This window comes from Stutzerimonas sp. LR2 (genome assembly GCF_055755175.1).
This window is the reverse complement of record NZ_JBVTRR010000001.1, coordinates 336498-391593: the sequence shown is the minus strand read 5'-3', so window position 1 is coordinate 391593 and position 55096 is coordinate 336498. Positions and strand designations below refer to the sequence as shown.

Below are 55096 nucleotides of genomic sequence, written 5' to 3'. Positions count from 1 at the left end.
CCCGTGGAGCGTGCTCTGCTGGTCCTGCCGGTGCTGATGTCGCTCGCCATCGAACTGGTGAATTCAGCCATCGAGGCAGTGGTCGATCGGGTGTCGCTGGAAATCCATCCGTTGTCCAAGCGCGCGAAGGATCTGGGAAGTGCGGCTCAGCTGCTCGGGCTCATTTCCATTGCCGTCGTCTGGCTCGCCGTCCTGCTCTGAAGCCTCCGAGGCGCGCGGGGCAAGACGGTTGCGCGAAAAATCTGCTAACAATGGCTGTCAGTAGGGCCGAACCACACTGCGCAATAATGCGCCGTCGACCATCTGGGAGTTTCCATGAGCAGCACTGCGCAAGCCAACGAAGGCGAAAAGATCCTTATCGTCGATGACGATGCCCGTCTGCGGCGTCTGCTCGAGCGCTTTCTCGACGAGCAGGGCTACCGCGTCCGTACCGTGGAAAACACCGAGCAGATGGACCGCCTGCTCAGTCGCGAGCTGTTTCAGCTGGTGGTGCTGGACCTGATGATGCCGGGCGAGGACGGGCTGTCCGCCTGCCGCCGACTGCGTGAGGCGAACAACCAGATCCCGATCATCATGCTCACCGCCAAGGGCGACGAGGCCAGCCGCATCCAGGGTCTGGAGCAGGGCGCCGACGACTACCTGGCCAAGCCCTTCAACCCTCGCGAGCTGCTCGCGCGCATCCGTGCGGTGCTGCGCCGGCAGGCGCCGCAGGTGCCCGGTGCCCCGGCCAGCGAGGACGAGACCGTCACCTTCGGCGAATACGAGCTGTCGCTGGCGACCCGCGAGCTGAAGAAGGGCAACGAGGTGCACATGCTCACCACCGGTGAATTCGCGGTGCTCAAGGCGCTGGTGCAGCACGCCCGCGAGCCGCTGACCCGGGACAAGCTGATGAACCTCGCCCGCGGCCGCGAGTGGGATGCGCTGGAGCGCTCCATCGACGTGCAGATATCCCGCCTGCGTCGGCTGATCGAGCCGGACCCGTCCAAACCGCGCTACATCCAGACCGTCTGGGGTGTGGGTTACGTGTTCGTGCCGGACGGCAACAAGTGAGTCGACCACGGCGTGCCACCGGCCGCGGGCGCGATAGCCTCGTTACCCGCAGCCCGAGGCTTGCCGCCGCTTTTTCATGAAGACCCCGCTCTGGTTCCCGCAAAGCTTCTTCGCCCGCACCCTGTGGATGGTGCTGATCGTTGTGCTGTTCTCCAAGGTCCTCACCCTGGTCTATCTGATGACCAACGAGGACGTGCTGGTGGACCGCCAGTACAGCCACGGGGCGGCGCTGACCCTTCGCGCCTACTGGGCTGCCGACCTGGAGGACCGCGACCGCATCGGCCGAGCCGCCGGCCTGCAACTGGTGGCCGAGCAGAACGTGCCGCGCAGCGAGTATCACTGGCCCTACACCGAGATCTTCCAGCGCCAGATGCGCGACGAACTGGGCGACGACACTGAGGTGCGCGTGCGCATCCAGCCGTCCACGGCGATCTGGGTGCGCGCGCCGAATCTGGGGCCGGACTGGGTGCAGGTGCCGCTCTATGCCTATCCGCTGCGCGGCCAGCGCATCTGGAGCGTGCTCGGCTGGTTCCTGGGCATCGGCCTGCTGTCCACCGGCGCGGCCTGGATCTTCGTCAGCCAGCTCAACCTGCCGCTCAAGCGGCTGGTCTTCGCCGCGCGGCAGATCGGCAAGGGCCGGCGCGTCCGCCTGCCGATCAGCGACACGCCGAGCGAGATGACCGAGGTCTACCGCGCCTTCAACCAGATGGCCGAAGACGTCGAGCAGGCCGGCCGCGAGCGCGAGCTGATGCTGGCCGGGGTGTCCCACGATCTGCGCACGCCGCTGACGCGCCTGCGCCTGTCGCTGGAGCTGATGGCCAGTGATGACGAGCTGACCGAGGACATGATCCGCGACGTCGAGGACATGAACGCCATCCTCGACCAGTTTCTCGCCTTTGTCCGCGACGGCAGCGACGAGCCGGTGGAAACCACCGACCTTGCCGAGCTGATCCGCGAGGTGGTGGCACCCTATAACCAGCAGCAGGAAACCGTGCGCCTGTGCGTCGAGCCGATGCCGCCGTTCGCCCTGCGCCGGGTGTCGATCAAGCGCCTGCTGGTGAACCTGATCGAGAACGCCCTGCGTTACGCCGGTGGCGGCGTCGAAGTGGCTGCCTATGTCTCCGGCGACCAGCACGCGCCCTACGTGGTGCTCAGCGTGCTGGACCGTGGTCCGGGGGTCGATCCGGCCGAGCTGGAAGGCATCTTCAATCCGTTCATTCGCGGCGATCGTGCCCGTGGCGGGCAGGGCGCCGGGCTGGGCCTGGCGATCGTCAAGCGCATCGCCTCGCAGCATGGCGGGGTGGTCGAGTTGCGCAATCGCGAGGGCGGTGGTCTGGAAGCGCGGGTCAGCCTGCCGCTGGGGCTGCTGCTGCCGCGCGATGCGGTGCAGGGCAAGCCGGCCGAATAAGCCGGCTCGCAGCGCGGTGGGATCAGCCCTTGCCCTTGGTGCGGGTCAGGTGCGGGCCGCCGTTCTTTTCCAGGTACTGGATGATCAGTCCGGCGACGTCCTTGCCGGTGGTTTCCTCGATCCCGGCCAGGCCCGGCGAAGAGTTCACCTCCATCACCAGCGGGCCGTGGTTGGAGCGCAGGATGTCGACGCCGGCGACGTTCAGGCCCATCACCTTGGCGGCGCGAATGGCGGTCATGCGCTCTTCCGGGGTGATCTTGATCAGGCTGGCGGAGCCACCGCGATGCAAGTTGGAGCGGAATTCCCCAGGCTTGGCCTGACGCTTCATCGCGGCGATGACCTTGTCGCCAACCACGAAGCAGCGGATATCGGCGCCGCCGGCTTCCTTGATGTACTCCTGCACCATGATGTCCTGCTTGAGGCCCATGAAGGCCTCGATCACCGACTCGGCGGCCTTCTCGGTTTCGCAGAGCACCACGCCGATGCCCTGGGTGCCTTCCAGCACCTTGATCACCAGCGGGGCGCCGTTGACCATGCGGATCAGGTCGGGGATGTCGTCCGGCGAGTGGGCGAAGCCGGTCACCGGCAGGCCGACGCCGCGGCGCGACAGCAGTTGCAGGGCGCGCAGCTTGTCGCGCGAGCGGGCGATGGCCACCGACTCGTTGAGCGGGAACACCCCCTGCATCTCGAACTGGCGCAGCACCGCGCAGCCATAGAAGGTCACCGAGGCGCCGATGCGCGGGATCACCGCGTCGAAGCCCTCCAGCGGCTTGCCGCGGTAGTGGATCTGCGGCTTGTGACTGGCAATGTTCATGTACGCACGCAGCGTATCGATCACCACCACTTCATGGCCACGCTGCTCGCCGGCTTCGACCAGACGACGGGTGGAATACAGGCGCGGATTGCGCGACAGCACGGCGATTTTCATTGAGCACCGGAAGAAGTGAGGATCTGGGGTTTGTCCTGGATATAGGTTCGCGACGGATCGATCAGCCATTGGCCGTCGACCAGCGCCTTGGAGCCGAGCAGCAGGCGGTAGCGCATGGTCTTGCGGCAGGTCAGGGTGAACTCCACCGGCCAGACATGGCTGCCCAGCGCCAGCAGGGTGCGCACCACGTAGCGGGTCTGGACCTGGCCATTGGAACTCTTGATGAGCTTGCGGGTGACCAGCGGCGCCTCGCAGCGATGGCGGCGTTGCACCAGCGTGCCCAGGTGCGCGGTGAAGCGAACCCAGCGCTGCCCATCGCGTTCGAATTCGCTGATGTCGGTGGCGTGCAGCGCCGAGGTGCTGGCCCCGGTATCGACCTTGGCGCGCAGGCCCACCACGCCGAGATCCGGCAGGGCGATCCATTCACGCAGACCGATCACGGTATGGGGGTCGAGTTTCTTCAATGGGAGAGTCCGAAGAATTTGCCGGCATTCTAGTCGGCGTGCATGACAACTGCATCCGTCTGTAACACCCTGGAACGACCGATACGAGACTGAGTTGGACGATGGCCGAAAAAGACGACGACAAGGTACGCCTGGACAAGTGGCTATGGGCCGCACGCTTCTTCAAGACCCGTGCACTGGCCAAGGCGGCCATCGAAGGTGGCAAGGTGCACTGCCGGGGCGAGCGCTGCAAGCCGAGCAAGGAACCGAAGGTGGGCGATGAACTGGTGATCCGCAGCGGCTTCGACGAGCGCACGGTGGTCATCCGCGCGTTGTCGGCGGTGCGCCGTGGTGCTCCCGAGGCGCAGACGCTCTACGAAGAAACCGCACAGAGCATCGCGGCGCGCGAGGAGGCGGCTGCGCTGCGCAAGGCGGGTGCCCTCGGCATGCAGACCGACGGCCGGCCGAGCAAGAAGCAGCGCCGGCAGATCCAGCTGCTGCGTGACTTCAAGCCCGGTTAGTCACGCAGCACCGCCAGCTGGCGCAGCAGTGGCAGCCTGGCGGCCAGCTGCATGGGCGCACGGGCCAGCCACTGCAGCAGGGCAGCGAGGTGCGCGCCCAGTGGTGTGCAATAGCCCCAGCCGATGGCCAGCAAGGCGATCAGCAGTCCGCCGACGAAGTCATCGCTGACCCAGTGGGCGCCGGCCACCAGCCGCGGCAGCATGAACAGTACGGTGATGCCGAGCACCAGTGCCAGACGACCGCCTCGGGCGAACAGCGCCATGAACAGTCCCCAGATCAGCAGCACCGAGGCGTGATCACCGGGGAAGCTGCGGCTGGAACGATCCTTTAGTTCGAACACCCGCTCCAGCAGCGGAAAGTGGTCGCTCAGGTGATAGGCGCCAGCGATCTCGAGCGATGGACTGGCGTGCTGCCAGCCGAAGTGGCCGGCCAGCTTGGTCACCAGCACGCGAATTACCAGCAACACCAGCAGCAGGGCGACAAAGGTGAACAGCGCCGGACGCAGCTGGTGCTGAGCGAACAGCCAGTCGCGGCGGATCAGCAGGGTCAGCAGCAGGGCGCCGACGAGGATGTCGAACACGCGAACGCTGGCCAGTGCCCACAGCCAGTCCCACCAGGCCTGGTGGCCCAGCGAGCCGTTGAGCAGATGAAAGGCCGACTCGTCGAGAGCATCCCAGAACGGGCGGCTGATGGGGGAGAGCCAGCTGAGCAGCAGCAGCCCGGCGAGCAGATGGCTGATGAACCAAGACAGTGGGCGCCAGCGCGCCTGGGGCGTGGTCACGGGCATAAGGATCGTCCCTGGGGTTGCGATGGCGCGCGATGCTAGAGCCTGCCGTTGCGGCTGTCCTGACTACCTGCGAGCCGTTCAGCCAGCGTTCAGCTTGCGGCTGTCTGGCAGCCCGTCCGGCGCCCGCCCTTGGTCCGGGCCGGCTTTGCGCCTAAAATTGCCGCTTCCTCCGCCGTACCTGTGAGCTTTCCGGCTATGCCCGATCAAACCCAGCGTTTTCTCTTCGATGATTCCGATGTTCGCGGCGAGATCGCCACGCTCGAGGAAAGCTACCAGCACGTGCTGGCCAAACACACCTATCCAGAGCCTGTGGCCCAGTTGCTCGGCGAGCTGCTGGCCGCGGCCGCGCTATTGGTCGGCACGCTCAAGTTCGACGGGCTGCTGATTCTCCAGGCCCGCTCCAGTGGCGCCGTGCCGCTGCTGATGGTCGAGTGCTCCAGCGCCCGCGAGGTGCGTGGTATCGCCCGCTATCACGCCGAGCAGATCCAGCCGGACGCCACCCTGACCGAGCTGATGCCCGAAGGCATGCTGGCGATCACCATCGACCCGGCCAATGGCCAGCGCTACCAGGGCATCGTCGATCTTGAAGGGGCCACGCTCGCCGAATGCCTGACCAACTACTTCGCGGCCTCCGAACAGTTGCCGACGCGCTTCTGGCTCAATGCCGACAGCCGCCGCGCCTGCGGCCTGCTGCTGCAACAGCTGCCGGTCGACCGACTCAAGGATCCGGAGGAGCGTGACGCCAGCTGGGAGCACCTGCGTACCCTGGCCGACACCCTGACCGCCGAGGAACTGCTGGGGCTGGACAGCGAGACGTTGCTGCATCGGCTCTATCACCAGGAGCAGCTGCGCCTGTTCGATGCACTGCCGATCCGCTTCCGCTGCAGCTGCTCGCGCGAGCGCTCGGCCCGCGCGCTGGTCAGCCTGGGCGAGGAAGACGCCCTGCAGCTGGTGGCGGAGCAGGGCGGTTCGGTCAGCATCGATTGCCAGTTCTGCAACGAGAAATACACCTACGACGCGGCAGATGTGGCTCAGCTTTTTGCCGGTGGCGGCAGCGACGCGCCGTCGGATACCCGGCACTGATCGACGTGCGGCGTTCCGGTCGTCTGCCTGCTGCCGCGGCGGCCGGGAATGAGGCAGGGATGGACCTGCACTCGGGCACTGAACTATTTGGCCATCACGGCCTCATACCCAGCGCGGCGCATTATCTGGCATAATCGCGCGCACTTTTTTCGATGTAGTTCGCTCTTTGGCGGGCTACAACAGCATGGAGGAATCGGCCCAGGGCCGACGGGAACACTCATGACGCAAGCCACCAACGCCGTGTACACCGACATCAGCACCGCTCAACTGATTGAAGAAGCCGTCAAGCGCGGAGAGGGCGAACTGTCCGCCAATGGCTCTCTGGTGGTGAAGACCGGGCACCGCACGGGTCGTTCTCCGGCTGACCGCTTCATCGTCGAAGAGCCCAGCACCCAGCACAAGATCGCCTGGGGCCCGATCAACCGTCCGTTCCCGGCGGGCAACTTCGAAGCCCTGTGGAGCCGCGTCGAAGCCTATATCGGCGAGCGTGACAGCTTCGTGTCCCATGTCCATGTCGGTGCCGATCCCGAGCACTACCTGCCGGTCAAGATGACCACCGAGACCGCCTGGCACAACCTGTTCGGCCGCTGCCTGTTCATCACCCCCGAGCAGTTCAACCCGGCCGGTCTGAGCGAGTGGCGCATCCTCAACGCCCCGTTCTTCCAGTGCGTACCCGAGCGTGACGGCACCAATTCCGATGGCTGCGTGATCATCAACTTCGCCGAGAAGAAGGTGCTGATCGCCGGCATGCAGTACGCCGGTGAAATGAAGAAAGCCATGTTCTCCGTGCAGAACTTCCTACTGCCGGACGTCGACGTGCTGCCGATGCACTGCGCCGCCAACATAGGCGAAGACGGCGACACCACCCTGTTCTTCGGTCTGTCCGGTACCGGCAAGACCACCCTGTCGGCCGACGAGAGCCGCTACCTGATCGGTGACGACGAACACGGCTGGGGCGTTGGCCGCGTGTTCAACATCGAAGGCGGTTGCTACGCCAAGTGCATCGACCTGTCCGAGAAGAACGAGCCGGTGATCTGGAAGGCCATCAAGTTCGGTGCCGTACTGGAGAACGTGGTGCTCGACGAGCGCACCCGTCTGCCGGACTACGCCGATGCCAGCCTGACCCAGAACAGCCGCGCGGCCTACCCGCTGCAGCATGTCGAGAAGCGTTCCGAGAAGAACCTCGGCGGCGAGCCGAATGCGGTGATCTTCCTGACCTGCGACCTGACCGGCGTACTGCCGCCCGTGTCGATCCTGAACAACGAGCAGGCTGCCTACCACTTCCTGTCCGGCTACACCGCGCTGGTCGGCTCCACCGAAATGGGTTCGGGCAGCGGCATCAAGTCGACCTTCTCCACCTGCTTCGGTGCGCCGTTCTTCCCGCGTCCGGCCGGTGAATATGCCGAGCTGCTGATCAAGCGCATCAACGGCTTCGGCTCCAAGGTCTATCTGGTCAACACCGGTTGGACCGGTGGTGGCTACGGTGTCGGCAAGCGCTTCAACATTCCGACCACCCGTGCGGTGATCGCCGCGATCCAGAGCGGCGCGCTGATCGGTGCCGAAACCGAGCACCTGCCGATCATCAACCTGGACGTGCCGAAGACCGTTGCCGGTGTCGATACCCAGCTGCTGAACCCGCGCAACACCTGGGCCGACAAGAGCGCCTACGACCAGGCCGCGAAGGAGCTGGCAGGCAAGTTCATCGAGAACTTCAAGAAGTTCGATGTTTCCGACGCCATCCGCAACGCCGGTCCGCAGCTCTAAGCTGCCTGCCGAGTCATCGAAAAGCCGCCTTCGGGCGGCTTTTCGTTTATGCAGCACCGGAAACGCATCGAGTGGCTCGATGATTGTGATCGGTGAAGTCCCGTGGATTCGATCGGTCGACACCCTTAGCATGGCGCCACCTTTCTCCTGTGAGGACTCGCCATGCATACCGAAGAAGCCATTCGCACCCGCCGCGCCGTCAAGGCCTACGACCCCAGCTTCCAGCTGAGCCGTGAAGAAAAGGACGAGCTGCTGCAACTGGCGCTGCTGGCGCCTTCTGCCTTCAATCTGCAGCATGTGCGGTTCGTCGAGGTCAGCGACCCGGCGCTGCGCGCGCAGATCCGCGAGGTGGGCTGGAATCAGGCGCAGATGACCGACGCCTCGATGCTGGTGGTGATCTGCGCCCAGGTCGACAGCTGGGAAAAGAATGTCCGCCGCGTCTGGGAAGGCGCACCGAGCGAGGTGCAGGACTACATGGCCGGCGCCATCGATGCCTATTACCGCGGCAAGCCGCAGGTGCAGCGTGACGAGGCCATGCGCAGCTGCGGTCTGATGGCGCAGACGCTGATGCTCGCGGCACGGGCCAAGGGCCTGGATTCCTGCCCCATGGATGGCTTCGATTTCGATGCGGTCGGCAAGCTGATCAACCTGCCGGACAACCATGTCATCGCGCTGATGGTCGCGGTGGGCAAGCGCGCCGCCGAGCCGAAGCCGCGTGTCGGCAAGCTGCCGTTCGATGAGGTGGTGATTCGCGACCGCTTCTGATCGCGCTCATCAAGACCCGGCGGGACGGCGCGTTGCGTGCTCCCGCCCGGCCCCAGCGTCCCTGTTCGTGGCGCTCAGTTCTGATTCCTGCAGGCCTCGGATAGCGTCCGGTAGGCCAGCTTGCGTTCGGTACCGGTGGAATCGCGATAGGTCATCTCCGCGTCGGTCACCTCGCAGTAGGGGGTCGGCTTGATCTTCACCGACAGCACCGAGGCGACATCCAGTCGGGTGCCGTAGGTGTAGGGCTGAGCCTTGGCATCATCAGCCTGGGCCAGCGAGGTAAACAGCAGGGCAGTGGCAATAAGGGTTGCACGCATGGCGGGGCATCCTGTTCTGGTTCATAGGTCCGTCCTGTTTTTGCCTGCCGGATCACCTGACCCGGCGTCGCTTGTGCTTGTTGTCAGGAGCTCAGGCATCGTAGAAGTAGATAGGCGCCTAACGGTAATTGCGGTTTCCAATCCGCTCGATTGATGGAAATGCCTGGCCGTTCCGCTGCTGCACCGTCCCAAGAAGCCTCGGCGTCGCACCCGGCCGACGAGGCGGGTCGATGCGCAGTGCCCTCTGCTGTCTTTTGCTACCCTCCTGCCTCCCGTCACAGGAGCGACGCCGCATGATCGAACAGACCCTCAGGCAGACGTTTGGCTACGACAGCCTGCGTCCGGGCCAGGAACAGGCCATTCGCGCCGTAGTGGCGGGGCGCTCGGCAGCGGCGATCTTTCCTACCGGCTCGGGCAAATCCCTGTGCTACCAGCTGCCGGCGCTGCTGTTGCCGCACCTGACCCTGGTGGTCTCACCCTTGCTGGCGCTGATGCAGGACCAGCTGGCGTTCCTTCACCGCCATGGCATTGCCGCCGCCAGCATCGACTCGGCGCAGAGCCGCGAGCAGACGAGCGAGACCATGGCCCGCGCCAAGTCCGGCGAGCTGAAGATCCTGATGATCTCGGTGGAACGGCTGAAGAACGAGCGCTTCCGCCACTTCATCAGCCAGGTGCCGATCTCCCTGCTGGTGGTGGACGAGGCGCACTGCATCTCCGAGTGGGGCCACAACTTTCGCCCGGACTATCTCAAGCTCCCCGACTACCAGCGCCAGTTCAACATTCCGCAGGTGCTGCTGCTGACTGCCACGGCGACGCCCCCGGTGATCGCCGACATGCAGGCCAAATTCTCGATTGCAGCGGATGACGTGGTGACCACCGGTTTCTACCGACCCAATCTCAATCTGCTGGTGGAGCCGGTCAGCGGCTTCAACAAGCAGCGCCGGCTGGTGGAATGGCTGACGGACAGGGCGGGGCAACCGACCATCGTCTACGTCACCCAGCAGAAGACCGCCGAGCAGATCGCTGAACACCTGGCGCAACGGGGCTTTCCGGCCAGCGCCTACCACGCGGGCATGGCGCACGAGCTGCGTGAATCGATCCAGCGGCGCTTCATGGCAGGTGAACTGAACTGCATCGTCGCCACCATCGCGTTCGGCATGGGCATCGACAAGGCCGATATCCGCAATGTGGTGCACTACGACCTGCCCAAGTCGGTGGAAAATTACAGTCAGGAAATTGGTCGGGCAGGGCGCGACGGCAACGCTTCGGATTGCCTGGTGCTGGCCAATCGCGACAGCCTCAGCGTGTTGCAGAACTTCGTCTACGGCGATACGCCGGAACGCGAGGGCATCCGCTGCGTGCTCGACGAGCTGCTGCAGGCCGGCGCCGGGGGGCAATGGGAGCTGATGCTCAACCAGCTATCCGATCAGAGCAACATCCGCCAGCTGCCGCTGAAAACCCTGCTGGTGCAGCTGGAGCTGCGCGGCATCATCGCACCGCGTTTTGCCTACTTCGCCGAGTACCGCTTCAAGTACCTGCTCGAGCCCGATGCGCTGGTAGCGAAGTTCGAAGGCGAGCGGCGACAGTTCGTCGAAGCCATCGTGCACACCTCGGCGCGGGCGCGGACCTGGTGCACGCTGGATTTCGAAGCGCTTTACGGGCAGCACGGCGCCGACCGCGCGCGGGTGGTCAAGGCGCTGGAATATTTCCAGGAGAAGGGCTGGATCGAGCTGGAGAGCAAGCAGATGACCGAGGTCTACGCGCTGCTCGACACGCGCTTCGATGCCGAGGCTCTGAGCGGCGAGCTGCACGCCTACTTCAAGGAGCACGAAGCCAGCGAGATCGCCCGCATCGACAACATGCTGGCCCTGTTCGAATCCGCCGAATGCCTGAGCCAGCGACTGGCCGCCTATTTCGGTGATCGCCAGGCACCACAGCGCTGTGGGCATTGCTCGGTCTGCCGCGGACAGGTCGCGAAGCTGCCGGAACCGCCGACACTGGCGCCGCTGGAGCAGATCGACATGGCCGCCCGCTGCGCAGAGTTCAGTGAGCGTTACACGCAGCTCAAGGGCGGTGCGCCGAGCGCCGAGTGCCTGACGCGCTTTCTCTGCGGCATCAGCGTACCGGTGTTCGCCAAGCTCAAGGCGCGCCAGCTCCCCGGTTTCGCCTCGCTGGAGGCCTATCCCTACGCCGAGGTTCGTGCGCGCCTGGCAGGTTAGCGCGCGGTCAGGCCGATCAGCCGGTCGGCCACGCCCTTGGTCTGGCGTGAGGTGTCCGCCGTCAGGTTGCTGGAGTTCTCCAGCGCGTCGAGCAGGCCGGTAAGCGAGCCGACGCCCGCCGATTGCGCCTCGATGTGCTGCGCCACCGCGCGGATTTCGCTGGCCAGACGGTCGATATCCGTACCGATCTCCTCGGCGTTCCTGCCGGTGATTTCGGCCAGCTTGCGCACCTCGTCGGCCACCACCGCGAAACCGCGCCCCATGTCGCCGGCACGCGCTGCCTCGATCGCCGCATTGAGCGCCAGCAGGTTGGTCTGCCCGGCGATCTGCTGGATGGTCTGCACCACCGATTGGATTCGCTGGCTCGACTGCGCCAGGTCGCGGGCGCTGCTGACCACCTCGTCGGCCTGGTGAACCATCTGCTTGACCGAGCTGCCGGCCTGCTCGATGACGGTGCCCTGCTGGTTGATGTTCAGCGTCAGGTCATCCATCGAACCGTGCAGCTCGGTGGCGCACTGGCTCAGCTGTTCGGACATGGATTGCCGCTCATGATCGGCCTGGGACAGCACCTGACCAAGGTCGGCCAGGCCGCGGAACACCGGGCGGATGTGTTCGTCGAGGCCGTTGATGTCCACCGCGCTGCTGTAGTCCTGGCGCTTGAACTGCTCGATCTGCTTGACCACCACCTGGCTCAGGCCGGTGAGCTTCTTGATCTGCCGACGCAGGAAGAACGCCTTGAATTCACCGTGGTAGGCGATGAAGTTGTCGGTGTATTCGTCGTGGAACTCGTCCTTGCCGTTGGTGCGGAAGAAGAACACCGCGGTCAGCGTCTGGTTGAGATTGAGACCGAGGATCTCGCCGAAGGTCGAGTAACCGGCCACCGGTACGTCGTCGAACACCGGGTCCATGCCGCCGAGTGCCTGCTCGTTGTTCAGCCGGCGCAAGATGCAGTCGTTGAGGATGCCCACCAGCGGCTTGCCGGGCTTGTTGCGCATGAATTGCTGATAGTCGCGGCGGGTGGTTTCGGCCAGCGGCGTGCGCTTGACCATGATCAGCTCCTCACCTGGGGCCACGTCGCAGAACAGGTGGACCCGTTCGTTGGCGAAGTCGATCTGCGAAATCGAACGGACGAACACCTCCTCGCCGACGCGGATGGCGAAGGAATAGTCGGCGAGCCGCTGTTCCAGCTCCTGCGGCACGCACCGCAGCGCCTCGCACAGCGCTTGGACCATGCTGCGAATGTTGCCGCGGGCATCGACCACCTGGCTGATGTAGCGATCCTCTAGGGAGGCGCTGAGCACGCTCAGGCTGAGCGGCGTGGGCTCGAAGTTCTGGCTCTTGAACACCCCGAAGCGGACGTTACGGGCGCACTTGAGAAAGACGATCAGTGCGTGGTTCTGGTAGCTGCGCTGGCCGTCGTGCAATTGCGTGCGCTGGAAATCCAGCTTGCCGCCCGCCGAGCCGCCGACGAACAGACAGGGGAAGCGTCCGGACTCGTACAGCGCTTCCATGAAGAACGACTCCGAGGCGGACAGGCCGTCGAAGAAGATGTTGGCCAGGGTGTCGCGGTAGTCGATCTTCATCGATACCTGCACGCGCTTGATCGATGCCGTAAGCCGGGCGATGCGCTCGCTCATGGGCAGGCGCTGGCCCTGGCCGCGGATATCCTCGCACTCCAGCGGTACCCGGACGATCTCCGCGGCCGCGATGACGCTGGCGTCGAACAGCTGCAATACCACCCCGTCCCACTGGCCGCTGGTTGCGCAGTACAGCTGCCGGTTCTGGCTCGATAGCTCACCAGCGGTGCTGCACAGGCTGATCGTCGCGTGCGGGAAGCGCTGGCGCAGCTGCGAGGCCACCGCATCGATATCCACATGGGGCGAAACGAAGCCTGCGATGTAGGTTGGCTCGAAGCGCAGGGCGGCGAGCCGCTCGGGCAATTGCCGAGCGCTGACATGCAGCCCGGTTACACCGTCGGCAGCTCCGGCGGAAGGCTTGAAACGGGAGATCAGTGACATGCTCGACACCTTACTTCGTGAGGCACCTTAGGGGAGCGCGCGGAAGAACCACGCCGTTATGAACCTCATATCGGCAGCGTCGACCGACGCCACAGCGCCATTTGGCGCCCCGCTGCAAGCCTGACCGTAGCGAGTGCAGACAGCGCTGACCATGCCTCGATAGTTGCGGTACTAAAGTAGGATGCTGTCTGTCCTGCGACTTTGTTCTGTCCTCCTTGGTTAATAAGTTTTCTGAAACGAAATCGAAGCGTTCACACGTATGCGTCCGGTTTCATATGAATATATTCGAAATAGAATTACTCCCTCCTCCAGTCACGTTGAACAGATATAACGGCGCGCTTGGCGTCGTCTCCGGGCCATACGGGCGACCACTTATTTTTCCTCCGTTAGTTCAAGTTATCCGAACTGTGGCCGACTTCCTGAAATAACGGGGCGGACGCTATTCAATAGCTAACGAAAAGTATCGTTAATTGTTGCTGTCTAATCTTGGTTGTTTGGTGATAGATCTTTTTTATAATTAATGTTTCATATGAAATTTATTTTATAACTCTTTGGTTTAATTACGGGTTGTATTGCATATGAATCAAAAGGGCATGCTGCGGCGCCTTACGCTGTGCGCCGCTATCCTCATGTTGCCTATCGTTTCACAGGCGACCAACCGCACCATTCAGCTGCCGGCATCCGATCCCCATACGGCGCGGTCGCTGATGCTTGATGCCGAACTCTTTCGCCCCGACGGCGATGGCCCGTTCCCGGCCATTGTGCTGATGCACGGTTGCGGCGGTTGGCAGCCGGCGGTGCGCGATGGCCTGCGTACCCATGCGGAATTTCTGCGCGACAGCGGCTTCGTTGTCCTCAATCTGGACAGCTTCGGCCCGCGCCAGTACGGCGGCGGCAAGCTGTGTTCGAACAATCCTGCGCTGTATCGCGCGCTGTCCTATCGCACCAGCGATGCGTTCGACGCGATGCGTTATCTGGCCAACCAGGATTTCGTGGCAGCCGACAACATCTTCCTCATGGGGCAGAGCAATGGCGGCGCCGTAGCGATCCGCGCGGCGAAGGAATCCGCGCCGCAGCGTTACGGTAAAGGCGACGCGGCGTTTCGCGGGGTGGTGGCCTATTACCCCTGGTGTGGCGAGCTGGGTCGTTCGCGGGTATCGCTCAGCGCGCCGCTGCTGATTCTGGCCGGTGGGCGTGACAACTGGGTGCCGGCGAGCGAATGCCAAGGCGTACGGGGCGAGGGCGCGTCACTGGAGGTCAAGGTCTATCCCAATGCGGCCCATTCTTTCGATCTGCAGCTTCCGCCGCAAAGCTTCCAGGGCAAGCTGATCGGCGGCGATCCCGCCGCCACTGCGGACAGCCGGAGCCGCATGCTGCGCTTCCTGCTCGGCAACCTGACTCGCGAACAACAGCTGGCGTATGCGGCGCGAAGCGGCCGTGACGTCGCGCTCGTCAACTAAGCGCTGGCAGTGTTCAGCGGCCGAATGGCAGACCCGGTTCGAACGAGACCAGGGTGTAGGTGATCCGGCCGTGGGGGAAGTCGGCCTGCAGAGATACCGGACCGCAAAGACGGTCCAGGCGGCACTGCAGACGCGTCGGCAGCCAGGGCAGCGAGCCGCTCGTCTCGCTGACGATGGCCAGACCATGACCTTCGCCGTCCGGTGCGGCGGTGCAATGGCAACGAACACGCACGAAAGGCTTGGAACGATAGGGCGCGAAGAACAGCGGCAGGCTGCCACGCAGGCGTGATGCCAAGAGTGGGGCGAGATCATCCCATTTCATCCCCGGCGTGGCGGCGTAGGGTATCGAGGGTACCGCCAGAGCCAGCAGCCAGAGCAGCGCGGAGCAGTTCCTCTGCACTTCGCCGACACGCCAGGCGTCCGGTGACAGCTGCACGGTCATCATGCCGCCGCGATCGCCGCGCAACAGGTGCTGACCTGCGGCGTCCAGCGTGACGGTCACCCGTTCGGTATCACCCTGGTGGCCGAGGATATTGGGTACCGTTCCTTCGACTTCGATACTCCATACGGCAATACCCGGGGCGGCGCTGGCCAGCAGCGACTGAACGGCGGGGTTGGCCGGCGCGGGTGAAACCAGGCTGCCCTGTGACGGCATCGCAGCGGAGTGCCAATGCTGAAACGGCTGACTGATGTCCGGCGCCGAGAGAAAGTTCGCCAGCTGAAACGGCATGGTCGGCTCGCTCGGGTCGGCCGTCGGCTGGCACTGCAGATGTACGTGAGGTATTGGCGAGCGTCCTGAGTTGCCGACCCGAGCAATGAAAGCGCCTACTTCGACTCGTGCGCCTGGGCCCACCAGAATCGAGCCCTGCTGCAGGTGGGCCAGCAATGCCCAGCCACCCTGATCGAGGCGGATCATCACGAAGTTCCCCCAGTTATCCGCGTAGTTGCAGATGCCCGTTGGGTTGTCGCTGACGCCGTCGTGGATGCGCTCTATGTAGCCGGACGCTGGTGCCATGACCATGCCGTCGTACGTACCGGGCTCGACCGCCGATACCGGCTGGAAATCCAGGGCGTGGCGCCAGGGGCCGACATGGCTGAGCAGGCCATCCTCGCCCTGGGTGATGCGTGATCGGCCACATAACGGCACGATGAGAAACGGGCCGGTACCGCTGCGGCGCGACCAGTAGTCCAGGCGCTGCCAGGCTGTTTCCGGCGGCAAATGCATGGTCCGATTGCGCCTGACCAGAAAGTTTTCAGTGACACCCACCGCGCTGAGCGCCACCCAGATCGTCAGCGCGGATGCCAGTGGCAAATAGCCGATCGCGGTGTAGGGGGATAGATGTTGAAAGCCCGCCGCCAGCAGCGCGGTTGCGGCCCCCCCGAGCGCAGCCAGGGGCAGGCTGATACGGCTGGGAATCAGAAAGATGGCGCCGAGGGCCGCGCCAGCCAGAAAGAAGTTGTAAGCCGCCGGCATCCAGTAGAACACCACGCCCAGCTGATTGAGCTGGACCGCGGTGAAAATCCCCGCGATCCAGCCTACCGTGCCGGCCAGGAACGCCAGGCGTGACCAAAGCAGGATCGCCAGGGCGATGATGCCGCCGATGCCCAGCGTGGGCGAGAACAGCAGGGCGCCCAGGGTGCGGAAGTAGGTGATCAGCCATTGCTGGGCGGTTTCCGGTACCGGCCACCACTGCATTGTCGCCATGGCCGAGAGCGTCCAGTGCGGAAAGATGGCGAAGAGAAACACCGACACCATGCAGTACGCGACTACCAGCGGCGGCAACCCGGCTTTGAGCAGAGGGCGCAGGGTCGCCGTCGCCAGTATCGTGGTGGCGGCGACGGTGCACGCCACCACCAGAATCTGCGCTTCGACGGCGAGCCCGGAGTGTTCCGTGAGCCAGGCGGCGGCGACTGCCGAGAGCAGCGCGTTAGCCTTGAGATTGCCTTCGGCAGCGGAGTGATCACGGATCTGGAACAGCCGCAGGATGCTCTCGGCCAGCACGGTGCCGAACAACGCGAAGGCAGCGAAACGCAGGTTCTCGAACAGGCCGAGCCAGAGCAGCGCACCGATCCAGGGATGCGGGATCAGGAAAGCGCCGCCCAGCGCCGGGCCAAGAATGGATACCAACGGCGTCGAGAAGCGGTGGGCGGTGCGCAAGGACCCGTCGTTGGGTACCCCCTCCAGATTCGGCGCGTCCATCATCGTTCCGTCAGAGCGGCCGGTATCCGCTCGAGTCGCTGAACTTCCTCGAGGGTTTCCGCAGCGCGTATGAGCTCTGGTACGCCGCTCTCGGTGATCAGCACGACCGCCGGACGATAGGCAATGAACTGCATTGACTGGCTCAGGTTGTACGCACCCACCGGATGCACGCTGAGCACGTCGCCGACTTCCAGCGGCGGCAGATCGATGTGATCGCGTATCACGTCGATCGCCATGCACAGCGAGCCGTAGAGGCGCGAGGGCAAGGGTGGCTCGTTGATCAGGCGAGACGGCTGTACGTTGAAGCGGTACCAGGCCGAGGTGTAGAGCAGGTTGATGCCAGCATCGGCGATGTAGTTGACCTTGCTGTCCTCTCCGGCGATCAGCTGCTCCTTGAAATCACGTGCTGACAGGCCGTCGTTTTCGGCGCGCTGACGATGAATGCCTTTCACCGCGACCACGCTGGTCAGCAGGTAGCCCGCCTCGTCGACAAGATGGCGTCCGGTTTCCAGGCGCAGCAAGGGACGCTTCTTCTCCGGCAGGCGGTTGAGAACGTCGGTGATTGCATCGGCGTAGGCTTCGATTGGCGGGACAACCTGCTCGGCGGGTCCCGCCATGCCATGCAACAGGCTGTTGGACGGAAAGCCGCCGCCCAGATCAAGGCAGTCGAGCAGGTGGCCGTGCTTGCGCTGGATGGTGTCACGCAATGCCAGCAGTTTCTGCGTTGCGGTGCGGTAGGCGGATGGCTCCAGGATGTAGGTACCGATGTGCGTGTGCAATGTATGCAGGCGCAGCCGTGGGTTTTTCACGATGCGCTCGGCCGCGCGCTCGGCTTCGCCATTGGCCAGAGCGAAGCCGAACTTCGACCAGACCGGTCGGATGCCCGCGTCGAGCCAGACCCGGATGCCGACGTCGAGCGGCTCGCGGCGGGCGCGGGTCAGTTCCTCGATGAGGCTGAGCTCGTCCCAGTTGTCGATGTGCAGCAACGCACCTTCATCGATGGCGCGCCGCAGGATTGCGCGAGGTTTGTATGGGCCGTTGAAGACGATATCGGGGCCGGCGAACCCCAGGTAACGCGCCTTCTCATACTCGAAGTCCGACACGACTTCGGCAATCCAGCCTTCCTGGCGCAGGATCTGGCAGACGCTCTGCAGGTGATTGGTCTTGAACGACCAGGCAAAGCTGGTCTTCGGATAGCGTCGACGAAACGCCTCGCGCGCATGGCGGGCCTTGCTGCGCAGCGTGTGTTCGGAGAACACGAAGAGCGGTGAGCCGAAGTCGGCCACCAGCGCCGGGATCGGATTGCCGTCGATCTCGAACAGCGCTGGCGTGTGTACGCCGCGGGCGAAGCAGTTGCGCTCGGCAGCGGCGTGGGGGCTGTTGCTGCCCAACTCGTCGCTGATGATCGGTTGGCTGTAGTCCTGAGTCACTTCTGATCACCTCGAGATGGTGGGGCAGTCGTTCGGTGTGCAAATCCTGCGGCCGGTGATGGTCATCTCTGCGACCTCGGCGATATCGGCCACCAGATCGATGCTGTGGCGGATGAACATCTGCCCCGGCGTGCACGTCTGTAGTGGCGTGGCGTCGAGGCCGATGAGCTGTTCGAGCAGACGCGCCGGCATGTTGCAGCCGATCTGGGATGGAAAGTCCACCCAGGCGGGAAAGCGAGGGTTCATTTCAAAAAGGGCGTGCGGCTTGCCGGGGACCTTGATGAACTCGAGCTCGAAGGGCCCTGCCCAGCGCAGCGCGCCGATCACGCGGGCGACCAGTTCGTCGAGATCCGGATCCGCCACGACCACGCCGGCGAACCCCTTGCCCGCCGAGGTACGCAGCATTTTGCGGATCGAGCAGGACGCCAGCAGGCCACCCTCGCCGTCGCCCAGACCGAGGATGTCGTATTCCTCGCCGACCACCATTTCCTGAACCAGCACCGGGGTGCCCCAGACGCTGGCGATGCTGGCGAATGCTTCGTACAGCTCCTTCGGCGTGGTTGCCAGGTGCGCCTCGTAGAAACGGCCTTTCACGTAGACCGGATAACCAAGCTGGAGGGCCAGCGCAGCGAGGGTGTCCGGATCGTTGGCCATCAGCGTTCGCGGTGTGGGTACTTCGAGCTGCCCACAGAATGCATCCAGGTTGGATTTGGAGCGATCGTCCAGCGCCTGCTGGCTCGGTAGCAGACAGCCGATGCCGCGCGACTTGAGCTCCGGTTGCAACTGGATGTAGTTGTCCAGCTCCGAATCCAGGCAAGGGATCAGGTAGTCGATTGGCTCGGTCTGGAGGATTTCGTCCAGGCGATCGAGCGTCGCTTTCGCGCCGGCGCCTGGAAAGGGCATCAGATAGGCCACGTCCGGCCGCCCGCCGTCGTGGCAATAAAGCCCACTTTCCAATGGGTCGTAGGACAGCCCAACGATGCGCAGATCGGGGAAGCGCCGACGCAGGCCGGCCGCGACTGCCGCGCCAGGCTGGGGATTATTGCCGCGGTGCAGGCCGGTGATAGCGACGTTGATCATGAAGCGCTCCTCGCCGGGTCGAACAGTCGGCCGAGGGGCTCCAGCGCCGTCAGGCTGTTGAGAAACAGTTGAACGTCTCGGCTTGCCGTTGCGCTGTCCAGTTCATACCGCGCCTGCAACCTACCGGGCAGCTCACTTGGCAGCGCGCCGGCCGCCAACGACTGAAGCATGAAGCTTGCGCTGGGATTAAGTCGGTAAAACATGCCCGAGACACGATCGAAGACGAATTCGTCGCTGTAGAACTGCAGGCGTTGATCAAGCGAGCTGGGACGATTGCTGCTTGGAGATGACGGGTTCGACATGGACTACAACTCCCCCGGGCGGACGGCAACGGCCATAAAAGGCATGTTCCACGGTAGTAGCCTTTTGCCTTCTTCTATTGATCGTAGTCATGTTCGAAACGCTGCTGAAGTTTTTTTCAGGGCCTCGTTGATTGGGGTCAAAAAGCCATCACGTCGCAGGTGCGGATTAATTCAATGAGGCTAATCTCAGCGAAGCAGGCTGACGATTTTGCAGACGTATCAGGTGGTCGATGACCGCTGGAGTGTCGGCGGAAAATGCCAGCCAGGCGCGTGACGTCGCGCCCCGAATGATCCGGGGCGGCGCCGAATCATGGCGCGTACAGGCTTGAATCGGGACCGGAGGAGGTCGGCGATGTACCAGAGAAGAATGCTGTTCACCCTATCGACCATGGCGGCTGCACTGCTTCTTGCAGGTTGTGCCGACAAACTGGTCATCGCCTCGCATGCTCGGCTGACGACGCTGGACCCGGTTACCAGCACTGCGTACGTGACTCGCAGCCATGGCTACATGGTCTACGACACGCTCTTTGCCCTGGATGAAGACCTGCGCCAGCGCCCTCAGATGGCGGAGAAGTGGACGTCGTCCAGCGATCTGAAAACCTGGCAGATCCAGCTTCGCGACGGTTTGCAATGGCACGATGGCAAGCCGGTGACGGCGCAAGATTGCGTCGCGTCCCTGCAGCGCTGGGGTAAGCGTGACGGCGCCGGCCAGCAGCTTTTCCGCAACATCAAGAGCATCAGCGTCGACGATGATCAACGCTTCACCATCGTCCTGAACGAGCCGGATGTGAACATCATCCGCACCCTGGCAAAGGTTTCGGTGAACGTACCGTTCATGATGCCCAAGCGCCTGGCCGAAACCGATGCCTTCACGCCTGTGACCGACGCGATCGGCTCCGGGCCTTTCATCTACAATCCCCAGCGCGCCAGTGCCGACAAAGTGGTGTACGTGCGCAACCCCAACTACAAGCCGCGTCACGACCCCCAGTCGCTGGCTGCGGGCGCGAAGGTTGCCAACTTCGACGTAGTCGAATGGCGCTATTACCCGAGTCAGCGAGAGGCGGTCGAGCAACTCATCGCCGGCAAGGTCGACTATGTCGAGTCTCCGTCCACCAACCTGGTCTCGTTGATGGAGGGCAACGCGGACATCACGGTCGCCTCGACCGACCCGCTGGGTAACGTCGCCATGGCGCGCTTCAACCACCAGCAGGCTCCATTCAACAATCCCGGCGTGCGCCGTGCCGTTCTCATGGCCATGCAGCAGGACGCTTACATGTCCGCTGCACTGGGCGATGCACGTTACTGGCGCAACTGCTATTCCGTGTTCCCTTGCGGCACGCCACTGGCCAACGAGGCGGGCAGCGAGGTGATGCAGCGCGGTGACCTGCAGGCCGCCAGGCAGGCGCTCAAGGATGCCGGCTATGACGGCACACCGGTGGTGGTCCTGAATCCGACTGACACCCCGGTCATGGCAGCCTTTACCAAGGTCACCGTGGAGCTGCTGCAGGAGCTGGGAATGACCGTCCAGGTCCGGGACATGGACTGGGCGACGCTGCTTGAGCAGCGCGAACGAAGAGTGCCGGTTGCCGAAGGCGGTTGGAGCATGTTCCACACCTGGTGGAACGCCGCCGACCTCGTTGATACCTCGGCCATCGCCTTCTCCGGCGACCCGCAGACGGGCTGGTTCGGCTGGGCCGAAGACGCCGAGCTCGAGCGGCTGCGCGCTGCCGCATCTCGTGCCAGCGGGGCAGAGAAGGTCGAGCTCGCCGCGCGCATTCAGCAGCGGCTATGGGACATCGGCGCGTTTGGCGTGCTGGGTCAGTTCTTCGAACCGGTGGCTTTCCGCAGCGATCTGCAGGGCATCACGTCGCCAATGCAGTTCTATTGGGGCGTCTCCCGCGGCGAGGAATGACCGCTCGGCTGGCAGGGAAGGCCCGCTTGTTGGCGGGCCTTTTTCGTTTCCGTCAGCCATCACTGGTTCGGATAGGGCTTGGTCCAGCCTGTCAGCTCGAAGAACAGGTCGCCCAGGGCGCGATAGGCGCCGGCGGTTGGACTCCAGCGATCGACGAGGTGATAGCGCCCGCGGTCGTTGCCTTCGATCACCCATTGCCCACCGTGAATACCGTACAGGTTGCCGGATGTAGGCAGGCGCCAGAAGTCGGCACCGATGAGCGCAGCCTGCAGCCGGCGCCATTCGGCTTCGGTCAGGCGCCTGTGCGAATAGGCGGTCAGCCGGCCTGGATCCGTCGCACCCCAGCCGGACAGCTGAAATGCATGAAGCGAGATCACATCCTCGGTACGTGTAATGCGGATCACCACCGGATGGGCCTGGCCGTTGAGCCAGAGCAGCCGATAGCTCTGCGCGTTGACGGCGTGACCGCACGACAGCGAAGGTTCGCCGAGACGCGCCAGGGGCGTTGCATACCAGAGCCGCCGTTGCGCATCGGAAGCCGGATAGTGCCGCGGGAAGCTGTCGGCAGGGAAATAGTAAGTCGCATCGGCACAGGCTGGCGGCTGTAAGGATGCGGCCTGGCAGCCTGGAAGGCCGAGCGCCAGAACTACTGCGGTACAGCCCATTCGTGTCCGCTTCAGGAAAGCCGTCGGCGATAGCATGTTCGTTGTCCGGGTATGCGGCGATGACATCACTATGGCTCATTGATGGCATCCCTCACTGATCAGGCTCAAGCCTTACGTCGCATTTCGGCTCGCAACATTAGGAAAAGGGTTATCCGTCGCGCTCGTCACGCAGTGCTGTGCTCGGAGCCATACTCGAATCTCGTTTGCGCAACGCCATCAATCTGCACGCCAGCGGGAGGTTTCATGTATCGCCGCCGTCAATTCCTGCAACGTTCCGCCCTGATCGCCACGCTCGCTGCCCTCGGCCCGCTTCTGCCTGCGCTGAGCTTCGCCGCGCAGGGCGTGCTGCGGCGAGCCATTCCTGCCACCGGTGAAACGCTGCCGGTGATCGGTCTCGGTACCTCCATTACGCATAACGTGAGCCTCGATGACCCACAGATGGACCGCCTGCTGGAGGTGCTGCGGGTGATGGTGGAAGGCGGTGCCTCGCTGATCGACACCGCGCCGAGCTACGGCAATGCCGAGCGCGTCGTCGGCGAACTGGTCAACCGCCTGGGCCAGCGCGACAAGGTCTTTCTTGCCAGCAAGGTGTCCTCGACCGGACGCGAGCGCGGCCTGGCGCAGATCGAGGCGAGTTTCGAGGCATTGCAGACCGACACCATCGACCTGATCCAGGTGCACAACCTGCAGGACACCCGCACCCAGCTCGGCCTGCTGCGCGAGCTCAAGCAGGAGGGGCGGGTGCGCTACATCGGCGTGACGCACTATGTGGAATCGGCCCACGATCGCCTGCTGGACACGCTGAAACAGGAGCAGGTCGACTTCGTGCAGTTCAACTATTCGGTCAGCGAGCGCAACGCCGAGAAGCAGCTGCTGCCCTACTGTGCCGACAACGGCATCGCCACCCTGATCAACCGACCCTTTACCCGCGGCAACCTGCTGTCGAAGGTCCGGGACAAGCCGTTGCCGGACTGGGCCGCCGAGATCGACGCCAGCTCCTGGGCGCAGCTGCTGCTCAAGTTCATCCTCGCCGAGCCGGCGGTGACGGCGGTCATCCCGGCCACCTCCAATCCGCGCTACATGGCCGACAACCTGCTCGCCGGCCAGGGCCGTCTGCCCGACGCGCGGCAGCGGCAGATGATCGTCGACGCCTTCCGCTGAGCCGGGCCGCATGCCCGTCGCCTCCGCCGCGCGCCTCGCCGTGCTGATCAACGCCCGCCCCGGCGAACTGCGCGCGGCGCTGGCCGGCTTCGGCCTGTTCTTCTGCCTGTTCGCCGGCTACTTCATGCTGCGCCCGATCCGCGAGTCCATGGGCATTCAGGGCGGCGTGGAGAATCTGCAGTGGCTGTTTACCGCGACCTTCGTTGCCATGCTGGTGGCGGTGCCGCTGTTCGCCTGGCTCAACTCGCGGGTGGCGCGCATCCATTACATCGACTGGGTGTACGGCTTCTTCTGCCTCAACCTGCTGCTGTTTGCCGCGCTGTTCTTCGCGTTGCGTGACAGCGTCTGGCTGGCGCGGGTGTTCTACGTGTGGATCTCGGTCTACAACCTGTTCGTGGTCTCGGTGGCCTGGAGCCTGATGGCCGATGTGTTCGATGCGCCGCAGGCACGCCGGCTGTTCGCCTTCATCGCTGCCGGGGCCAGCGTGGGCGGCCTCGTCGGCCCTGCGGCAAGCGCGCTGTTGGTCGGCGCGCTCGGGCAGTTCGGGCTGATGTTGCTGGCGGCGCTGCTCCTGCTAGCCGCGGTGGCGCTCAAGCACTTCCTGATGTCCTGGCGCGAGGTAAACGGCGCCGGTCGGCCCGGTGCCGAGCACGCGGAAAGCCCGAAGCGGCCGGTGGCCGGCAACCCGTTCAGCGGCCTGACGCGGGTGCTGGGATCGCGCTATCTGCTGGGCGTCGCGGTGTTCGTGCTGTTGCTGACCACAGCCAGCACCTTCCTCTATTTCGAACAGGCGCGCCTGGTTGCCGAGCTGTTTCCCGACCGTGTCGAGCAGGTGCGGGTGTTCGGCGCCATCGATTTCGTGGTGCAGGCCGGGGCGCTGCTGTCGCAGTTGTTCATCACCGGGCGCATCGCCCAGCGTCTGGGCGTGCGCGTGCTGCTTGCCGCCGTGCCGGCGCTGGTCTGTTTGGGCTTCGTCGGGTTGGCGCTGGCGCCGACCTTCGCCGTGCTGGCGGCGGTGATGATCGTGCGCCGGATCGGCGAGTACGCCTTCGTCCGCCCGGGGCGCGAGATGCTTTTCGCGCCGCTGGATGCGCAGAGCAAGTACAAGGCGAAGAACTTCATCGACACCGTGGTCTATCGCGGCGGCGATGCGCTGAGCGGCTGGGCTAAGAGCCTGCTCGACAGCCTCGGCCACGGCGCGTGGCTGGTGGCCGTGGTGGGCGCTGTCTGCGCCGCGATCTGGGGCGTGGTGGGCTGGTTTATCGGCGGCCAGGCCGATCGTAAAGCGGCGGTGCAGTCTGCTCCCGGACGAAGCCGCTGAACCTCGACCCCGCGTACGCCTCGAACTCTAGTAGGTACGTCATCTATCAGGAGTACTCGTATGCATGTTCAGGTCAACAGCAACCACATTCCCGGCAGTGTCGAATTGCATGAGTGGGTCGGCACGACGGTAGAGGATCGGCTCGAGCGCTTCGACGATTTTCTCACCCGTGTGGAAGTGCATATCAGCGACGAGAATGCGCAGAAGGCGGGTGCCGACGACAAGCGCTGCCAGATCGAGGCGCGGCCGAAGGGGCATCAGGCGGTGTCGGTCACGCACAAGGCCGAATCGCTGCAGCTGGCGGTCGATGGCGCGGCCGACAAGATGCAGCACGCGTTGGAGAACCTGATGGGCAAGCTGGACACTCGCGTGCAATCCAGCGGCGAACTGAACGATCCGCTGCTGGACGAGCCGCCGCAATCCGTCAAGGACGCGATGCTGGAAGAGGAGTTCCTGGAAAAGCAGAGCGAGCTCGACAAGTGAGCACGACGCCCCGGCTGCGGTCGGGGCGACTCGCACTACTCAAATCTTCCCGCGTCTCGCATCGCGACGATGCAGCAGGCGATATCACTCGATCCGTCCCGGTTTACAGACATGCAGATCATCCTCGTGCGGCACGGCAGACCCGACCATGGCGCGGCACGCTGGAGCACGCCGATCGGGATGAAAGCCTGGGTTGCGCGCTACAACGCCGCGGCGGTGGCCACGGGCGAGCGTCCGGATAGCCTGGTGGAGCTGGCCGGGTCGGTGGGCATCGTGGTGTGCAGTTCGTTGCAGCGCTGCGTCGAATCGCGTTCCCAGCTGGCCTGCGATTGTTGCCAGGAGCCCGACCCGCTGTTTGCCGAGGCCCATCTGCCCTATCCGGACTGGGGCCTGCCATTGCTGCCCTCGCGGTTCTGGCGACTGGTATTCCGTGGCGCCTGGTTTCTCGGCTTCTCCAGCCACACCGAGCCTGTCCGCGAATCAACCGAACGAGCCCGTGCGGCGGCGGATCGGCTGATCGCACTCGCTGAGGAACATGGCAGCGTGCTGCTGATGGGCCACAAGATCATGAACGCGCTGATCGCTCGCGAGCTGCGCCGACGGGGCTGGAAGGGCCCCATGTTTCCGCTGCTTTCGGGCTACTGGCAGCCGAGCCGTTACACCCGGGCATAGCTCAGAAAAAAATCAGCAGGTCGATGGCCCCTTCACAGTTGCAAGGCGGCGAGAGCCGCTTTGGCTTGCCAGATGAAACGTTTCAGCTAACGTGTGCGGGAGGCATAACAACAAAGGGAACACTCATGACACGTTTGCAACGCCTGCTCGGCCTGAGCATCTGCCTGGCGACTCCAGCCATGGCCTGGGAACAGGTTCTGATCGATCACGACAAGCCCGCGAAAAACTGGCGCGTCACCAGCGAGGAACTGGGCATCGATTCGGCAAAGCCGTTTTCGGTCAGCATGCGCACGCTGCACGGCGGGCGGCAGGAAGGGGTCAGCCTGATCGAGATCGACAATGGCACCATGCGCATGACAGTCGTCCCCACGCGTGGCATGAACGTGCTCGAAGCGGTTGCCGGTGACGTCCGGCTGGGTTGGGATTCGCCGGTGCAGGAGGTGGTCAATCCGGCCTTCATCGAACTCAACGGGCGCGGCGGTCTGGGATGGCTCGAGGGCTTCAACGAGCTGGTGACCCGTTGTGGCTTCGAATGGGTCGGGCATCCGGGCGAGGACAACGGTGAGCTGCTTACGCTGCATGGCCGTGCAGCCAACATTCCGGCTTCACGCGTTGTGCTGACCATTGACGAAAAGCCGCCGTACGCCATCCGCCTGCGCGGCGAGTTGCAGGAAAAGGCTTTCAAGAAGCTCGACTTCGCCATTCACACTGAACTCAGCACCGAGCCGGGGCGTGCCGGCTTCTCGCTGCACGACACCCTGACCAACCAGGGCGACTATGCCAAGGAATATCAGGCGCTGTACCACACCAACTTCGGCACGCCGCTGCTGGAGGAAGGGGCGCGCTTCGTTGCGCCGGTCAAGCAGGTATCGCCGTTCAATCCGCGCGCGGCGAAGGAACTGAACGACTGGCAGCGCTACCGCGGGCCCACCAGGGACTACGACGAGACGGTATTCAACCTGGTGCCGTATGCCGACGAGCAAGGCGAAACCCTCACCATGCTGCACAACCGTGCCGGCAGCCTGGGGGTCAGTGTGGGCTTCAATACCGGCGAGCTGCCGGTTTTCTCGCTGTGGAAGAACACCGATACCGAGCAGCAGGGTTACGTCACCGGATTGGAGCCGGGCACCAGCTATTCCTACAACCGCCGCTATCAGCGTGCCCTCGGCCTGGTGCCGAAGATCGAGCCGGGCGAGCAGAAACATTTCCGGGTGAGCTACGAACTGCTGGCCGACAGCGCTGCGGTGGAACGCGTGCGCCAGCGAATCGAGGCATTGCAGGCAGGACGGGAAACCGAGGTGCGCGAGCAACCGCTGGCCGACCTGAGCAAGGACTAGGCGGCCATGGTCGGCTCCGGCTGGGCGGCTCAGACCGCTTCGTTGTCTGTAAACCGTTCGTCGCTATGGCAAATGGCTTACAAATACCCGCGCCGTTTTCCACTTCTGCCCGCTCTGCTGGGTAATTAATCTACACCCACTCTGATGCGCAGGAGGCGCTCAGGATCAGGATGATCGACCTAAGCCAGGAAGGCATTCGAAGGGAATTCGGACCGGTCAGAAAAAACCCGCCTCGGCGGGTTTTTGCTTTTTCAGTGGGACATGCGGCGATGCAAGACAATGAAATGCTGTGCCGGTTCCATCTATGGCAAAAGGCTTACACGGATCGAAGTTTTTGGCTGTTCTAACGTCTTAGGCGGCTGCGTATTCTATGCCCATCTCTGCAGCGCAGGACGCGCTCGGGATCATGGATGATCGACCACTGCCAGGAGGCGCGCCGAAGGATTCGGAATGGTCACAAAAACCCGCTTCGGCGGGTTTTTTGTTGCCTGCAGGAAAAGCGGCCGCACCGCATTCGACGGCAAGTGGCGCGCTGCTGCCTCAGCCGTTGTCCAGCAATGCGCGGATCTTGCCGAGCAGGTCGGCACCCTCGAACGGCTTGAGTACCAGCTCCATGCGCTCGTCGACGAATCCCTCCCGGCTGGAGGCCTTTTCGGCGTAACCGGTCATCAGCACCACGGGCAGCGCCGGTCGCGAGCGCCGGGCCCATTCGGCCAGCTGTCGACCGGACAGGCGTGGCAGGCCGACGTCGGTCAGCAGCAGATCGATGGACGGGTCGGCCTCCAGCAGTGCCTGGGCGGTTTCCACATCGCCGGCCTGACTGCAGCGATAACCCGCCTCGATGAGGGTCTCGGCGATCAGCATGCGCACGCTGGGCATGTCTTCCACCACCAGCACGTGCTCATGGCCGGCCAGACGCGCCGAATCTTCGGGCGCCGCGCTGGGTGCCAGGCTCGTTTCGCCGTCGGCGGCCGGCAGCAGCAGGGTCACGTCCGTACCGACGCCCAGGGTGCTGCGAATGTGCGCGTCGCCGCCCGACTGCAGGGCGAAACCGTAGATGCTCGACAGTCCCAGGCCGGTGCCGCGGCCCTGAGGCTTGGTGGTGAAGAAGGGGTCGAACACCTTGTCGAGGACGGCGGGATCGATGCCCGTGCCATCGTCGCTGACGCACAGGCCGATGTAACGGCCGGCGGCCAGTTCAGGGTGCTGGCTGGCATCGGTGGAAAAGGTCCGGATGCCGATGTGGCCGCCTTCGGGCAGGGCGTCGCGGGCATTGATCACCAGGTTGAGCAGCGCGCTTTCGAACTGGCTGACATCCACCCGTGCCACGGCCGGCCCCGCGGTGAAGTCGAAGCTCAGGGTGATGCGCTCGCCGATGGTGCGCCGCAACAAATCCTCCAGCGAGCGGATGCGCTCGTTGATGTCCAGCGCGCGGGCGTCCAGCGGCTGCTTGCGAGCAAAGGCCAGCAGGCGGTTGGTCAGCGATGCGGCACTGCGCGCCGAACTCAGTGCGGCGTCGGCGAAGCGCAGCACGCTGTCGGCGCGGTCTTCGATGATGCGCTGCTTCATCAGCTCGATGCCGGTGATGATGCCGGTGAGCAGGTTGTTGAAGTCGTGGGCGATGCCGCCGGTCAGCTTGCCCAGGGCATCCATCTTCTGCGCCTGCAGCAGCTGCTCTTCGGTACGCGCGCGCTCGGCCACCTCATGGGCCAGCTGGCTGGTGGTGGTGGCGATTTCCTGCCGCTGGGCGCGCTCACGGTGGCGCTGCTCGGTGACGTCCTCGACGAACACCAGGCCCAGCCCCTGAGTGCGATAGGGCGAGATCTGCCATTCGGTCTCCCGCGTTTCGCCGTTGACGCGCATCGCCAGGGACGTGCGCCAGCGGTTGCCGGCCTGAAGCTGGGTGCGCAGCTCGTCTAGCACGGCGTCCTGCCCGGGGAGGATGCAGTCGGCCAGCGGAGCTGAACGGTCCTCGGTGCCGATCAGGCGCTCGAAGGCATGGTTGCATTCGTGCAGCTGCAGCTGGGCGTCGAGCACTGCGATGGGCGCTGCGACGTGAATGAATATCTCGCGAAAGCGCGCCTCGCTTTCGCGCAGGGCGCGCTCGGTGTCACGCACCCGCAGCAGTGTGCGCAGGGTCGCCAGCAGCACATCCGGGTCGACCGGGTGAATCAGGTAGGCATCGCCGCCGGCATCGAGGCCGGTGATGATGTCGCCGGTCTCGATGGAGGCTGCGGACACATGGATCAGTGGCAGCAGCGCGGTATTCGGGTCGGTGCGAAGCTGGCGCGCGATCTCGAAGCCGCTCATGTCCGGCAAGTTGACATCGAGAATCAGGGCATCAGGCATGGCGCCGGCCACCAGCGCCAGCCCGTCGCTGCCGGTGCCCGCCTCCAGCACCTGGTAGCCATGGCGCTCCAGCACCCGGCGCATCGCGTAGCGGGTAGTGGCGTTGTCGTCGACGATCAGCAGACGGCTTTCACGCCCCATCGCTTCCCTCCGCCTCGATGCTGAACGGGATGATCACGTAGAACTCCGAACCCTTGCCGGGCTCGCTCTGCAGGCCGACCCGACCGCCCAGCAACTCGGCGAAGCGTTTGCACAGGGCGAGTCCCAGACCCGTGCCGCGCAGGCGCTTCTGCAGCGGGGAATCGACCTGGGCGAAGTCCTCGAACAGGCGATCGTGCAGCTGTGGTGCGATGCCGATGCCGGTGTCGGTGACCGCGAAGCGCACCTGCTGGGGGGTCTCCATCCTTGCCGAGACACGCACTTCCCCTTGGGTGGTGAATTTCAACGCATTGGAAATGAAGTTGCGCAGAATCTGCGCGAGCTTCTTGTCGTCGGTGTAGAAGCGCGGCAGCCACTGCGGTTCTTCGAAGATGAGGTCCACCGGCGAGCCCTCGACGATGGGCCGGAACATTCCGCGCAATGCCGAGAACAGGTCGAGCATGTCGAACCAGGCCGGCGAGATGCTCACGCGACCGGCCTCGATCTTCGCCAGATCGAGCAGGTCGTCGACCATCTCGCTCAGCTCGCTGGCGGCCGAGCTGACGAAGCGCACCTGCTTGTGCTGCTCCGGGCTCAGGGGGCCATCCAGTTCGTCGCTGAGCAGACGGGTGATGCTAAGTATCGAACCCAGTGGCGTGCGGAACTCGTGGCTCATGTACGAGAGGAAACGGCTTTTCAGTTCCGATGCCTGGCGTAGTTGCTCGGCCTGGGTGTCGAGTTCCGCATAGAGGGCCAGTACCCCCTGGTTGGTTTCCTCGAGCTCGGCGCGCAGTGATTCGTTCTCACGGCGCAGCTGCTCCAGCAGCTCGGCTTCGCCGGTTGTAGCGATGGGGTCAGCCACGGGGGGCCTCCAGGTTGAGCGCAAGCACGGTGACGTCGTCGCGGCCGCGGCAGAAGTCCCGATGCAGCAGCGTGGCAATGATGGCCGGATGGCGCTGGATCAGACCAGGATAGTCGCGCAGGCTCCAGCGCGACTGCAAACCATCGCTGAAGAGCAGCAGAAGCTGCGCCTCGCCCTGTGGGTAGTCGAACACATGGGCCTTGCGAAAACGCACGCCGACGATGCCGGGGTGCGAAGCCAGGCCGCGCGAGCCCTCGCTGCCGATCAGGCTGGCGCCGATGTTGCCGATGCCGGCAAAGGCCAGGGTCTGCCGTTCGCCATCGTACTGGGCTATGGCCGCAGCGCCGCCACGGCTGCCGTTCATCGCCTGATGCATGCGCGCAAATACGCTGGTGGCGGCGTCGAACGGTGCTTCGCCGAAGGCCTCGGCGCCGGCACGTGCGGCCTGCTGGGCGCTTTCGCCGTGGCCGATGCCGTCGAGCACCAGCACACTGCAGCGTGAGCCATCGAGCGCCAGTTGCCAGATATCGCCACAGGCCGTTTCGCCGGGATGGGGGTGCTGGCTGACCCCGAAGCGCCAGGCACAGGGCCGTGAGCCGCGGGGAAACAGCTGTGCCAGCACCACCGAGCCTCGGCGGTCCGAGTAGGCATCGAAGACCTGTGCCAGCCGCACCAGCGCGCCCAGGCCGATGCCCTTGGTGCCGCCGGTGGAGTAGCCATCGGTCAGGCACTGATCGAGCTGGAAGCCAGGGCCACGGTCCACGGCGATGATTTCCACGCCGGGCTTGTCTTGCCCCGGGATGATCCGCAGGTGCAGCTCGCCGATGCCGGCGTGCTTGAGAACATTGGTGCAAAGTTCGGTGGTCAGCAGCGCGACGCGACCGGCATCGGTAGCGTCGAAACCATGCTGCTCGGCCAGGCGCTGCGTGACGCGGCGCGCATGGCCCACCTGGCTGGAATCTTCCAGTGGCAGGACCTGGGTCATGCTGCCCGGTATGTTCATATCCACCGCGTGATGGTGATGCGCGTGCCGACGCCGACGGTGCTCTCCAGTTCGAAGTCGTCGACCAGGCGCTTGGCGCCCGTCAGCCCAAGGCCGAGGCCGCCGCCGGAGGTCCAGCCATCGGTCATGGCCAGCTTGATGTCGGGAATGCCCGGGCCTTCGTCACGGAAGGTCAGCCGCACGCCGACGCGCGTGCCTTCCTCGACGATCTGCCAGTCCATGTCGCCACCGCCACCGTACACCACGGTGTTGCGCGCCAGCTCGCTGACGGCGGTGACCAGCTTGGTCTGATCGATCAGGCGCATCGCGCAGTCCTGGGTCAGTTTACGTACGGTCTGCCGCGCCAAGACGACATCCTGCTCGACGCGCACCGGCTGGCTGCCGCTGCTGCGCACGATCATCGCGCGGCCACACGTTCGCGCAGCAGCTGCATGCCTCGCTCGACGTTCAGGGCAGTGCTGACGCCGGGCAGCTCGAGGCCCAGCTCCACCAGGGTGATCGCCACGGCGGGCTGCATGCCCACCACCACCGTTTCGGCATCCATGATTCGCGCGAGGCCGGAAATGTTGGCGATCATCCGGCCAATGAAGGAATCGACCATGTCCAGTGCGGAGATGTCCATCAGCACGGCGCGCGCCGAGGTTTCGCTGATGCGCTCGGCCAAATCGTCCTGCAGGGTCAGCGCCAGTTGGTCGTGCATGTCGACCTGGATGGTGACGAGCAAGAACTCGCCCATCCGCAGAATAGGAATTCGATCCATCAGGCGGTCCTGGTGACGGTGAGGCCGGAACGGCGCAGGGCGAGCGCGAGGGCATCGGCCAGGCTGGCCTTGGTGACGATGCCCTGCAGGTCGAGCCCGAGGTGGACGATGGTCTGCGCGATCTGCGGACGCACGCCACTGATGATGCAGTCGGCGCCCATCAGGCGAATGGCAGTGACGGTCTTGAGCAGGTGCTGGGCAACCAGGGTGTCGACGGTGGGCACGCCGGTGATGTCGATAATGGCGATTTCCGAGCCGGTGTCGACGATGCGTTGCAGCAGCGATTCCATCACCACCTGGGTGCGCTGCGAGTCGAGGGTGCCGATCATCGGCAGGGCGAGAACGCCATCCCACAGCTTGACCACCGGGGTCGAAAGCTCCAGCAGCTCTTCCTGCTGGCGCTTGATCACGTCTTCACGCGACTGCTGGAAGGTGCGTACGGTGTGCAGGCCCAGATGGTCGAGCAGCTCGGACACGGCCCACAGCTGCTCGGCGAATACTGCGGGTTCGTTGGCGTATTCGCTCTGCAGCAGGGACATCAGCGGGCGCTTGGCGGCGAAGATGAAGCCGGCGGTCTGCTGCGAGTCGAAACCCAGCAGGGCGCGGCTGCGCGACAGGCGCTCCAGGTAGGAACGCATGGCGTCCCAGGCCGGGCCGGCGATGTCGGCCGAGCCGTCGGCGGTGCCGCTGATCAGCAGGCGGATGAATTCGGCGGTCTGCTGGGTCAGTTCTTCGGGTTTTACGTTATGGAATCCGCCCATCTCCTGCAGGTCGCTTTTCCAGCTGCCGAGCAGCTCGGTCTGGTTGCGTGCAATGGTGTCGATGGTGCGTTGTAGCAGGGCCGCCATAGGGTAATAGCTCCGGAGTTGTCTGGGTCGTCCATGTCACCATGGCGAAGTATCAGGGATAGATTTCGGCCTTGCGTCGATGTTCCGCGAATCGCAGCGGAACGTGAAAACTTTTCCGAGCGTTGCCGATGGAAGTGGGCCGGATGGTAGCAAATAGATATTGGCGGCAGGCAGGTCGTTCCGCTTAAGCGCCGTCAGGCAGGCGCGACGCCGTCGATCTGCTCGGTCAGCCATTGCAAGGCTGCATCGTTCTGCCGCTGCGCCACGCTGACGATGTCCAGGCCGAAGGGGCCGAGGTCGAACGGCAGATCGAACAACTCGAGCGGCAGCAGCCTGGCGAAGTGGCGCGCCAGCTGCGTCGGCAGCACCGCGGCGAGGTCGCTGCTGGCGACGATGTGCGCGGCCTGCAGGTAGTTTGGCGTGGTGTAGACCACCTCGCGCTCCAGCCCCTGGCCATCCAGCCACTGGTCGACCATGCCGCGGGTCTGACCGCCGTGCACCCACAGATGACGCAGGCGCAGGAAGGCGTCGAGGGTCAGCCGCCCGGAGAGCAGTGGATGGTCGCGGCGCACCGCCACCTGCAGCGTTTCGCTGGCCCAGTGGCGCACATGAAAGCGCGAAGGCACGTCGAGGAAACGCCCCAGCACCAGGTCGACCTCACCATTGTCCAGCGCGTCGGTGGGCAGGGTCGGGGGCAGGTGCTGGATCGCCAGCTGGATGCCCGGCGCGCGTTCGGCCAGGCGCCGCATCAGCGCCGGCATGCAGATCAGCTCCACATAATCGGTCACGGCGATGCGAAAACGCTGATGGCTGCGCGCCGGATCGAAGGCCTCGCCGGCGATCAGGCTGTGTTCGATCTGCTGCAGCGCATGACGGATAGGAGCCTCCAGCGCCAGGGCTCGCGGCGTCGGTTGCATGGCCCGACCGACGCGCACCAGCAGCGGGTCGTCGAGCAGCTCGCGCAGGCGACCCAGGGCATTGCTCACCGCCGGCTGGCTGAGGGACAGGCGCTCGGCGGCACGCGAGACGTTGCGCTCACGCAGCAGGGCGTCGAGCACGCGAAGCAGGTTGAGGTCGAAGTTGTAGATATTCACTTGGTGAATCCGAAACATCACAAGACTAAATTTCAAAAATAGTAGCGTCTTCGTCTATGGTTGGTCTCCACTTTTTCCAGCCTGCGACGAGGACCGTTCACATGAGCCAACCCCGCTTCGATATCCAGACCGCCGCCGTGATCGGCGCGGGCACCATGGGCCGCGGCATCGTCATGAGCCTGGCCAATGCCGGTGTGCAGGTGCTGTGGCTGGACAACAATCCCGAGATGCTCGAGCAGGCGCTGGGCGTGGTGGCCGACACCTACGCACACAACGTGCGTCAGGGGCGGATCGACGAGGCCGAAGCGGCGGCGCGCCGGGCCCGCATCGCCAAGGCAGCGGATTACCCGGCGCTGGCCGACGTGGACCTGGTGATCGAGGCGGTCTACGAAAACCTCGAACTCAAGCAGAAGATCTTCCGCGAGCTGGACGGCATCGTGAAGCCGGCCGGCATCCTGGCCAGCAACACCTCGGCGCTGGATATCGATGCCATCGCCGCTGTCACCAAGCGCCCGGAGCAGGTAGTAGGTCTGCACTTCTTCAGCCCGGCGCACATCATGAAGCTGCTGGAAATCGTCCGCGGAGCGAAGACGGCGCCAGCAGTGCTCGAGGCTGCCACGGCCCTCGGCAAGCGCATGGGCAAGGTCAGCGTGATCGCCGGCAACTGCCCGGGCTTCATCGGCAACCGCATGCTCGCCACCTACGTGCGCGAGGCGCGGATGATGCTGCTCGAAGGCGCCTATCCCCATCAGGTGGACGCCGCGCTGCAGGGCTTCGGCTTTGCCATGGGCCCGTTCCGCATGTATGACGTGGTGGGTATCGACCTGGAATGGCGCGCCCGCGAGCTGGCCGGCAAGGGCCAGGACGAGGCCGAGGTGCAGGTGGATAACCGTCTCTGCGAGCTGGGCCGCTTCGGCCAGAAGTCGCGCATGGGCTACTACCGCTACGCCGAAGGCAGCCGCCAGGCCGAGCACGATCCCGAAGTGGACGCCCTGGTGCAGCGCGAGTCCGAGCGCCTCGGCTATGAGCGCCGCGAGATCGGCCCGGAGGAAATCCTCGAGCGCTGCCTGCTGGCGCTGGTCAATGAGGGCGCCAAGATTCTCGAGGAAGGCATGGCCGAGTCCAGCGCCGATATCGACACCGTCTACCTCTACGGTTACGGCTTCCCGGCCGAAGTCGGTGGCCCGATGACCTGGGCCGACCGTCAGGGTCTGCCAGCCATTCGTGAGCGCCTCAACGCATTGGCCGAGCGCCACGGCGAGCACTGGCAGCCGGCCGGACTGATCGACAGCCTGGCCACGCTCGGCGGCCGCTTCGCCGACTACAAGAAGGAGGCATGAGCATGGAATACAAGGCTCCCCTGCGTGACATGCGCTTCGTGCTGCACGAGCTGTTCGACGCCACCGGCCATTGCGAATTGCTCGGCAACGGCCTGGACCGCGAGCTGATCGACGGTGTGCTGGAAGAAGCTGCGCGCTACACCGGCGGCGAGATCGCGCCGCTCAATCGCAACAGCGACGAAGAAGGCGTGACCCTGGAAAACGGCGAAGTGCGCACGCCGCAGGGCTTCGTCGAGGCCTACAAGCAGTACGTCGACAACGGCTGGGCGAGCATGACCGGGCCGACCGACTACGGCGGCCAGGGCTTCCCGCAGCTGGTGGCCTGCAATTTCCACGAGATGCTGATGGGCGCGTCGCTGTCCTTTCGCATCTATTCCGGCCTGACCGAGGGCGCGGTGCTGGCGCTGTACAAGCACGGCAGCGATGAACTGAAGAATGCCTATCTGGAGAAGCTGGTCAGCGGCAGTTGGAGCGGCACCATGTGCCTGACCGAGCCGCAGGCCGGCACCGACCTCGCCCTGCTGCGCACCCGCGCCGAGCCGCAGGCGGACGGCAGCTACAAGGTCAGCGGCAGCAAGATCTTCATCTCCGGCGGCGAGCACGACATGAGCGAGAACATCGTGCATCTGGTGCTGGCGCGCCTGCCGGATGCGCCGGCCGGGGTGAAGGGCATCAGCCTGCTGCTAGTGCCCAAGTTAATTGCCAATGCCGACGGCACGCCGGGGGCGCGCAACGCGCTGAGCTGCGGCGCCATCGAGCACAAGATGGGCATCAAGGGCGCGGCGACCTGCGTGATGAACTTCGACGGCGCCACCGGCTGGATCGTCGGCGAGCCCAATCAGGGCCTGGCGTGCATGTTCACCATGATGAACGACGCGCGGTTTCAGGTCGGCTTGCAGGGGCTTGGCATTGCCGAACAGGCCTATCAGGGCTCGCTGGCCTATGCCCGCGAGCGCCTGCAATCGCGCGGACTGGCAGGTGCGCAGCATCCGGACAAGCCAGCCGACCCGATCATCGTGCACCCCGACGTGCGCCGCATGCTGCTGACGCAAAAGACGCTGGTCGAAGGCAGCCGCATGCTGGCGGCCTACTGCGCCCGGCAGCTGGACCTCGAGCATGGCCATCCCGAGCCGAGCTACCGCAAGGCGGCGAGCAAGCGCGCTGCGCTGCTGATCCCCATCGTCAAGGCGTTCTTCACCGACATGGGCCAGGAGGTGGCGAGCCTCGGCGTGCAGGTCTACGGCGGCCACGGCTATATCCGCGAATGGGGCATGGAACAGCTGATGCGCGACAGCCGCATCACCCAGCTCTACGAGGGCACCAATGGCATTCAGGCGCTGGATTACATCCGCCGCAAGCTGCTCGGTGACGGCGGCGCGGAACTGTCGGCGCTACAGGCGGAATTCAGCGAGATTTGCGACCGGCAGATCGATCGCCCTGCGCTGCACGCTCTGGCCAGCAAGGTGCAGATGCGTCTCGGCGAATGGCGCGAGCTGACGGCCGAGATCATCGCTGCCACCGGTCGAGATCCCCAGGAGGTCGGCGCGGTGTCGGTGGATTTCCTGCAGTACTCGGCCTATGTCTTGTTGGCCGGCCTCTGGCTGCAGGCCGCGGCGCGTGCACAGGATGCGCTGGAGCAGGGCGCCGGCGAGGAGGCTTTCTATCAGGCCAAGCTGGCCAGTGCGGATTTCTATCTGCGCCGTGTGTTACCGCGGGCGAGTGCGCATCGGGAAGCCATTCAGGGTGGCGCGGATTGTTTGATGGCGCTGCCGGAAAGCGACTTCGCGTTTTGAGCTAATTGATCACTGGAGGCACCGATGCATCCGTTCAGCTTTGCCACAACCGCTCAATTGATCTGCGAGCCTGGCTCGTCGCGCCGGCTGGCCAGCCTCTGCAAGGAGCGTGGGGCGCGCTCGGTGCTGGTGGTGACCGACCCGGGCATCACCCGTTTCGGCCTGCTCGACGAAGTCCTGCCGGGCTTCGAGACGGAAGGCCTGCAGGTCGCGGCTTACGATCAGGTCGTTGCCGACCCGCCCGAGCACATCGTCCTGGCGGCGGTGGCGCAGGCCAGGGCGTCCAGGGTGGATCTGATCATCGGCTTCGGCGGCGGCAGCTCGATGGACGTCGCCAAGCTGGTCGCGCTGTTGGCCCATCCTGATTGCGCGCAAACGCTGCAGGACATCTATGGTGTCGGCAACGCCAAGGGCCAGCGCCTGCCGCTGATCCAGGTGCCGACCACCGCCGGCACCGGCTCGGAAGTCACGCAGATCGCCATCATCACCACCGGTGAGACGACCAAGATGGGCGTGGTCTCGCCCCTGTTGCTGCCGGACCTGGCGTTGCTCGACGCCGATCTCACCCTCGGCCTGCCACCGGCGGTGACCGCGGCCACCGGCATCGACGCCATGGTGCATGCCATCGAGGCTTACACCAGCGCGCTGAAGAAGAACCCCATGTCTGATCTGCTGGCCCGCGAGGCGCTGCGCCTCTTGGCGGCCAATCTGGACGAGGCGGTGCACAACGGCAGCAACCGCGAGGCACGCCAGGCCATGCTGCTGGGCGCCTGCCTGGCCGGACAGGCGTTCGCCAATGCGCCGGTCGCTGCCGTGCACGCGCTGGCCTATCCGCTGGGAGGCAATTTTCACATTCCCCACGGCCTGTCCAACGCCCTGGTACTGCCGCAGGTGCTGCGTTTCAACGTCAGCGCGGCGGCCACGCACTACGGCGAACTGGCACCGATCATTCTCGGCGAGCGCCTGCGCACGGATGATCCGTCCACCTACGCCGAGCAGCTGATTGAGGAGTTCGAGCAGATGAGCGCCCGCGTCGGCCTGCCGACCCGCCTGCGCGACGCCGGCGTGCCGGAAGAGATGCTGCCGCAGCTGGCCAAGGAGGCGATGCTGCAGCAGCGGCTGCTGGTCAACAATCCGCGCGAGGTCAGCGAGGCCGATGCGCTGGCGATCTATCAGGCTGCCTACTGAGCCAGTCTTCCTCTTCATTGCGTACCGCGAGAACGACCATGCCCGAGCAACCCAAACACCTGCGCCGCGACTACAAGCACTTTCAGCCCATCACCACGCGCTGGCACGACAATGACATCTACGGTCATGTGAACAACGTCGTCTATTACGGGTTTTTCGACACGGCGGTGAACAACTATCTGATCCAGCAGGGCGGGCTGGATATCCAGGATGGCGACATCGTCGGCTTCGTGGTCAGTTCGGCTTGCGACTACTTCGCCTCGATCGCCTATCCGGACCTGATCGAGGTGGGTCTGCGGGTGGCCAGGTTGGGCAACTCGTCGGTGCAGTACGAGCTGGCGATCTTCCGCGAGGGCGAGCAGGAGGCCTGCGCGGCGGGCCGCTTCGTGCATGTTTTCGTCGAACGCGCAAGCAATCGTCCCACTGCCATTCCCGGGCGCCTGCGCGCCGCGCTGGAGGCCTTGAGCTAATCCGCTCGGCGCGGAAAGCTGAAGCCGTAAACGAGATCGCCCGGAGCGGCTGGGCCGATCCGGGCGATGCGGTGGTTGCTACGAGACGGCAACGGCGCTGTCTGCGGCACTCAGTGGTGCTTGTGTTTGTGCTTGTAATGGCCTTTGGCTTTGCCTGGATGGCCGTAGTAGCGGCGATCATCCCGGTAGCGGCGGTCGCCCCGATAACGGTCGTCGTCATCGTCGCCGTAGGCGTTGCCGATCGCGCCGCCGGCACCGCCGCCAACGGCCGCGCCAATCAGGCCGCCGGTGCTGCCGCCGACCTTCTGGCCGATGACGTTACCACCTGCCGCGCCCAGGCCACCGCCGATGGCCGCTTCGGTGCGGCTGCGCTTGTCGGCGCCGACCATGCCACCTGCCGCACCGCCGACGCCGGCGCCGATGGTCGCGCCAGTCGAGCCACCCAGATGCTCACCCACCACGGAACCGAGCGCGCCACCGAGGGCACCGCCAACGGCGGCTTCGGTGTTGCTGCCGGCAAAGGCGGCGGCGCTGAGCAGGCTGGTGGACAACAGGAAAATCGAGGCGTACTTCATGGTGTGATCCCGTATGAGGAATTGCGGCGTGATCCTCACGTGCCGCTTCGCTTCCGGCAAGGGCTTCCCGATGAAATGCGTGACCCAGTTCCTGTTTGCTAACTCTTTGATTTCTGGCTGGAACCTGGTCCTGAAAAGCAGGTCTCAGCTCGCTTGTGCGGGTCAGGCGCAGCCGTCACCTGCGGCCGGGCTGTAGACCCGCGGCGGGCTGTGCTGTGGCAGGTGGATCAGGTTGAGATTGTGCCGTTGAGCCCATTGTGCGGCGAGCCCTGTGGGCGAAGACAGGCTGACCAGCGTCGGGATGCCGGCGCGCTGAACCTTGTGCACCAGCTCCAGGCTGCAGCGGCTGGTGACGATCGCCAGGCCGCCAGCGGGCTCGCAGCCGACGCGCGCCATGGCGCCGATCAGCTTGTCCAGCGCGTTGTGTCGGCCGATGTCCTCGCGGCCCAGACGCAACTCGCCGGTGGCATCCATGAACAGCGCGGCGTGCACCGCGCCGCAGTCGCGACCCAGTGGCTGGAACTCGCCGATGCGTTGCCGCAGATCCAGCAGCCAGTGGGAAGGCGGCAGGGCCGAGGGCGGCAGCTGGGCCAGCTGCGGCAACGCCTGCTCCAGCGCTTCGACGCCGCACAGGCCGCAGCTGCTGGTGCCGGGCAGTTGGCGGCGCTGCTGCTTCAGCCGCCAGAACGCGCGGCTGGAAATCTCCACTTCCGCACGTCGCGCATTGCCGCGCCCATGCAGGCGGATGTCATAGATGTCGCTCAGCGACTCGACGAAGCCGTTGGCCAGGCTGAAGCCGACCACGAAATCTTCCAGGTTGGCCGGTGAGATCATCATCACCGCCTGGCTGAGCCCGTTGTAGGCGATGGCCAGGGCGCACTCTTCGGCGAGGTCGACGCAGCACGATCCGTCCTCGTCGATGGGCTGGTAGCAGTAGCGCTGGCTGGCGCCGGATGGCGCGCGCGCCGTGCCGGCGAAGGAGGCGGTCAGGCGAGACGGGGCATTCATCGGCAGGCTCGTTCAGTGTGGTGGATGCCGAGCCAGTCGACGCCTGTGACAGCGGCGGCCGGCGGATAGTGTTATGACCCCGGCCGGCCGCGGACGATTCACCGTTGGTCGCGCTCCATCAGCATGTCGCTGACCCGCTTGGCCAGAGCGTCCAGGTTGAACGGCTTGCTGATCATGTCCATGCCCGGCTCGAGGAAGTCGGAGCTGGCGGCCTGCCTGGCGTAGCCGGTCATGAACAGCACCGGCAAACCCGGGTACTGCTGGCGCGCCACATCGGCGAGCTGGCGGCCGTTCATTCCCGGCAGGCCGACATCGGTGACCAGCATGTCCACCGCTGTCGCACTTTCCAGGATGCGGATCGCCGCATTGCCATCCGCCGCCTCCAGCGTCTGGTAGCCGAGCATCTGCAGCACGTCGATCACCAGCAGCCGCACCGCGGGATCGTCCTCGACCACCAGCACCGTTTCCCCCTGCTGGGCCCGGAGCGGCCCCTCGGTTTCCGCTGCCGGTGCCGCAACGGCGTCCTGCTCGTCGAACACCGGCAGGTACAGGCTGACCTGCGTGCCGACACCCGGTTCGCTGGCGATCTGGATATGACCGCCGGCCTGGCGGGTGAAGCCGTAGACCATCGACAGGCCGAGGCCGGTGCCCTGGCCGATCGGCTTGGTGGTGAAGAACGGTTCGAACACGCTGGCCAGCACCTTGGCGCTCATGCCGCAGCCAGTATCGGTCAGGCAAAGGCTGACGTAGCGGCCAGCGGCAAGGTCGCCCACCTCGCCCTGGCGCAGCTCGGTGTTGCGGGTTTCCAGCAGCAGCGTGCCGCCGTCGGGCATCGCGTCACGGGCATTGATGACCAGATTGAGCAGAGCGCTCTCCAGCTGGTTCTCGTCGCTGGAGACCGGCCACAGGCCGGCCTGCAGCTGGTTGCGGATCTGGATATGGCGGCCCAGCGTGCGGCTGAGCAGGTCGTGCATCGATTCGATCAGCTGATTGAGTTCGACGCGCTTGAGGTTCAGTGGCTGACGCCGGGCGAAGGCGAGCAGGCGGTGGGTCAATGCCGCGGCGCGGTTGGCCGAGGTCACCGCGGCATCGATGAAGCGCTGGGTTTCGCCGTGCCGGCCTGACTGGATATAGCGCTGGATCAGGTCCAGGCCACCGATGATCCCGGTCAGCATGTTGTTGAAGTCGTGGGCAATGCCGCCGGTCAGCTGGCCCACCGCTTCCATCTTCTGCGATTGGCGTAGCGCTTCCTGCGCCTGTTCGCGGCTGGCCATCTCCTTGAGCAGGCGCTCGTAGACTTCGGCCAGCGCCTGGGTGCGCTCCTGGATGCGGCTTTCCAACGTCTCGTTGAGCTCGCGCAGGGCCTGCTCGGCGCGCCAGCGCTCGGTGACGTCCAGGGCCATGACAAAGAAGCCGAGCACGGCACCCTGTGCATCGCGGCGCGGCAGATAGTGCACCAGCATCCGACGGGCCTGGCCGTCGCGGTGCGGGCTGTAGGCTTCGAACACCACCTGCTGGCCGGCCAGTGCGGCACGAATGCTTTGCTCGCGTTCGGCATAGCCTTGCTCGCCCAGCACCTCGCGGGCGGTCTTGCCGAGCAGCCACTGGGTCGGATAGCCGAACCACTCGGTGTAGTAGCGATTGTTGAAGCGGAAGCGCTCCTTGTGGTCGAGGTAGCCGATCAGCACCGGCAGGGCGTCGGTGATCATCTTCAGTTCCGCTTCGCTCTGGCGCAGCGCATCTTCGCTGGCCTGCTGGCGGCTGATGTCCATCACCGCGCCGGGAAAGCGCAGCGGGCGGCCCTGCTCGTCGCAGTGACAGCGGCCGCGCGCCAGGGCCCAGCGTGTCTCGCCATTGGGCAGCTGCAGTCGATAACGCTGGTCGAGGGCGCCGCGCTCGGCGATGCAGCGTTCCAGCGCGGCACGCAGCCGGGGCGCGTCCTGGGGATGGACATGATCGAAGAAGGCCTCGCTGCTCAGGCCCTTGGGGCCCGATTGCTCCACCGGGAGGATGCGCGACAGCTCGGCGCCGGGCGGAATCCCCTCGCTGCCGAGGGCCCAATCCCAGATGCCTATCAGGTCGCTGGCCTCGAGCGCCAGCTGCAGGCGCTGCTCGCTCGCCCGGTGCACCTCGGCGCTGAGCTTGTAGTGCAGGGCGGTCTGCGACAGGCGGGTTTCGGTGCGCACACGCTCGCTGGTTTCGCTGAGACAGAGCAGCAGCCCGCCGATGCCGTGCGGTGCGTTGCGGATGGGGCTCAGGGCAAGGTCGAACCAGGCATCTTCCGCGGCGCCGCCGCGCTCGATCGCCACGCGCTGGTTGCGCAGCAGTCTCGGCTCGCCTCGCCGGGCCGCATCGCAAGCGGGGTTCAGCAGCTCCCAGGTGGCACCCCAGCGACGACAGGCAGGCTGGCCGAGTTCGGCCGGATGACGATCACCGATCAGTGCGGCGTGTGCGTCGTTGTAGAGCTGCAGTGCCTGCTCGCCCCAGAGGATGCACATGGGCACGGGCGCCTCGAGGATGGTCTCGAGCAGCAGCCGCAGGGCCGCCGGCCAGTTGTCGGGCACGCCGAGCACGGTCACGCCCCAGTCGTGCCGGCGGATCCGCTCGCTCATTTCGCTGTGACTCTGGGGCCAGAGCTCCGCGCCTACTGCCATGTTGCTTCCTATCGATCATCCGTGGCTGAACTACGAATACAGGCATGCGGTGCCTGCGGGTCGCGTTTCGATGCGTGTCGGCCCGCGCTCTTCCTGAGCCGGTTCCCGCCGACGGTAACTGTTGCGTAGTGTAAAGCTTCCCGCTGCCCGGCGGCAGCGCCGGACGTCACGCCTGATTGCCGTGCAGGCTGGCGATCAGCTCGCGGTAGTCATCGACGGCGACGAATTCCTCGGTGTCCTTGGGCGCGCGTCGGCTGTCAGGCTCGCGTACCGCGAGCAGATGGGCAACGCCGAAATGCCGGGCACTGCGCAGGATCGGCAGGCTATCGTCGATGAACAGCGTGCGAGATGGGTCGAACGCCAGATCTTGGCGCAGCGCGTACCAGAACTGCGCCGCCTCCTTCGGATAGCCATAGTCGTGGGAGCTGATCAGGCGATCGAACCAGGGCCCCAGTTCGATCTTCTCCAGCTTGAGCGACAACGAGTCGCGGTGGGCGTTGGTGATTAGCACCACGCGCTTGCCAGCCTGGCGCAGCGCCGAGAGGAACTCGTCGGCGCTGGGTCTGAGGGCGATCAGCTCGGCTATCTCACGCTTCATCTCGCGGATCGGCAGGTTCAGTTCGCGTGTCCAGTAGTCCAGGCAATACCAGGTGAGCTTGCCGACGTGTTCGTTGAACAGCGGCGCGAGCTCCAGTTCGGCCATGGCGCGGCTGATGCCGTGCAGTTCGGCGTAGCGCTGCGGCAGCAGCTCGAGCCAGAAGTGATTGTCGAAGTGGAGATCCAGCAGGGTGCCGTCCATGTCGAGCAGGACGGTATCGATGTCGGGCCAGGGCAGGGTGGCGATCATGGGGGGCTCAAGTGACCTAGTGAGGGCGGGCAGGGCGTTCAGCTGGTCGCAAAGCGCTCACGGCCAGTGCAGGAACACGGGTTATGATAGCCGCTCGCGTTTCCAGGAGTTCCCCATGCGCCAGAAACCCACCGTGCTCGCCCGTGAAATCGTCGCCAGCAGCCGCCTGTTCCGCGTCGAGGAATTGCAGTTGCGCTTCTCCAACGGTGTGGAACGCACCTACGAGCGCCTGGTCGGCAAGGGCAGCGGCTACGGAGCGGTGATGATCGTGGCGCTGGCCGACGCCGAGAACGCGCTGCTGGTCGAGGAGTACTGCGGCGGTACCGACAGCTACGAGCTGTCGCTGCCCAAGGGGCTGATCGAGCCGGGCGAGGATGTGCTGGAAGCGGCCAACCGCGAGCTGAAGGAGGAGGCCGGTTTCGGCGCCCGGCGTCTGGAGCTGCTCACCGAGCTGTCGCTGTCGCCCGGCTACATGAGCCAGAAGATCCAGGTGGTACTGGCGCGCGATCTCTACCCGGAGCAGCTGCCCGGCGACGAGCCGGAGCCGATGCGCCTGGAGCAGGTCAGCCTGCATGAGCTGTCGAGCCTGGTGCAGCATCCGCAGTTCAGCGAGGGTCGCGCGCTCGCCGCGCTGTATCTGGCGCGGGATCTTCTCACCCAGCGTGGGGAGTTCGGCCAATGAGTCATCCCTACCTGTCGGCAGTGATCGATCTGGTGCGTCAGGCTGGCGAGGCGATCCTGCCGCACTGGCGCAGCGAACTGGAGGTGCAGGCCAAGGCCGACGCCTCGCCGGTGACGGCGGCGGACATGGCGGCTCATCATGTGCTGCTGGACGGCCTGCAGGCGCTGGACGGCAGCATCCCGGTGCTTTCCGAAGAAGATTGCGCGGTGCCGCTGGCCGAGCGCGCCGGCTGGACGCGCTGGTGGCTGGTCGACCCGCTGGACGGCACCAAGGAATTCATCGCCGGCAGCGAGGAATTCACCGTCAACGTGGCGCTGATCGAGCAGGGCGAGGTTCGCTTCGGTGTGGTTGGCATTCCGGCGTCCGGGCGCTGCTATTACGGCGGCAAGGATTTCGGCGCCTGGCGCAGCGAGGCCGATGGCGCGACGCAGCCCTTGCGCGTGCGGCCGCATCCCGTCGGGAGCTTTACCGTGGTGGCCAGCCGGCGCCACAGCAGCCCGGCGCAGGAGCGGCTGCTGGACAGCCTGCGCGGACGCTTTGGTGAGCTGGCGCTGGCCAATGTCGGCAGCTCGCTGAAGTTCTGTCTGCTCGCCGAGGGCTCGGCGGACTGCTATCCGCGGCTGGCGCCGACCTCGCAATGGGACACAGCGGCGGCACAGGGGGTGCTGGAAGGTGCCGGTGGCGAGGTGCTGGAGGTGGCAGGTGCGCCGCTACGCTACGAGGCGCGGGAGACGTATCTCAATCCATCGTTCCTGGCGCTTCCGGCCGGCGTGGACTGGCGCGAGATGCTGATCGAGCTGGCCAACCGCAGCTGACCGCGCTACGCCCGAGGCAGGATGGGCTGCGCCGCTCAGGCGCAGCCGAGCAGTTACTTGTGCAGCACGAACTGCCCGGTGAAGCGCACGGCGTCGCGACCGTCCGAGGCGAGGATGCGGCTGTGCAGCTCGAGGCGCGAGCGCCCGCGCCGGCGGTAGATCGACTCGAAACGTTCCCAGGCCTCGGGGCTCGGTGCCGAACAGATGGCCATGGCGTCGTCGACCACCGGCAGCGGGTATTCGATCTTGCCTTCGTGGATGACGATGTGGCCGTCTTCGATGCCGGCTTCGCGCAGGCGCAGATGCAGCCAGCCCCAGCCTGCCAGTACGGCGGCGCAGTAGAGGCTGCCGCCGAACATGCTGCTCTTGTGGTTGATGTTCGGCTGCAGCGGGACCTGCAGGCGCAGCTCGTGGTTTTCCCACTGCTCGACACGCAACCCAAGCGAGCGGGTCAGCGGAATGTCGTGGTGAAGGATGGCTTCCAGGTAGCGGCTATCGCGGCTCATGCCGGGCAGGTTCCTAAATGTTACGAAGATACAGACAGACGCCAAGCATGACTCCTGAGTCACGGTTTGGCCAGTCCGTTCACGGCATTTGCCCGGCCCGGTAGAGGTCGCTGTGCGGCGGTGTTCCGGATCGGTGCCCGGCGCGCTGTCGGCGGCGTTCGCTGGTGCGCCGCTCAGCCACCGCTCTTGCTGCGATAGGCGCAGTAGCCGGGGCGTGGCCCGATGCGCGGATGGTTGCGGCAGGTGTCCGGCCGCTTGGCATAGACCGTGCAGAGGCGCGTCTTGCGGTCCAGATAGAGGCAGTCGCCATTGGTCAGGCGCGTCAGCGTGAAGATTTCGTGCTTGTGATTGAAGTGCTCGACGATGCCCGCCTTGCTCAGGCGCTTGGCGATGTTCTTCGCCGGCTCGTCGCGCTCGAAGGCATCGACCAGTTCGAGGCGGATCAGGTCGTCGATGCGCACTTCCACCGGCAGCGTGCAGCAGGTCGCGTGGCAGTCACGGCACAGGCCGGCGCTGTAGCGTACCCAGGTTTCCAGGCGTTCCGGGTCGGCGGAGGCGATCAGTCTTGTCTTCACGGGATGTCTTCAAGTGCGGTTGGGCGCGCGGATCATAGCGGCTCGCGCGCCGATTACCAGTGCCTTCCGGCGCCGGTGACCGGACAGGCGGTAGCGCAGATGTAAAGGAAACCTGCAACCCTTTTTCAGGAACGCCGAACGGAGGTGAACGGGCGCGGCTGCCGCGAGTCCCTCTTGTGTGTCTTCGCTAACCGAGGTCTGTCCATGACGCAGGAATCAGCCAACGCCACTGCCCAAGAAGTCGCCGCTTTCCGTGAGCGGGTTTTGCGCAAGCTCACCTACTCGGTGGGCAAGGATCCGGAGAACGCCTCCGACTATGACTGGTTCCATGCGGTCGCCCTGGCGACCCGCGACAGCACCATCGATCGCTGGATGGATTGCACGCGCGAGGCCTATACCGGCGGGCAGAAGCGGGTCTACTACCTTTCCCTGGAGTTCCTGATCGGCCGTCTGCTGGTGGACAGCCTGAGCAACCTGGGCCTGTTCGAGGTGGCGCGCGAGGCGCTGGCCGGACTGGACGTGGACATCGATCGCATCCGCCTGCTGGAGCCGGACGCGGCGCTCGGCAATGGCGGCCTCGGGCGGCTCGCGGCCTGCTTCATGGAAAGCATGGCCACCCTTGGCGTGGTGTCCCATGGCTACGGCATCCGTTATGACCATGGCCTGTTCCGCCAGGCGATCGTCGATGGCTGGCAGCACGAACAGACCGAGACCTGGCTGGATTTCGGCAACCCCTGGGAGTTCGAGCGCTCCGAGGTCAAGTACCTGATCGGCTTCGGCGGTAGTGTCACGGCTACTACCAACGAGCAGGGTGAGGTTCAGCATTTCTGGCACTGGGCCGAAGGCGTGCGCGCGATCGCCTATGACACGCCCATCGTCGGCTGGCGTGGTGCCGGGGTGAACACGCTGCGCCTGTGGCGCGCGCGGCCGGAAGCGGACTTCCACCTGGCGCGCTTCAATGCTGGCGATCACATCGGCGCCGCGGCGGAGGAGGCGCGTGCCGAGAGCATCTCGCGGGTGCTCTATCCGGCCGACAGCACCGAGGCGGGGCAGGAGCTGCGTCTGCGCCAGGAGTACTTCTTCGTCGCTGCCTCGCTGCAGGACCTGCTGCGCCGCCATCTCAAGCAACGCGGCTCGCTGGACAGCCTGCCCGAGTACACCTCGATTCAGCTCAACGATACCCACCCGGCTATCGCCGTGGCCGAGCTGATGCGGCTGCTGGTCGATGTGCACAGCTACGAATGGCAGCACGCCTGGAGGCTGACCACCGCCACCCTGTCCTACACCAACCACACCCTGCTGCCCGAGGCGCTGGAGACCTGGCCGGTGGGGCTGATGGAGCGGCTGCTGCCACGGCACATGCAGATCATCTACCTGATCAACGCCTACCATCTGGACAACCTGCGCGAGCGCGGCATCCACGACGCCGAGCTGCTGCGTTCGGTATCGCTGATCGAGGAGGACCATGGCCGCCGGGTACGCATGGGCAACCTGGCTTTCCTCGGTTCGCACAGCACCAACGGCGTGTCGGGGCTGCACACTCAGCTGATGCGCAAGACCGTGTTCACCGACCTGCATCGCCTCTATCCGCAGCGCATCAACAGCAAGACCAATGGCATCACCTTCCGCCGCTGGCTCTATCAGGCCAATCCGCAGCTGACCCAGTTGCTGGTGGAGCATCTCGGTGAGGAAGTCCTCGACGAGCCGGAAACCCGCCTGCGCCAGCTCGAGCCCTATGCCGAACAGGCGGCCTTCCGCCAGCGCTTCGCCGAACAACGGCTGGCCAACAAGCGCCATCTGGCCAATGTGATCCAGGAGCGGCTGGGCATCAGTGTCGATCCGACCGCGCTGTTCGACGTGCATGTCAAACGCATCCACGAGTACAAGCGCCAGCTGCTCAACCTGCTGCACACCGTGGCGCTGTACCAGGCCATCCGTTCCGATCCGGGTGGCAACTGGGTGCCACGGGTGAAGATCTTCGCCGGCAAGGCGGCGGCCAGCTATCACCAGGCCAAGCTGATCATCAAGCTGACCAACGACATCGCCAATACCATCAACGCCGACCCGACCGTGCGCGGGCTGCTCAAGGTGGTGTTCCTGCCCAACTACAACGTCAGCCTGGCCGAGGACATCATTCCCGCGGCCGACCTGTCCGAGCAGATTTCCACCGCCGGGCTCGAAGCTTCCGGCACCAGCAACATGAAGTTTGCCCTCAACGGCGCACTGACCATCGGCACCCTGGACGGCGCCAACGTGGAAATGAGCGAACAGATCGGCCTTGAACACATGTTCATCTTCGGCCTTACCGCGCAGGAGGTGAATGCGCGCAAGCAGGGCAACGAGTACAACGCCGAGGCCATCATCGCGGGGTCGCATCGTCTCAGCGAAGTGCTGTCGGCGATCCGCGGCGGCGGTTTCTCACCGGGCGATCCGGGTCGCTACGTCGGCCTGGTGGACGGTATCAGCTGGCACGATACCTTCATGGTCTGCGCCGACTTCGAGGCCTACTGGCAGGCCCAGCTGGAGGTCGAAGAGCGCTGGCGCGACCCGGCCCGCTGGTGGCGCTCGTCGGTGCTCAATACCGCGCGCACGGGCTGGTTCTCCTCCGATCGCACCATCCGCGAATACGCCCGGGAGATCTGGAAAGTGATGTAAGTGGCTGGCCCGTCGGCGCTTTTCCGCCGGCGGTCAGCCAGAACCTGCGGGGTGACGCGCTCGTGCTGGCAATCTGCTCGCCGCTGCGCTGAACTCTGCGGGGGGCCGACCGGTCTGAGGGGAGTTAGTTTTCCTACGGCCTGCTAAACTGCGCGGGTTTATCCTTCCTCCGGAGCCATTTCCATGTCACGCGTAACCCTTAGTCGCTACCTCATCGAGCAGACTCGCAGCAACAACACCCCGGCGGATCTGCGCTTTCTCATCGAGGTCGTGGCGCGCGCGTGCAAGGCGATCAGCCACCAGGTTTCCAAGGGCGCGCTGGGCGGCGTGCTGGGCAGCGCCGGCAGCGAGAACGTGCAGGGCGAAGTGCAGAAAAAGCTCGACGTGCTCTCCAACGAAATCCTGCTGGAAGCCAACGAATGGGGCGGCCACCTGGCCGGCATGGCTTCCGAGGAAATGGACAACGCTTACCAGATTCCCGGCAAATACCCGAAGGGCGCCTATCTGCTGGTCTTCGACCCGCTGGACGGCTCCAGCAACATCGACGTGAACGTCTCGGTCGGTACCATCTTCTCGGTGCTGCGCTGCCCGGATGCCTGCTTCAGCCAAAACGACGCCCTCGGCGAGGAAGCCTTCCTGCAGCCGGGCACCAAGCAGGTCGCTGCCGGTTACGCCATCTACGGCCCGCAGACCATGCTGGTGCTTACCCTTGGCCACGGCGTGATGGGCTTTACCCTCGACCGCGAGCTGGGCAGCTTCGTGCTCACCCACGAGAACCTCTGCGTGCCGCAGAGCACTGCCGAATTCGCCATCAACATGTCCAACCAGCGCCACTGGGAAGAGCCGGTCAAGCGCTACGTCGGCGAGTTGCTCGCCGGCAAGGAAGGCCCGCTGGGCAAGAACTACAACATGCGCTGGATTGCCTCGATGGTCGCCGACGTGCACCGCATCCTCACCCGTGGCGGCATCTTCATGTATCCGCGTGACGCCCGCGAGCCGGACAAGGCCGGCAAGCTGCGCCTGATGTATGAAGCCAACCCGATGTCGATGATCATCGAGCAGGCCGGTGGTGCCGCCACCACCGGTACCCAGCGTATCCTCGAGATCCAGCCGCAATCGCTGCACCAGCGCGTGCCGGTGTTCCTCGGCTCGAAGGAAGAAGTCGAGCGCGTCACCGGCTACCATCAGGGCTGACCGGTGCAGGCGCCCTGGCAGGACTTGCTCCACTGGTGGTTCGGCCAGGGCACCAGCGCAACCGAGATCGCGGCTGAAAAACAGCGGCTCTGGTTCGGCTACCGTCCACAACAGGATGCCGAGGCGCGCGAGCGCTTCGGCGCGCTGGTCGAGCAGGCGCTGAACGGCGACCTGCAGGACTGGGCCGAACTGCCCGAGGGCTGGCTGGCCCTGGTGCTGCTGCTTGACCAGTTGCCCCGGATGATCCATCGCGACACCCCGCGGGCCTTCGCCGGCGATGAACGCGCACAGCAGCTGGTTCGCGATGGTCTTGCCCATGGCGGCGACATGCTGCTCTCGCCGATCCAGCGCGTATTCATCTATCTGGTGCTCGAACACGCGGAGAATCTGGCGGTGCAGGATCTGGCAGTGGCGCACTTCACGGCCCTGCGCGACATTGCCGCCGAGCACGAACAGGCGCTGTTCCGCGACTTCCTCGACTATGCCGAACGCCATCGGGACGTCATCTCCCGCTTCGGGCGCTTCCCGCATCGCAACGCCATTCTCGGACGCGACAGCAGCGATGCCGAACAATCGTTCCTGCAGCAGCCAGGTTCGTCGTTCTAGCCCCGCCGCCGCCGTCGTTGGGCTGGCGCAGCAGAACCCCGCTCTGCAGCGCTGAACTTAAAAAGAAGCAAGGAGCTCGATATGTCATTGCGTACCCCATTGTTGATCGCCTGCACGGTTCTGCTGGCCGCCTGCAGCCCGATCACCCAGGAGAACTTCGCCAAGCTCAAGCCCGGCATGGAACGGGTGGAAGTGGAGAAGCTCTTGGGCAAGCCTTCGGAATGCGCCGGTGCGCTGGGCATGTCCAGCTGTACCTGGGGTGAGAAGAACCGCTTCATCAGCGTCCAGTTCGCCGGCGACAAGGTGATGATGTTTTCCGGCAAGGGGCTGAAGTAAACGCCGAAACCGTCTGGAGATTCCCATGCGTGCGAGTGTCGCCCTGCTGTGCCTGATCCTGTTGAGCGGCTGTGTGGGAGGCGGGCGTGAGCGGCCGCCGGAAACCGTGGGCGAGGTGGATCTGGCGCGCTACCAGGGCACCTGGTACGAGCTGGCGCGCCTGCCGATGTTCTTCCAGCGCGACTGCCTGCGTTCCGAAGCGCATTACCAGCTGCAGGCCAACGGCAAGGTAGCGGTCACCAATCGCTGCGAGACGGAAGATGGCCAATGGCAGGAAGCCAAGGGCGAGGCGGTACCGCAGCAGGCCGGTCGCACCGATCGGCTGTGGGTGCGCTTCGATAACTGGTTTGGCCGTCTGTTCCCGGATCTGACCAAGGGGCACTACTGGGTGCTCTATCTGGATGAAGGGTACAGCACCGCCCTGGTCGGCAGCCCCGACCGCAAATATCTCTGGCTGCTGGCCCGCGATGCCGAGGTCGACCAGGCGACGCGCGCCCGTCTGCTCAGCGAGGCCGAACGCAGAGGCTACGACACCTCTGAGCTGATCTGGCTCCAGTGAGGTGGCCTGCAACCGGCGCTGCTCACTGCCACTGCAGACGCGCCAGTTGCCAGCTGCCGTTCTCCTGTCGCCACTCCAGCCTGACCTGATAGTGCCCGGCCTGCTGCGGCAGCAGGGCCTCCGCACCGGTCAGCGCGACCTGCGCCTCGGTATGACCGCGGTCCGGGTAGGTTGCATCGATCCAGCTGCGCTGGCTCAGGGCGATCACCCGGACGTTGCGATGGCGCATGAACATCAGCGTCGCCGTGCGCCGGGCCCAGTCGCGATCGTACTGCTGCTGGGCCTGGAAATCGGCGTGCAGCAGTGCCATCAGCTCCCCGGTCTGCTTGATTTCCAGGCTCGCCTGCAGCTGCTCTGCCGCCTGCTGCAACGCCGCCTGCGGATCGTCCCGACCGCAGCCGACAAGTGCCAGCAATACCGCCAGCGCCGCTATTTTCCATGCTGACATGCTCAACTCCCCGAACCTCGCTATGATGCCGCAAACGTCATGCGGGCCGGCCGGCCCGCCGCAGATCAGGAGTGTGCCATGCAGACCTTGTATCCGGAGATCAAACCCTACGCCCGGCACGAGCTGGCGGTGGAAGAACCGCATGTGCTCTACGTCGACGAGAGTGGATCGCCGGATGGCCTGCCCGTGCTGTTCGTGCATGGCGGCCCTGGCGGTGGCTGCGATGCCATCAGCCGGCGCTTCTTCGATCCGAGCCTCTATCGCATCATCACCTTCGACCAGCGGGGCTGCGGTCGCTCGACGCCGCATGCCAGCCTGGAGAACAACACCACCGCGCACCTGATCGCCGACATGCAGCGCATCCGCGAGCATCTGGGCATCGACAAATGGGTGCTGTTCGGCGGCTCCTGGGGTTCGACGCTGTCACTGGCCTATGCCCAGGCCTTTCCCGAGCACGTGCACGCGCTGATCCTGCGTGGCATCTTCCTCTGCAGGCCGGAAGACCTGTCCTGGTTCTATCAGGAAGGCGCCAGCCGGCTGTTCCCGGATTACTGGCAGGACTTCGTCGCGCCGATTCCGCCCGAGGAGCGCGACGATCTGATGCAGGCGTTCTACCGCCGGCTCACCGGCAGCGACCAGATCGCCCAGATGCATGCGGCCAAGGCCTGGTCATGCTGGGAAGGCCGCACGGCGACCCTGCGACCCAACCCCAACGTCGTCGAGCGTTTCGCCGATCCGCACCGGGCATTGTCGATGGCGCGCATCGAGTGCCATTACTTCGTCAACCAGGCCTTTCTCGAACCCGACCAGTTGCTGCGCGACATGCCGAAGATCGCCCATCTGCCAGGGATCATCGTGCATGGTCGCTACGATGCCATCTGTCCGCTGGACAATGCCTGGGCGCTGCACCAGGCCTGGCCCAACAGTGAGCTGCAGATCATTCGCGATGCCGGACACTCGGCTGCGGAGGTGGGCATCGCCGATGCGCTGGTCCGCGCGACCGGCGAGATCGCCCACCGCCTGCTCGACCTGCCGCCGGCGGATGCCGAATGAAGGGGCTGATCCAGCGGGTCCGCCACGCGCGGGTCGAGGTGGCCGGCGAGACAGTCGGTGCCATCGATCAGGGCTTGCTGGTGCTGGTCGGGGTCGAGCGCGAGGACGACCAGGCGCGCGCCGACAAGCTGCTGCACAAGCTGCTCAACTACCGGGTGTTCGGCGACGAGCAGGGCAAGATGAACCGGTCGCTGAAAGACATCGGCGGCGGCCTGCTGCTGGTGTCGCAGTTCACCCTTGCCGCGGACACCCGCAGCGGCCTGCGCCCGAGCTTCTCCAGCGCAGCGCCGCCTGCCCACGGCGAGGCGCTGTACGACTACCTGCTGGCGCGTGCCCGCGACCAGCATCCAGAGGTGGCCTGTGGGCGTTTCGGCGCCGAGATGCAGGTGCACCTCGTCAACGACGGGCCGGTGACATTCCTCCTCGAAAGCTGAGTGTCAGTGGCGGACCGGCTCCAGATCGTTGTCGCGCAACCAGGTGATGGCGTATTCGCGCAGCTGCACCGTCTGGTAGCGCAGCCAGGCTTCCCTGACCTCGGGAAAGTCTTCCAGTTTGAAGTCGAAGGTACGTAGGGGCTTGCGGCCCTTGAGTGCATTGCTCAGGACCGCATGGGCGATGGGATCGTGCTGGGTGAACAGGAAGGCCTCGCGCATGGCGATTGATTGGGCGAGGTCCAGTGGTTCGATGTGCAGGTACCGATCGTCCTTGACGTCGTACTTGTCCATGGCTCCGGGAGGCGGATCGCCGGGAAATATGGCGCGGATCTCGCCACTTTCCAGGTCCAGGTAGTATTCGGCGATGTCGCGCCCGTCCAGAGCGAATTCCAGACGGTGCATGTCGATGGTCAGTGGTCGCATGGCAAGAACGGCTCTTTTTAGGGATTCGTTGAAATGTCTAGGCCGCGGCGCAGACGCGCCGAAGCGTGAGCAGTCCCAATCTCTGACTCTCTCGCACCGGGTGGGTGCGCTACGTTCATCGGTGTGCCGTCTGCGTCGGTCGTCGCGCCCGTCGCGGGTGCAGCGCCGCACCGCCTCCAGGCGGCGCTAGAACAACCTGGCCAGCAGGGCGCTGACCGCCGTCTCCACGCGCAGAATGCGTTCGCCCAGCTGCACCGGTTGCAGTCCGGCGGCGGTGAATTTCTCCACCTCGTAGGGAATCCAGCCGCCTTCCGGACCGATCGCCAGGGTGACCGGCCCCCCGACCGCGCGTGGGCAGGTCGGGAAATCGCCGGGATGACCGACCAGCCCGCAGGTGCCTGCCGCGAGCTGCGGCAGACGGTCCTCGATAAAGGGCTTGAAGCGTTTTTCGATGATGACCTCGGGCAACACGGTATCGCGCGCCTGTTCGAGGCCGAGGATCAGCTGTTCACGGATGGCGGCCGGTTCGAGGAAGGGCGTCTGCCAGAAGCTCT

Annotated in this window: 54 protein-coding genes (2 of these 54 only partly in view); 28 read left to right on the top strand and 26 right to left on the bottom strand. The window is 65.0% G+C overall.

The features are described 5' to 3' along the window. The 3 genes from ACVRRC_RS01840 to ACVRRC_RS01830 all read left to right on the top strand — a co-directional run. Positions 1 to 201 carry the 3' portion of a diacylglycerol kinase gene (locus tag ACVRRC_RS01840; protein ID WP_013981444.1) on the top strand. It extends 186 nt beyond the left edge of the window, so only the last 201 of its 387 coding nucleotides appear in the window; its start codon lies beyond the left edge, outside the window; its stop codon occupies positions 199 to 201. Positions 202 to 315: 114 nt separating this feature from the next. Next, positions 316 to 1050 (top strand): osmolarity response regulator transcription factor OmpR, encoded by a 735-nt coding sequence (gene ompR, locus ACVRRC_RS01835; protein ID WP_011911524.1) that lies wholly within the window; start codon positions 316 to 318, stop codon positions 1048 to 1050. 76 nt (positions 1051 to 1126) lie between these two features. Next, positions 1127 to 2458, top strand: coding sequence for an ATP-binding protein (locus ACVRRC_RS01830; protein ID WP_011911525.1), 1332 nt, complete (start codon positions 1127 to 1129; stop codon positions 2456 to 2458). Between the two features lie 22 nt (positions 2459 to 2480). On the opposite strand, the gene rimK is transcribed toward ACVRRC_RS01830, so the two are convergent. Together rimK and rimB are read right to left on the bottom strand one after the other, a co-directional pair. Beyond that, positions 2481 to 3386, bottom strand: a complete 906-nt coding sequence (gene rimK, locus ACVRRC_RS01825; protein WP_011911526.1) for a 30S ribosomal protein S6--L-glutamate ligase — start codon at positions 3384 to 3386, stop codon at positions 2481 to 2483. Beyond that, positions 3383 to 3850: a retropepsin-like aspartic endopeptidase RimB gene (gene rimB, locus ACVRRC_RS01820; protein ID WP_011911527.1), complete on the bottom strand. Its 468-nt coding sequence runs from the start codon at positions 3848 to 3850 to the stop codon at positions 3383 to 3385. Before rimB ends, rimK begins: the two co-directional genes overlap by 4 nt. A 101-nt stretch (positions 3851 to 3951) precedes the next feature. Between rimB and ACVRRC_RS01815 the strand changes: the two genes are divergently transcribed. Next, positions 3952 to 4350 carry an RNA-binding S4 domain-containing protein gene (locus ACVRRC_RS01815; RefSeq protein ID WP_014595554.1) on the top strand — a complete coding sequence of 133 codons (399 nt, stop codon included), beginning with the start codon at positions 3952 to 3954 and terminating at the stop codon, positions 4348 to 4350. Here ACVRRC_RS01815 and ACVRRC_RS01810 read toward each other — a convergent pair. Continuing rightward, complete coding sequence (locus ACVRRC_RS01810; RefSeq protein ID WP_049341192.1) at positions 4347 to 5138, bottom strand: phosphatase PAP2 family protein; 792 nt, start codon at positions 5136 to 5138, stop codon at positions 4347 to 4349. The genes ACVRRC_RS01815 and ACVRRC_RS01810 overlap by 4 nt on opposite strands. Before the next feature lie 195 nt (positions 5139 to 5333). Here ACVRRC_RS01810 and hslO point away from each other — a divergent pair, with 195 nt between their 5' ends. The 3 genes from hslO to ACVRRC_RS01795 all read left to right on the top strand — a co-directional run bounded on the left by hslO (position 5334) and on the right by ACVRRC_RS01795 (position 8750). Further along, complete coding sequence (gene hslO, locus ACVRRC_RS01805; protein ID WP_472996562.1) at positions 5334 to 6221, top strand: Hsp33 family molecular chaperone HslO; 888 nt, start codon at positions 5334 to 5336, stop codon at positions 6219 to 6221. Positions 6222 to 6440: 219 nt separating this feature from the next. Next, on the top strand, positions 6441 to 7985 hold the full coding sequence (locus ACVRRC_RS01800; RefSeq protein WP_045157992.1) for a phosphoenolpyruvate carboxykinase: 1545 nt from the start codon (positions 6441 to 6443) through the stop codon (positions 7983 to 7985). A gap of 162 nt (positions 7986 to 8147) precedes the next feature. Then, complete coding sequence (locus tag ACVRRC_RS01795; protein WP_013981451.1) at positions 8148 to 8750, top strand: nitroreductase family protein; 603 nt, start codon at positions 8148 to 8150, stop codon at positions 8748 to 8750. A gap of 74 nt (positions 8751 to 8824) precedes the next feature. On the opposite strand, the gene ACVRRC_RS01790 is transcribed toward ACVRRC_RS01795, so the two are convergent. Beyond that, on the bottom strand, positions 8825 to 9067 hold the full coding sequence (locus ACVRRC_RS01790) for a DUF2790 domain-containing protein (protein WP_013981452.1): 243 nt from the start codon (positions 9065 to 9067) through the stop codon (positions 8825 to 8827). Between the two features lie 293 nt (positions 9068 to 9360). Here ACVRRC_RS01790 and ACVRRC_RS01785 point away from each other — a divergent pair, with 293 nt between their 5' ends. Beyond that, complete coding sequence (locus ACVRRC_RS01785) at positions 9361 to 11286, top strand: RecQ family ATP-dependent DNA helicase (protein WP_472996561.1); 1926 nt, start codon at positions 9361 to 9363, stop codon at positions 11284 to 11286. Here ACVRRC_RS01785 and ACVRRC_RS01780 read toward each other — a convergent pair. After that, complete coding sequence (locus tag ACVRRC_RS01780) at positions 11283 to 13304, bottom strand: FIST N-terminal domain-containing protein (RefSeq protein WP_048328293.1); 2022 nt, start codon at positions 13302 to 13304, stop codon at positions 11283 to 11285. The genes ACVRRC_RS01785 and ACVRRC_RS01780 overlap by 4 nt on opposite strands. 629 nt (positions 13305 to 13933) lie before the next feature. Between ACVRRC_RS01780 and ACVRRC_RS01775 the strand changes: the two genes are divergently transcribed. Further along, on the top strand, positions 13934 to 14764 hold the full coding sequence (locus ACVRRC_RS01775) for a dienelactone hydrolase family protein (protein ID WP_185749471.1): 831 nt from the start codon (positions 13934 to 13936) through the stop codon (positions 14762 to 14764). Between the two features lie 13 nt (positions 14765 to 14777). Here ACVRRC_RS01775 and ACVRRC_RS01770 read toward each other — a convergent pair whose 3' ends face one another. From ACVRRC_RS01770 to ACVRRC_RS01755, 4 genes are read right to left on the bottom strand one after another with little or no spacing between them, the layout of a single operon-like run. Beyond that, a complete protein-coding gene (locus tag ACVRRC_RS01770; RefSeq protein ID WP_242100514.1) occupies positions 14778 to 16964 on the bottom strand; it encodes an urea transporter in 2187 nt (728 codons plus the stop codon). Continuing rightward, entirely contained in the window at positions 16964 to 18394 is a 1431-nt protein-coding gene (locus ACVRRC_RS01765) for a type III PLP-dependent enzyme domain-containing protein (RefSeq protein WP_472996560.1), read from the bottom strand. The genes ACVRRC_RS01770 and ACVRRC_RS01765 overlap by 1 nt, the downstream gene beginning before the upstream one ends. Positions 18395 to 18400: 6 nt before the next feature. Further along, positions 18401 to 19474, bottom strand: coding sequence for an ATP-grasp domain-containing protein (locus ACVRRC_RS01760; RefSeq protein ID WP_048328300.1), 1074 nt, complete (start codon positions 19472 to 19474; stop codon positions 18401 to 18403). Further along, the gene (locus ACVRRC_RS01755; RefSeq protein WP_061373790.1) at positions 19471 to 19776 is read right to left on the bottom strand and encodes a PqqD family protein; all 306 of its coding nucleotides are present in this window, start codon (positions 19774 to 19776) and stop codon (positions 19471 to 19473) included. Before ACVRRC_RS01755 ends, ACVRRC_RS01760 begins: the two co-directional genes overlap by 4 nt. Before the next feature lie 352 nt (positions 19777 to 20128). On the opposite strand from ACVRRC_RS01755, the gene ACVRRC_RS01750 reads away from it, so the two are divergent. Then, a complete protein-coding gene (locus tag ACVRRC_RS01750; RefSeq protein WP_192475605.1) occupies positions 20129 to 21688 on the top strand; it encodes an ABC transporter substrate-binding protein in 1560 nt (519 codons plus the stop codon). Positions 21689 to 21747: 59 nt separating this feature from the next. Here the strand turns inward: ACVRRC_RS01750 and ACVRRC_RS01745 are convergent, their stop codons facing one another. Beyond that, the gene (locus ACVRRC_RS01745; protein ID WP_236450987.1) at positions 21748 to 22353 is read right to left on the bottom strand and encodes a hypothetical protein; all 606 of its coding nucleotides are present in this window, start codon (positions 22351 to 22353) and stop codon (positions 21748 to 21750) included. Between the two features lie 243 nt (positions 22354 to 22596). On the opposite strand from ACVRRC_RS01745, the gene ACVRRC_RS01740 reads away from it, so the two are divergent. The 5 genes from ACVRRC_RS01740 to ACVRRC_RS01720 all read left to right on the top strand — a co-directional run bounded on the left by ACVRRC_RS01740 (position 22597) and on the right by ACVRRC_RS01720 (position 27327). Then, positions 22597 to 23514 (top strand): aldo/keto reductase, encoded by a 918-nt coding sequence (locus ACVRRC_RS01740; protein WP_196111875.1) that lies wholly within the window; start codon positions 22597 to 22599, stop codon positions 23512 to 23514. A 10-nt stretch (positions 23515 to 23524) separates the two neighbouring features. After that, positions 23525 to 24835: an NTP/NDP exchange transporter gene (locus ACVRRC_RS01735; RefSeq protein WP_472996559.1), complete on the top strand. Its 1311-nt coding sequence runs from the start codon at positions 23525 to 23527 to the stop codon at positions 24833 to 24835. Between the two features lie 60 nt (positions 24836 to 24895). After that, positions 24896 to 25318, top strand: coding sequence for an HPF/RaiA family ribosome-associated protein (locus tag ACVRRC_RS01730; RefSeq protein WP_011911539.1), 423 nt, complete (start codon positions 24896 to 24898; stop codon positions 25316 to 25318). Between the two features lie 111 nt (positions 25319 to 25429). Then, positions 25430 to 25990, top strand: a complete 561-nt coding sequence (locus ACVRRC_RS01725; RefSeq protein WP_350424136.1) for a histidine phosphatase family protein — start codon at positions 25430 to 25432, stop codon at positions 25988 to 25990. Positions 25991 to 26115: 125 nt separating this feature from the next. After that, complete coding sequence (locus ACVRRC_RS01720; RefSeq protein WP_472996558.1) at positions 26116 to 27327, top strand: aldose 1-epimerase family protein; 1212 nt, start codon at positions 26116 to 26118, stop codon at positions 27325 to 27327. Between the two features lie 540 nt (positions 27328 to 27867). Here the strand turns inward: ACVRRC_RS01720 and ACVRRC_RS01715 are convergent. The 7 genes from ACVRRC_RS01715 to ACVRRC_RS01685 form a co-directional block, all read right to left on the bottom strand. Further along, the gene (locus ACVRRC_RS01715) at positions 27868 to 29817 is read right to left on the bottom strand and encodes a response regulator (protein WP_472996557.1); all 1950 of its coding nucleotides are present in this window, start codon (positions 29815 to 29817) and stop codon (positions 27868 to 27870) included. Further along, positions 29807 to 30676, bottom strand: a complete 870-nt coding sequence (locus ACVRRC_RS01710) for a sensor histidine kinase (RefSeq protein WP_472996556.1) — start codon at positions 30674 to 30676, stop codon at positions 29807 to 29809. Before ACVRRC_RS01710 ends, ACVRRC_RS01715 begins: the two co-directional genes overlap by 11 nt. Then, complete coding sequence (locus tag ACVRRC_RS01705) at positions 30669 to 31679, bottom strand: ATP-binding protein (protein ID WP_472996555.1); 1011 nt, start codon at positions 31677 to 31679, stop codon at positions 30669 to 30671. The genes ACVRRC_RS01710 and ACVRRC_RS01705 overlap by 8 nt, the downstream gene beginning before the upstream one ends. Further along, positions 31676 to 32080, bottom strand: a complete 405-nt coding sequence (locus ACVRRC_RS01700; RefSeq protein ID WP_472996554.1) for an anti-sigma regulatory factor — start codon at positions 32078 to 32080, stop codon at positions 31676 to 31678. The genes ACVRRC_RS01705 and ACVRRC_RS01700 overlap by 4 nt, the downstream gene beginning before the upstream one ends. Then, the gene (locus ACVRRC_RS01695) at positions 32077 to 32439 is read right to left on the bottom strand and encodes an STAS domain-containing protein (RefSeq protein WP_013981465.1); all 363 of its coding nucleotides are present in this window, start codon (positions 32437 to 32439) and stop codon (positions 32077 to 32079) included. Before ACVRRC_RS01695 ends, ACVRRC_RS01700 begins: the two co-directional genes overlap by 4 nt. Further along, entirely contained in the window at positions 32439 to 33287 is an 849-nt protein-coding gene (locus ACVRRC_RS01690; protein WP_013981466.1) for an STAS domain-containing protein, read from the bottom strand. Before ACVRRC_RS01690 ends, ACVRRC_RS01695 begins: the two co-directional genes overlap by 1 nt. A 194-nt stretch (positions 33288 to 33481) precedes the next feature. Further along, a complete protein-coding gene (locus tag ACVRRC_RS01685; protein ID WP_014595567.1) occupies positions 33482 to 34381 on the bottom strand; it encodes a LysR family transcriptional regulator in 900 nt (299 codons plus the stop codon). Positions 34382 to 34482: 101 nt separating this feature from the next. On the opposite strand from ACVRRC_RS01685, the gene ACVRRC_RS01680 reads away from it, so the two are divergent. From ACVRRC_RS01680 to ACVRRC_RS01665, 4 genes are read left to right on the top strand one after another with little or no spacing between them, the layout of a single operon-like run. After that, entirely contained in the window at positions 34483 to 35721 is a 1239-nt protein-coding gene (locus ACVRRC_RS01680) for a 3-hydroxyacyl-CoA dehydrogenase (RefSeq protein WP_472996553.1), read from the top strand. 2 nt (positions 35722 to 35723) lie between these two features. Beyond that, entirely contained in the window at positions 35724 to 37514 is a 1791-nt protein-coding gene (locus tag ACVRRC_RS01675; RefSeq protein WP_196111879.1) for an acyl-CoA dehydrogenase C-terminal domain-containing protein, read from the top strand. Positions 37515 to 37538: 24 nt separating this feature from the next. Beyond that, positions 37539 to 38702 (top strand): iron-containing alcohol dehydrogenase, encoded by a 1164-nt coding sequence (locus tag ACVRRC_RS01670; RefSeq protein WP_472996552.1) that lies wholly within the window; start codon positions 37539 to 37541, stop codon positions 38700 to 38702. Positions 38703 to 38740: 38 nt separating this feature from the next. Continuing rightward, positions 38741 to 39172, top strand: coding sequence for an acyl-CoA thioesterase (locus ACVRRC_RS01665; protein WP_013981471.1), 432 nt, complete (start codon positions 38741 to 38743; stop codon positions 39170 to 39172). Between the two features lie 110 nt (positions 39173 to 39282). Here the strand turns inward: ACVRRC_RS01665 and ACVRRC_RS01660 are convergent, their stop codons facing one another. The 4 genes from ACVRRC_RS01660 to yrfG all read right to left on the bottom strand — a co-directional run bounded on the left by ACVRRC_RS01660 (position 39283) and on the right by yrfG (position 44256). Then, entirely contained in the window at positions 39283 to 39747 is a 465-nt protein-coding gene (locus tag ACVRRC_RS01660; RefSeq protein WP_017244755.1) for a glycine zipper domain-containing protein, read from the bottom strand. A gap of 162 nt (positions 39748 to 39909) precedes the next feature. Continuing rightward, positions 39910 to 40755, bottom strand: a complete 846-nt coding sequence (gene fdhD, locus ACVRRC_RS01655; RefSeq protein ID WP_049325251.1) for a formate dehydrogenase accessory sulfurtransferase FdhD — start codon at positions 40753 to 40755, stop codon at positions 39910 to 39912. A gap of 98 nt (positions 40756 to 40853) precedes the next feature. Beyond that, on the bottom strand, positions 40854 to 43409 hold the full coding sequence (locus ACVRRC_RS01650) for a hybrid sensor histidine kinase/response regulator (RefSeq protein WP_236450980.1): 2556 nt from the start codon (positions 43407 to 43409) through the stop codon (positions 40854 to 40856). Between the two features lie 166 nt (positions 43410 to 43575). Next, complete coding sequence (yrfG, locus tag ACVRRC_RS01645; protein ID WP_020306833.1) at positions 43576 to 44256, bottom strand: GMP/IMP nucleotidase; 681 nt, start codon at positions 44254 to 44256, stop codon at positions 43576 to 43578. 115 nt (positions 44257 to 44371) lie between these two features. Between yrfG and nudE the strand changes: the two genes are divergently transcribed. Together nudE and cysQ are read left to right on the top strand one after the other, a co-directional pair. Then, positions 44372 to 44938 carry an ADP compounds hydrolase NudE gene (gene nudE / locus ACVRRC_RS01640; protein ID WP_011911556.1) on the top strand — a complete coding sequence of 189 codons (567 nt, stop codon included), beginning with the start codon at positions 44372 to 44374 and terminating at the stop codon, positions 44936 to 44938. Next, positions 44935 to 45753, top strand: a complete 819-nt coding sequence (gene cysQ / locus ACVRRC_RS01635) for a 3'(2'),5'-bisphosphate nucleotidase CysQ (protein ID WP_011911557.1) — start codon at positions 44935 to 44937, stop codon at positions 45751 to 45753. Before nudE ends, cysQ begins: the two co-directional genes overlap by 4 nt. Positions 45754 to 45806: 53 nt before the next feature. On the opposite strand, the gene ACVRRC_RS01630 is transcribed toward cysQ, so the two are convergent. Together ACVRRC_RS01630 and ACVRRC_RS01625 are read right to left on the bottom strand one after the other, a co-directional pair. After that, entirely contained in the window at positions 45807 to 46259 is a 453-nt protein-coding gene (locus ACVRRC_RS01630) for a thioesterase domain-containing protein (RefSeq protein ID WP_013981477.1), read from the bottom strand. 173 nt (positions 46260 to 46432) lie between these two features. Continuing rightward, positions 46433 to 46834, bottom strand: coding sequence for a YkgJ family cysteine cluster protein (locus ACVRRC_RS01625; protein WP_014595577.1), 402 nt, complete (start codon positions 46832 to 46834; stop codon positions 46433 to 46435). 204 nt (positions 46835 to 47038) lie between these two features. Here ACVRRC_RS01625 and ACVRRC_RS01620 point away from each other — a divergent pair, with 204 nt between their 5' ends. From ACVRRC_RS01620 to ACVRRC_RS01600, 5 genes are all read left to right on the top strand, one after another. Further along, a complete protein-coding gene (locus ACVRRC_RS01620; protein ID WP_017244758.1) occupies positions 47039 to 49489 on the top strand; it encodes a glycogen/starch/alpha-glucan phosphorylase in 2451 nt (816 codons plus the stop codon). Positions 49490 to 49672: 183 nt separating this feature from the next. Continuing rightward, a complete protein-coding gene (locus ACVRRC_RS01615) occupies positions 49673 to 50683 on the top strand; it encodes a class 1 fructose-bisphosphatase (protein ID WP_019407509.1) in 1011 nt (336 codons plus the stop codon). Positions 50684 to 50686: 3 nt separating this feature from the next. Beyond that, positions 50687 to 51289 (top strand): DUF924 family protein, encoded by a 603-nt coding sequence (locus ACVRRC_RS01610; RefSeq protein WP_019407510.1) that lies wholly within the window; start codon positions 50687 to 50689, stop codon positions 51287 to 51289. Between the two features lie 81 nt (positions 51290 to 51370). Continuing rightward, the gene (gene bamE / locus ACVRRC_RS01605) at positions 51371 to 51625 is read left to right on the top strand and encodes an outer membrane protein assembly factor BamE domain-containing protein (RefSeq protein WP_011911564.1); all 255 of its coding nucleotides are present in this window, start codon (positions 51371 to 51373) and stop codon (positions 51623 to 51625) included. Between the two features lie 25 nt (positions 51626 to 51650). Next, on the top strand, positions 51651 to 52184 hold the full coding sequence (locus ACVRRC_RS01600) for a lipocalin family protein (protein WP_472996551.1): 534 nt from the start codon (positions 51651 to 51653) through the stop codon (positions 52182 to 52184). A 22-nt stretch (positions 52185 to 52206) separates the two neighbouring features. Here ACVRRC_RS01600 and ACVRRC_RS01595 read toward each other — a convergent pair whose 3' ends face one another. Next, a complete protein-coding gene (locus ACVRRC_RS01595) occupies positions 52207 to 52632 on the bottom strand; it encodes a hypothetical protein (RefSeq protein ID WP_472996550.1) in 426 nt (141 codons plus the stop codon). A gap of 78 nt (positions 52633 to 52710) precedes the next feature. Between ACVRRC_RS01595 and pip the strand changes: the two genes are divergently transcribed. Both pip and dtd read left to right on the top strand, forming a co-directional pair. Then, a complete protein-coding gene (gene pip / locus ACVRRC_RS01590; RefSeq protein WP_011911567.1) occupies positions 52711 to 53685 on the top strand; it encodes a prolyl aminopeptidase in 975 nt (324 codons plus the stop codon). Then, positions 53682 to 54119, top strand: coding sequence for a D-aminoacyl-tRNA deacylase (gene dtd / locus ACVRRC_RS01585; RefSeq protein WP_048328325.1), 438 nt, complete (start codon positions 53682 to 53684; stop codon positions 54117 to 54119). The genes pip and dtd overlap by 4 nt, the downstream gene beginning before the upstream one ends. 3 nt (positions 54120 to 54122) lie before the next feature. Here dtd and ACVRRC_RS01580 read toward each other — a convergent pair whose 3' ends face one another. Both ACVRRC_RS01580 and ACVRRC_RS01575 read right to left on the bottom strand, forming a co-directional pair. Then, positions 54123 to 54542 (bottom strand): UPF0158 family protein, encoded by a 420-nt coding sequence (locus ACVRRC_RS01580; RefSeq protein ID WP_020306822.1) that lies wholly within the window; start codon positions 54540 to 54542, stop codon positions 54123 to 54125. 186 nt (positions 54543 to 54728) lie between these two features. Further along, positions 54729 to 55096, bottom strand: partial view of a 16S rRNA (uracil(1498)-N(3))-methyltransferase gene (locus ACVRRC_RS01575; protein WP_472996549.1) — the 3' portion only. 340 nt of this gene lie beyond the right edge of the window; the window shows 368 of its 708 coding nt (coding positions 341-708); the start codon falls outside the window, past its right edge; its stop codon occupies positions 54729 to 54731.

Bases quoted from the DNA above. Each gene is read 5' to 3' on its own strand.
- ompR (WP_011911524.1), top strand. From the start codon at position 316: ATGAGCAGCACTGCGCAAGCCAACGAAGGCGAAAAGATCCTTATCGTC.
- ACVRRC_RS01830 (WP_011911525.1), top strand. From the start codon at position 1,127: ATGAAGACCCCGCTCTGGTTCCCGCAAAGCTTCTTCGCCCGCACCCTG.
- rimK (WP_011911526.1), bottom strand. From the start codon at position 3,386: ATGAAAATCGCCGTGCTGTCGCGCAATCCGCGCCTGTATTCCACCCGT.
- ACVRRC_RS01815 (WP_014595554.1), top strand. From the start codon at position 3,952: ATGGCCGAAAAAGACGACGACAAGGTACGCCTGGACAAGTGGCTATGG.
- ACVRRC_RS01810 (WP_049341192.1), bottom strand. From the start codon at position 5,138: ATGCCCGTGACCACGCCCCAGGCGCGCTGGCGCCCACTGTCTTGGTTC.
- hslO (WP_472996562.1), top strand. From the start codon at position 5,334: ATGCCCGATCAAACCCAGCGTTTTCTCTTCGATGATTCCGATGTTCGC.
- ACVRRC_RS01800 (WP_045157992.1), top strand. From the start codon at position 6,441: ATGACGCAAGCCACCAACGCCGTGTACACCGACATCAGCACCGCTCAA.
- ACVRRC_RS01795 (WP_013981451.1), top strand. From the start codon at position 8,148: ATGCATACCGAAGAAGCCATTCGCACCCGCCGCGCCGTCAAGGCCTAC.
- ACVRRC_RS01790 (WP_013981452.1), bottom strand. From the start codon at position 9,067: ATGCGTGCAACCCTTATTGCCACTGCCCTGCTGTTTACCTCGCTGGCC.
- ACVRRC_RS01785 (WP_472996561.1), top strand. From the start codon at position 9,361: ATGATCGAACAGACCCTCAGGCAGACGTTTGGCTACGACAGCCTGCGT.
- ACVRRC_RS01780 (WP_048328293.1), bottom strand. From the start codon at position 13,304: ATGTCACTGATCTCCCGTTTCAAGCCTTCCGCCGGAGCTGCCGACGGT.
- ACVRRC_RS01775 (WP_185749471.1), top strand. From the start codon at position 13,934: ATGTTGCCTATCGTTTCACAGGCGACCAACCGCACCATTCAGCTGCCG.
- ACVRRC_RS01770 (WP_242100514.1), bottom strand. From the start codon at position 16,964: ATGGACGCGCCGAATCTGGAGGGGGTACCCAACGACGGGTCCTTGCGC.
- ACVRRC_RS01760 (WP_048328300.1), bottom strand. From the start codon at position 19,474: ATGATCAACGTCGCTATCACCGGCCTGCACCGCGGCAATAATCCCCAG.
- ACVRRC_RS01755 (WP_061373790.1), bottom strand. From the start codon at position 19,776: ATGTCGAACCCGTCATCTCCAAGCAGCAATCGTCCCAGCTCGCTTGAT.
- ACVRRC_RS01750 (WP_192475605.1), top strand. From the start codon at position 20,129: ATGTACCAGAGAAGAATGCTGTTCACCCTATCGACCATGGCGGCTGCA.
- ACVRRC_RS01745 (WP_236450987.1), bottom strand. From the start codon at position 22,353: ATGGGCTGTACCGCAGTAGTTCTGGCGCTCGGCCTTCCAGGCTGCCAG.
- ACVRRC_RS01740 (WP_196111875.1), top strand. From the start codon at position 22,597: ATGTATCGCCGCCGTCAATTCCTGCAACGTTCCGCCCTGATCGCCACG.
- ACVRRC_RS01735 (WP_472996559.1), top strand. From the start codon at position 23,525: ATGCCCGTCGCCTCCGCCGCGCGCCTCGCCGTGCTGATCAACGCCCGC.
- ACVRRC_RS01730 (WP_011911539.1), top strand. From the start codon at position 24,896: ATGCATGTTCAGGTCAACAGCAACCACATTCCCGGCAGTGTCGAATTG.
- ACVRRC_RS01725 (WP_350424136.1), top strand. From the start codon at position 25,430: ATGCAGATCATCCTCGTGCGGCACGGCAGACCCGACCATGGCGCGGCA.
- ACVRRC_RS01720 (WP_472996558.1), top strand. From the start codon at position 26,116: ATGACACGTTTGCAACGCCTGCTCGGCCTGAGCATCTGCCTGGCGACT.
- ACVRRC_RS01715 (WP_472996557.1), bottom strand. From the start codon at position 29,817: ATGGGGCGTGAAAGCCGTCTGCTGATCGTCGACGACAACGCCACTACC.
- ACVRRC_RS01705 (WP_472996555.1), bottom strand. From the start codon at position 31,679: ATGAACATACCGGGCAGCATGACCCAGGTCCTGCCACTGGAAGATTCC.
- ACVRRC_RS01700 (WP_472996554.1), bottom strand. From the start codon at position 32,080: ATGATCGTGCGCAGCAGCGGCAGCCAGCCGGTGCGCGTCGAGCAGGAT.
- ACVRRC_RS01695 (WP_013981465.1), bottom strand. From the start codon at position 32,439: ATGGATCGAATTCCTATTCTGCGGATGGGCGAGTTCTTGCTCGTCACC.
- ACVRRC_RS01690 (WP_013981466.1), bottom strand. From the start codon at position 33,287: ATGGCGGCCCTGCTACAACGCACCATCGACACCATTGCACGCAACCAG.
- ACVRRC_RS01680 (WP_472996553.1), top strand. From the start codon at position 34,483: ATGAGCCAACCCCGCTTCGATATCCAGACCGCCGCCGTGATCGGCGCG.
- ACVRRC_RS01675 (WP_196111879.1), top strand. From the start codon at position 35,724: ATGGAATACAAGGCTCCCCTGCGTGACATGCGCTTCGTGCTGCACGAG.
- ACVRRC_RS01670 (WP_472996552.1), top strand. From the start codon at position 37,539: ATGCATCCGTTCAGCTTTGCCACAACCGCTCAATTGATCTGCGAGCCT.
- ACVRRC_RS01665 (WP_013981471.1), top strand. From the start codon at position 38,741: ATGCCCGAGCAACCCAAACACCTGCGCCGCGACTACAAGCACTTTCAG.
- ACVRRC_RS01660 (WP_017244755.1), bottom strand. From the start codon at position 39,747: ATGAAGTACGCCTCGATTTTCCTGTTGTCCACCAGCCTGCTCAGCGCC.
- fdhD (WP_049325251.1), bottom strand. From the start codon at position 40,755: ATGAATGCCCCGTCTCGCCTGACCGCCTCCTTCGCCGGCACGGCGCGC.
- ACVRRC_RS01650 (WP_236450980.1), bottom strand. From the start codon at position 43,409: ATGGCAGTAGGCGCGGAGCTCTGGCCCCAGAGTCACAGCGAAATGAGC.
- yrfG (WP_020306833.1), bottom strand. From the start codon at position 44,256: ATGATCGCCACCCTGCCCTGGCCCGACATCGATACCGTCCTGCTCGAC.
- nudE (WP_011911556.1), top strand. From the start codon at position 44,372: ATGCGCCAGAAACCCACCGTGCTCGCCCGTGAAATCGTCGCCAGCAGC.
- cysQ (WP_011911557.1), top strand. From the start codon at position 44,935: ATGAGTCATCCCTACCTGTCGGCAGTGATCGATCTGGTGCGTCAGGCT.
- ACVRRC_RS01630 (WP_013981477.1), bottom strand. From the start codon at position 46,259: ATGAGCCGCGATAGCCGCTACCTGGAAGCCATCCTTCACCACGACATT.
- ACVRRC_RS01620 (WP_017244758.1), top strand. From the start codon at position 47,039: ATGACGCAGGAATCAGCCAACGCCACTGCCCAAGAAGTCGCCGCTTTC.
- ACVRRC_RS01615 (WP_019407509.1), top strand. From the start codon at position 49,673: ATGTCACGCGTAACCCTTAGTCGCTACCTCATCGAGCAGACTCGCAGC.
- bamE (WP_011911564.1), top strand. From the start codon at position 51,371: ATGTCATTGCGTACCCCATTGTTGATCGCCTGCACGGTTCTGCTGGCC.
- ACVRRC_RS01600 (WP_472996551.1), top strand. From the start codon at position 51,651: ATGCGTGCGAGTGTCGCCCTGCTGTGCCTGATCCTGTTGAGCGGCTGT.
- ACVRRC_RS01595 (WP_472996550.1), bottom strand. From the start codon at position 52,632: ATGTCAGCATGGAAAATAGCGGCGCTGGCGGTATTGCTGGCACTTGTC.
- pip (WP_011911567.1), top strand. From the start codon at position 52,711: ATGCAGACCTTGTATCCGGAGATCAAACCCTACGCCCGGCACGAGCTG.
- dtd (WP_048328325.1), top strand. From the start codon at position 53,682: ATGAAGGGGCTGATCCAGCGGGTCCGCCACGCGCGGGTCGAGGTGGCC.
- ACVRRC_RS01580 (WP_020306822.1), bottom strand. From the start codon at position 54,542: ATGCGACCACTGACCATCGACATGCACCGTCTGGAATTCGCTCTGGAC.